Source organism: Vibrio sp. Vb1554, from assembly GCF_033344235.1.
This window is the reverse complement of sequence record NZ_JAWPOJ010000008.1, coordinates 1-57,671: the sequence shown is the minus strand read 5'-3', so window position 1 is coordinate 57,671 and position 57,671 is coordinate 1. Positions and strand designations below refer to the sequence as shown.

At 44.4% G+C, this 57,671-nt stretch carries 52 protein-coding genes and 1 tRNA gene (1 of these 53 running past the window's edge); 25 read left to right on the top strand and 28 right to left on the bottom strand.

All coding sequences use genetic code 11. The annotated features are described in order from the left end of the window. The 4 genes in view from R8N28_RS08960 to R8N28_RS08945 are tightly spaced (at most 21 nt apart) and all read left to right on the top strand, a layout consistent with a single transcriptional unit that may run on beyond the window. Positions 1 to 1,225, top strand: the 3' portion of a protein-coding gene (locus R8N28_RS08960; RefSeq protein ID WP_064353620.1) for a penicillin-binding protein activator. It extends 587 nt beyond the left edge of the window; 1,225 of the gene's 1,812 nt are visible here — the last part of the coding sequence; its start codon lies beyond the left edge, outside the window; the stop codon is at positions 1,223 to 1,225. Then, the gene (locus R8N28_RS08955) at positions 1,212 to 1,580 is read left to right on the top strand and encodes a YraN family protein (RefSeq protein WP_262635411.1); all 369 of its coding nucleotides are present in this window, start codon (positions 1,212 to 1,214) and stop codon (positions 1,578 to 1,580) included. Before R8N28_RS08960 ends, R8N28_RS08955 begins: the two co-directional genes overlap by 14 nt. Positions 1,581 to 1,583: 3 nt before the next feature. Next, complete coding sequence (locus R8N28_RS08950) at positions 1,584 to 2,174, top strand: phosphoheptose isomerase (protein ID WP_005372901.1); 591 nt, start codon at positions 1,584 to 1,586, stop codon at positions 2,172 to 2,174. Between the two features lie 21 nt (positions 2,175 to 2,195). Beyond that, positions 2,196 to 2,864, top strand: a complete 669-nt coding sequence (locus R8N28_RS08945) for a BON domain-containing protein (RefSeq protein ID WP_005387407.1) — start codon at positions 2,196 to 2,198, stop codon at positions 2,862 to 2,864. 71 nt (positions 2,865 to 2,935) lie between these two features. Here R8N28_RS08945 and sspB read toward each other — a convergent pair whose 3' ends face one another. The 8 genes from sspB to zapE form a co-directional block, all read right to left on the bottom strand. Continuing rightward, entirely contained in the window at positions 2,936 to 3,421 is a 486-nt protein-coding gene (gene sspB / locus R8N28_RS08940; RefSeq protein ID WP_005387408.1) for a ClpXP protease specificity-enhancing factor, read from the bottom strand. A gap of 17 nt (positions 3,422 to 3,438) precedes the next feature. After that, a complete protein-coding gene (sspA, locus tag R8N28_RS08935) occupies positions 3,439 to 4,074 on the bottom strand; it encodes a stringent starvation protein SspA (protein WP_262635410.1) in 636 nt (211 codons plus the stop codon). Between the two features lie 96 nt (positions 4,075 to 4,170). Continuing rightward, complete coding sequence (locus tag R8N28_RS08930; protein ID WP_005372881.1) at positions 4,171 to 4,908, bottom strand: cytochrome c1; 738 nt, start codon at positions 4,906 to 4,908, stop codon at positions 4,171 to 4,173. Then, positions 4,905 to 6,170 (bottom strand): cytochrome b, encoded by a 1,266-nt coding sequence (locus tag R8N28_RS08925; RefSeq protein ID WP_005372880.1) that lies wholly within the window; start codon positions 6,168 to 6,170, stop codon positions 4,905 to 4,907. The genes R8N28_RS08930 and R8N28_RS08925 overlap by 4 nt, the downstream gene beginning before the upstream one ends. Further along, positions 6,170 to 6,760, bottom strand: coding sequence for a ubiquinol-cytochrome c reductase iron-sulfur subunit (gene petA / locus R8N28_RS08920; RefSeq protein WP_005372877.1), 591 nt, complete (start codon positions 6,758 to 6,760; stop codon positions 6,170 to 6,172). Before petA ends, R8N28_RS08925 begins: the two co-directional genes overlap by 1 nt. 674 nt (positions 6,761 to 7,434) lie before the next feature. After that, entirely contained in the window at positions 7,435 to 7,827 is a 393-nt protein-coding gene (rpsI, locus tag R8N28_RS08915) for a 30S ribosomal protein S9 (RefSeq protein ID WP_005372876.1), read from the bottom strand. A gap of 15 nt (positions 7,828 to 7,842) precedes the next feature. Next, complete coding sequence (rplM, locus tag R8N28_RS08910) at positions 7,843 to 8,271, bottom strand: 50S ribosomal protein L13 (RefSeq protein ID WP_005372872.1); 429 nt, start codon at positions 8,269 to 8,271, stop codon at positions 7,843 to 7,845. 251 nt (positions 8,272 to 8,522) lie between these two features. Then, a complete protein-coding gene (gene zapE, locus R8N28_RS08905; protein ID WP_262635409.1) occupies positions 8,523 to 9,626 on the bottom strand; it encodes a cell division protein ZapE in 1,104 nt (367 codons plus the stop codon). Between the two features lie 195 nt (positions 9,627 to 9,821). On the opposite strand from zapE, the gene zapG reads away from it, so the two are divergent. From zapG to degS, 3 genes are all read left to right on the top strand, one after another. Continuing rightward, positions 9,822 to 10,265 carry a Z-ring associated protein ZapG gene (gene zapG, locus R8N28_RS08900; protein WP_005379861.1) on the top strand — a complete coding sequence of 148 codons (444 nt, stop codon included), beginning with the start codon at positions 9,822 to 9,824 and terminating at the stop codon, positions 10,263 to 10,265. A 200-nt stretch (positions 10,266 to 10,465) separates the two neighbouring features. Further along, complete coding sequence (locus R8N28_RS08895; RefSeq protein ID WP_025768400.1) at positions 10,466 to 11,833, top strand: Do family serine endopeptidase; 1,368 nt, start codon at positions 10,466 to 10,468, stop codon at positions 11,831 to 11,833. 190 nt (positions 11,834 to 12,023) lie between these two features. After that, positions 12,024 to 13,088 (top strand): outer membrane-stress sensor serine endopeptidase DegS, encoded by a 1,065-nt coding sequence (degS, locus tag R8N28_RS08890; protein WP_017633606.1) that lies wholly within the window; start codon positions 12,024 to 12,026, stop codon positions 13,086 to 13,088. Positions 13,089 to 13,125: 37 nt separating this feature from the next. On the opposite strand, the gene parC is transcribed toward degS, so the two are convergent. The 6 genes from parC to nudF all read right to left on the bottom strand — a co-directional run bounded on the left by parC (position 13,126) and on the right by nudF (position 20,138). Continuing rightward, positions 13,126 to 15,411 (bottom strand): DNA topoisomerase IV subunit A, encoded by a 2,286-nt coding sequence (gene parC, locus R8N28_RS08885; protein WP_017633605.1) that lies wholly within the window; start codon positions 15,409 to 15,411, stop codon positions 13,126 to 13,128. 3 nt (positions 15,412 to 15,414) lie between these two features. After that, entirely contained in the window at positions 15,415 to 17,295 is a 1,881-nt protein-coding gene (gene parE, locus R8N28_RS08880) for a DNA topoisomerase IV subunit B (protein WP_005379872.1), read from the bottom strand. Between the two features lie 249 nt (positions 17,296 to 17,544). Next, the gene (gene yqiA / locus R8N28_RS08875; protein ID WP_017820245.1) at positions 17,545 to 18,129 is read right to left on the bottom strand and encodes an esterase YqiA; all 585 of its coding nucleotides are present in this window, start codon (positions 18,127 to 18,129) and stop codon (positions 17,545 to 17,547) included. A 47-nt stretch (positions 18,130 to 18,176) separates the two neighbouring features. Then, the gene (gene cpdA / locus R8N28_RS08870) at positions 18,177 to 18,983 is read right to left on the bottom strand and encodes a 3',5'-cyclic-AMP phosphodiesterase (RefSeq protein WP_167415010.1); all 807 of its coding nucleotides are present in this window, start codon (positions 18,981 to 18,983) and stop codon (positions 18,177 to 18,179) included. A gap of 61 nt (positions 18,984 to 19,044) precedes the next feature. Beyond that, positions 19,045 to 19,488 carry a DUF1249 family protein gene (locus tag R8N28_RS08865; RefSeq protein ID WP_017633603.1) on the bottom strand — a complete coding sequence of 148 codons (444 nt, stop codon included), beginning with the start codon at positions 19,486 to 19,488 and terminating at the stop codon, positions 19,045 to 19,047. After that, on the bottom strand, positions 19,488 to 20,138 hold the full coding sequence (gene nudF, locus R8N28_RS08860; protein ID WP_017633602.1) for an ADP-ribose diphosphatase: 651 nt from the start codon (positions 20,136 to 20,138) through the stop codon (positions 19,488 to 19,490). The genes R8N28_RS08865 and nudF overlap by 1 nt, the downstream gene beginning before the upstream one ends. A gap of 229 nt (positions 20,139 to 20,367) precedes the next feature. Here nudF and tolC point away from each other — a divergent pair, with 229 nt between their 5' ends. Then, the gene (tolC, locus tag R8N28_RS08855) at positions 20,368 to 21,696 is read left to right on the top strand and encodes an outer membrane channel protein TolC (protein ID WP_005379884.1); all 1,329 of its coding nucleotides are present in this window, start codon (positions 20,368 to 20,370) and stop codon (positions 21,694 to 21,696) included. A gap of 178 nt (positions 21,697 to 21,874) precedes the next feature. Here tolC and hldE read toward each other — a convergent pair whose 3' ends face one another. The 3 genes from hldE to R8N28_RS08840 all read right to left on the bottom strand — a co-directional run bounded on the left by hldE (position 21,875) and on the right by R8N28_RS08840 (position 27,586). Beyond that, a complete protein-coding gene (gene hldE, locus R8N28_RS08850; protein WP_017633601.1) occupies positions 21,875 to 23,305 on the bottom strand; it encodes a bifunctional D-glycero-beta-D-manno-heptose-7-phosphate kinase/D-glycero-beta-D-manno-heptose 1-phosphate adenylyltransferase HldE in 1,431 nt (476 codons plus the stop codon). 67 nt (positions 23,306 to 23,372) lie between these two features. Then, positions 23,373 to 26,216, bottom strand: coding sequence for a bifunctional [glutamate--ammonia ligase]-adenylyl-L-tyrosine phosphorylase/[glutamate--ammonia-ligase] adenylyltransferase (glnE, locus tag R8N28_RS08845; RefSeq protein WP_262635408.1), 2,844 nt, complete (start codon positions 26,214 to 26,216; stop codon positions 23,373 to 23,375). 113 nt (positions 26,217 to 26,329) lie between these two features. After that, positions 26,330 to 27,586, bottom strand: coding sequence for a methyl-accepting chemotaxis protein (locus tag R8N28_RS08840; RefSeq protein WP_318183347.1), 1,257 nt, complete (start codon positions 27,584 to 27,586; stop codon positions 26,330 to 26,332). Positions 27,587 to 27,691: 105 nt separating this feature from the next. On the opposite strand from R8N28_RS08840, the gene R8N28_RS08835 reads away from it, so the two are divergent. Further along, complete coding sequence (locus R8N28_RS08835) at positions 27,692 to 28,465, top strand: potassium channel family protein (protein WP_005387432.1); 774 nt, start codon at positions 27,692 to 27,694, stop codon at positions 28,463 to 28,465. A gap of 41 nt (positions 28,466 to 28,506) precedes the next feature. Here R8N28_RS08835 and R8N28_RS08830 read toward each other — a convergent pair whose 3' ends face one another. Next, a complete protein-coding gene (locus R8N28_RS08830; protein WP_047101978.1) occupies positions 28,507 to 30,039 on the bottom strand; it encodes an inorganic triphosphatase in 1,533 nt (510 codons plus the stop codon). 212 nt (positions 30,040 to 30,251) lie between these two features. On the opposite strand from R8N28_RS08830, the gene R8N28_RS08825 reads away from it, so the two are divergent. From R8N28_RS08825 to R8N28_RS08815, 3 genes are all read left to right on the top strand, one after another. Further along, complete coding sequence (locus R8N28_RS08825) at positions 30,252 to 30,932, top strand: TIGR00153 family protein (RefSeq protein WP_005379896.1); 681 nt, start codon at positions 30,252 to 30,254, stop codon at positions 30,930 to 30,932. 131 nt (positions 30,933 to 31,063) lie between these two features. Continuing rightward, entirely contained in the window at positions 31,064 to 32,323 is a 1,260-nt protein-coding gene (locus R8N28_RS08820) for an inorganic phosphate transporter (protein ID WP_005379898.1), read from the top strand. 178 nt (positions 32,324 to 32,501) lie between these two features. After that, on the top strand, positions 32,502 to 33,113 hold the full coding sequence (locus R8N28_RS08815) for a TIGR04211 family SH3 domain-containing protein (RefSeq protein WP_005379900.1): 612 nt from the start codon (positions 32,502 to 32,504) through the stop codon (positions 33,111 to 33,113). A gap of 88 nt (positions 33,114 to 33,201) precedes the next feature. Here the strand turns inward: R8N28_RS08815 and ggt are convergent, their stop codons facing one another. From ggt to R8N28_RS08800, 3 genes are all read right to left on the bottom strand, one after another. Continuing rightward, a complete protein-coding gene (gene ggt / locus R8N28_RS08810) occupies positions 33,202 to 34,932 on the bottom strand; it encodes a gamma-glutamyltransferase (protein WP_262635407.1) in 1,731 nt (576 codons plus the stop codon). Positions 34,933 to 35,205: 273 nt separating this feature from the next. Then, positions 35,206 to 35,892, bottom strand: coding sequence for a general secretion pathway protein GspB (locus R8N28_RS08805; protein ID WP_005387437.1), 687 nt, complete (start codon positions 35,890 to 35,892; stop codon positions 35,206 to 35,208). Beyond that, entirely contained in the window at positions 35,892 to 37,508 is a 1,617-nt protein-coding gene (locus R8N28_RS08800) for an ExeA family protein (protein ID WP_171342783.1), read from the bottom strand. Before R8N28_RS08800 ends, R8N28_RS08805 begins: the two co-directional genes overlap by 1 nt. A 137-nt stretch (positions 37,509 to 37,645) precedes the next feature. Here R8N28_RS08800 and R8N28_RS08795 point away from each other — a divergent pair, with 137 nt between their 5' ends. Continuing rightward, positions 37,646 to 38,866: a multifunctional CCA addition/repair protein gene (locus R8N28_RS08795; RefSeq protein ID WP_005379907.1), complete on the top strand. Its 1,221-nt coding sequence runs from the start codon at positions 37,646 to 37,648 to the stop codon at positions 38,864 to 38,866. Between the two features lie 52 nt (positions 38,867 to 38,918). On the opposite strand, the gene R8N28_RS08790 is transcribed toward R8N28_RS08795, so the two are convergent. From R8N28_RS08790 to folB, 3 genes are read right to left on the bottom strand one after another with little or no spacing between them, the layout of a single operon-like run. After that, positions 38,919 to 39,722 (bottom strand): undecaprenyl-diphosphate phosphatase, encoded by an 804-nt coding sequence (locus R8N28_RS08790; RefSeq protein ID WP_017820255.1) that lies wholly within the window; start codon positions 39,720 to 39,722, stop codon positions 38,919 to 38,921. A 14-nt stretch (positions 39,723 to 39,736) separates the two neighbouring features. Then, positions 39,737 to 40,219, bottom strand: a complete 483-nt coding sequence (folK, locus tag R8N28_RS08785) for a 2-amino-4-hydroxy-6-hydroxymethyldihydropteridine diphosphokinase (RefSeq protein ID WP_005387457.1) — start codon at positions 40,217 to 40,219, stop codon at positions 39,737 to 39,739. Next, positions 40,216 to 40,575 carry a bifunctional dihydroneopterin aldolase/7,8-dihydroneopterin epimerase gene (gene folB, locus R8N28_RS08780; RefSeq protein ID WP_005379859.1) on the bottom strand — a complete coding sequence of 120 codons (360 nt, stop codon included), beginning with the start codon at positions 40,573 to 40,575 and terminating at the stop codon, positions 40,216 to 40,218. Before folB ends, folK begins: the two co-directional genes overlap by 4 nt. A gap of 250 nt (positions 40,576 to 40,825) precedes the next feature. Here folB and plsY point away from each other — a divergent pair, with 250 nt between their 5' ends. Beyond that, positions 40,826 to 41,437, top strand: a complete 612-nt coding sequence (gene plsY / locus R8N28_RS08775; protein WP_005379857.1) for a glycerol-3-phosphate 1-O-acyltransferase PlsY — start codon at positions 40,826 to 40,828, stop codon at positions 41,435 to 41,437. A 34-nt stretch (positions 41,438 to 41,471) separates the two neighbouring features. On the opposite strand, the gene R8N28_RS08770 is transcribed toward plsY, so the two are convergent. Then, positions 41,472 to 42,287 carry an alpha/beta fold hydrolase gene (locus R8N28_RS08770; RefSeq protein ID WP_005379855.1) on the bottom strand — a complete coding sequence of 272 codons (816 nt, stop codon included), beginning with the start codon at positions 42,285 to 42,287 and terminating at the stop codon, positions 41,472 to 41,474. Between the two features lie 176 nt (positions 42,288 to 42,463). Then, positions 42,464 to 43,480 carry a tRNA (adenosine(37)-N6)-threonylcarbamoyltransferase complex transferase subunit TsaD gene (tsaD, locus tag R8N28_RS08765; protein WP_005379854.1) on the bottom strand — a complete coding sequence of 339 codons (1,017 nt, stop codon included), beginning with the start codon at positions 43,478 to 43,480 and terminating at the stop codon, positions 42,464 to 42,466. A gap of 230 nt (positions 43,481 to 43,710) precedes the next feature. On the opposite strand from tsaD, the gene rpsU reads away from it, so the two are divergent. The 7 genes from rpsU to R8N28_RS08730 all read left to right on the top strand — a co-directional run bounded on the left by rpsU (position 43,711) and on the right by R8N28_RS08730 (position 51,412). Next, positions 43,711 to 43,926 carry a 30S ribosomal protein S21 gene (gene rpsU, locus R8N28_RS08760; RefSeq protein ID WP_001145625.1) on the top strand — a complete coding sequence of 72 codons (216 nt, stop codon included), beginning with the start codon at positions 43,711 to 43,713 and terminating at the stop codon, positions 43,924 to 43,926. A gap of 27 nt (positions 43,927 to 43,953) precedes the next feature. Beyond that, positions 43,954 to 44,397 carry a GatB/YqeY domain-containing protein gene (locus R8N28_RS08755; protein WP_005379720.1) on the top strand — a complete coding sequence of 148 codons (444 nt, stop codon included), beginning with the start codon at positions 43,954 to 43,956 and terminating at the stop codon, positions 44,395 to 44,397. A gap of 149 nt (positions 44,398 to 44,546) precedes the next feature. Further along, positions 44,547 to 46,313, top strand: coding sequence for a DNA primase (gene dnaG / locus R8N28_RS08750; RefSeq protein WP_005379719.1), 1,767 nt, complete (start codon positions 44,547 to 44,549; stop codon positions 46,311 to 46,313). 99 nt (positions 46,314 to 46,412) lie between these two features. Continuing rightward, positions 46,413 to 48,275: an RNA polymerase sigma factor RpoD gene (rpoD, locus tag R8N28_RS08745; RefSeq protein WP_005395986.1), complete on the top strand. Its 1,863-nt coding sequence runs from the start codon at positions 46,413 to 46,415 to the stop codon at positions 48,273 to 48,275. 155 nt (positions 48,276 to 48,430) lie between these two features. After that, positions 48,431 to 48,506: transfer RNA gene (locus tag R8N28_RS08740), tRNA-Ile, on the top strand. Between the two features lie 519 nt (positions 48,507 to 49,025). Further along, positions 49,026 to 50,312 (top strand): hypothetical protein, encoded by a 1,287-nt coding sequence (locus R8N28_RS08735; RefSeq protein WP_025506307.1) that lies wholly within the window; start codon positions 49,026 to 49,028, stop codon positions 50,310 to 50,312. Beyond that, complete coding sequence (locus tag R8N28_RS08730; RefSeq protein ID WP_318183346.1) at positions 50,312 to 51,412, top strand: hypothetical protein; 1,101 nt, start codon at positions 50,312 to 50,314, stop codon at positions 51,410 to 51,412. Before R8N28_RS08735 ends, R8N28_RS08730 begins: the two co-directional genes overlap by 1 nt. Positions 51,413 to 51,503: 91 nt before the next feature. Here R8N28_RS08730 and R8N28_RS08725 read toward each other — a convergent pair whose 3' ends face one another. Further along, a complete protein-coding gene (locus tag R8N28_RS08725) occupies positions 51,504 to 51,893 on the bottom strand; it encodes a hypothetical protein (RefSeq protein ID WP_256955162.1) in 390 nt (129 codons plus the stop codon). Between the two features lie 210 nt (positions 51,894 to 52,103). On the opposite strand from R8N28_RS08725, the gene R8N28_RS08720 reads away from it, so the two are divergent. From R8N28_RS08720 to R8N28_RS08705, 4 genes are all read left to right on the top strand, one after another. Beyond that, on the top strand, positions 52,104 to 52,298 hold the full coding sequence (locus R8N28_RS08720; RefSeq protein ID WP_203506763.1) for a helix-turn-helix domain-containing protein: 195 nt from the start codon (positions 52,104 to 52,106) through the stop codon (positions 52,296 to 52,298). A 44-nt stretch (positions 52,299 to 52,342) separates the two neighbouring features. Continuing rightward, positions 52,343 to 53,293: a hypothetical protein gene (locus R8N28_RS08715; RefSeq protein WP_256955163.1), complete on the top strand. Its 951-nt coding sequence runs from the start codon at positions 52,343 to 52,345 to the stop codon at positions 53,291 to 53,293. A gap of 74 nt (positions 53,294 to 53,367) precedes the next feature. Continuing rightward, on the top strand, positions 53,368 to 54,660 hold the full coding sequence (locus R8N28_RS08710) for a hypothetical protein (RefSeq protein WP_256955164.1): 1,293 nt from the start codon (positions 53,368 to 53,370) through the stop codon (positions 54,658 to 54,660). Positions 54,661 to 54,766: 106 nt separating this feature from the next. Next, positions 54,767 to 56,002: a flagellin gene (locus tag R8N28_RS08705; RefSeq protein WP_274613476.1), complete on the top strand. Its 1,236-nt coding sequence runs from the start codon at positions 54,767 to 54,769 to the stop codon at positions 56,000 to 56,002. Here the strand turns inward: R8N28_RS08705 and R8N28_RS08700 are convergent, their stop codons facing one another. Further along, the gene (locus tag R8N28_RS08700) at positions 56,003 to 57,358 is read right to left on the bottom strand and encodes a tyrosine-type recombinase/integrase (protein ID WP_256955165.1); all 1,356 of its coding nucleotides are present in this window, start codon (positions 57,356 to 57,358) and stop codon (positions 56,003 to 56,005) included. Positions 57,359 to 57,671: the final 313 nt, after the last annotated feature.

Here is a 57,671-nt window from a genome sequence, read left to right as displayed (position 1 = left end):
AAATGAAGATGTTTTGGATGGTTGGCTACAACTCGCTATTTATGCGAAAACGTTGTCGGGCAACTTATCTCAACTAAAAAATACCCTAGAACGCTGGTTAAACGAGAACCCATCGCACCCAGCCGCTATCTACACACCAGAAGAGATTCAAAACATTCTCTCTCTAGACATCGTTAAACCAAACAACACCGCTTTGTTACTGCCGCTTACTGGTAAATTCTCGCCACAAGCGCAATTAATTCGTGATGGTTTTGTGTTTGCGATGATGAATGATCGTAACCGTGATCCAAGCGCTACCCTCACGGTAATAGACACTAATGCGTATAACGCCGACCAAATTAAACAACGTTTGATCAATGAAAACATCGACTTTGTTGTTGGTCCCCTAGAAAAAGAAAACGTTGAGCTATTGCACACAACCATGGATGGCTCAGAAAATGGTCCTACGATTCCAGCCCTTGCGCTAAATATTCCCGAAGATGTGCAACCAGATAGCAATATTTGCTACTTGGCATTATCACCAGAACAAGAAGCCGCACAAGCAGCGAAACACTTGTTCAGCGAAGGCTATAACTTCCCTCTGATCCTGGCACCAAAGGGCAGCTTTGGTGAGCGCGTAACTGAAGCGTTCAACAAAGAATGGCGCAAGTACAGCTCTAATAAAGTCGCAGCAAGTTATTTTGGCGACAAGCGCCAACTTCAAAAAGACATCAATGAAGTATTTGGTCTGCAAGAAAGCAAACAACGTATTGCTCAGATGCAATCACTAATGCGTATCAAGCTTGAAACACAGCCACGTAGCCGTCGTGATGTCGATGCGGTTTATATTGTTGCTAGAAGCACGGAACTGACTTTGATCAAGCCATTTATTGAGGTAGCGATTAACCCAGACGCCAAAGCTCCTCAAATTTTCTCTAGCTCGCGTAGCAACAGTGGCGGCGCGACTTACGAAGATCTAACAGGCATCATCTACAGCGATATCCCATTACTGATTGACCCAGACCCTAGCGTGACCGCTGAAATGAACGAGTTGTGGTCAGAGCAATCTAACATGGAAAAACGTTTGAAAGCACTGGGTATGGATGCGTATAAATTGATTGGGGAGCTGCCACAAATGAAGGTCGTTCCGGGCTACTCAGTTGGCGGCCAAACCGGTATTTTAAGTATCGACAATAATTGTGTTGTACAGCGTGAGCTAAGCTGGGCTGAGCGTGGGGCTCTTTAGCAAGCGCCAAATCGGAAATCAATATGAAGCTCTGGCGAAGCAATATTTACAACGCCAGGGCTTAAACTTTATTGAACAAAATTTTCTGACTAAGGTCGGTGAGATTGATTTAATCTTCCAACAAGGTGAAACTATTGTGTTTGTTGAAGTCAAATACCGTAAGAACAATCACTTTGGCTCGGCAGCAGAAATGGTGACGCACGCTAAAATGCGCAAGCTAGTCAAAACCGCACAAGTTTGGCTTAGCCAACAAAAGCGCTTAAAACACAATATCGATTATCGATTTGATGTCATCGCCATTCATGATGATGGGCGAGATATCAACTGGATAGAAAACGCAATCTCTGAAGGATAAGCGATGCTAGACAGCATTAAAGACAGCTTTACAGAAAGTATTCAAATTCAAATCGCAGCAGCAGAGGCGCTGCCTGATGCCATTACTCATGCAGCTCAAGCGATGGTGTCGAGCCTGCTTAATGGCAATAAAATTTTATGTTGTGGTAATGGCGGCAGTGCTTCAAACGCTCAACAATTTGTTTCTTGTCTTTTAAACCGTTTTGAAACTGAGCGCCCTAGCCTACCAGCAATGGCCTTAACCGCCGATAATACCACCCTAACCGCAGTGGCCAACGATTACCACTACCAGGAAATCTTCTCAAAACAGGTACGAGCGTTTGGTCAACCAGGCGACATTTTGCTTGCCATGTCGACTAGCGGTAACAGTAAAAATATTATCAAAGCGATGGAAGCAGCCGTAACTCGAGACATGACGATTATCGCGCTAACAGGAAAAGATGGCGGAGAGATGGCAGGACTGCTCGGTGAGAACGACGTCGAAATTCGTATTCCATCACACCGCACTGCACGTATTCACGAAGTACATATGGTAACACTCCATTGCCTTTGTGATCTTATTGACCAAGTGCTTTTCCCTGCTCACGAAGAGTAACCAAGACTGAGAGTCAGAATTATGATACGTAGCCTTGTTATCTTATTAACAGCATTGAGTTTAAGTGGTTGCGCAGGTTTGTTTATCGCAGGTGCAGCAACCACAGCGAATATTGTCACGGACACACGCACGACAAAACAAATCTGGCAGGACAATAACATCGAATTCGAAGTTGCGGCGATCGGCAATAAAGCACCGTTTAAAGGTGAAGTTCGTGTCGTTGCCAGTTCATATAATGGGACTGTAGTCCTTATGGGACAAGCTCCGACACAAGACCTTATCCTTGCTTTAGAGCGAAGGGCTCGAGAAGTTAGTGGTGTAAAAGTCATACACAATCAAATCAAACAAAAAGAGCCACTCACTGTTACCCAGATTAGCAATGACAGCTGGATCACAACCAAAGTAAAGTCAGCTTTGCTTACTGATTCTGAGCTTAATGGTGTTAAGGTTAAAGTGATCACCGAAGATGGCGACGTTTTTCTGTTTGGTTATGTCACGCCAGAGCAAGGCGATCGAGCGACAGAAATCGCGCGTAATATCTCAGGCGTAAAACAAGTCATTAAAGGGTTCCAATACGGCGAAATGGAGCCTGTTGAAGTAGACTTACCGAGTGACGGTGTACAAACAATAGAAAGTGAGGCAAGTACAGAAAGTGAAAAGAACGTCGAAGTCTTTACGATTAGTGAGTAATTTCCAAAGTCTGGCTTGAAATCATCTTCAACAAGTTAAAAAGAAAAAAGCAGCGTAACGCTGCTTTTTTATTATTTAATCACTCTTAAGCTTGGTTTGCCTTTTGGTCGAGGAGCATCGTCCTCTTCGGCATCTGAATCAGAAACTAACTCAGAAGGCTCATCGCTAACCGTTGTGAACGATGGGGATGATTCTTCCTCGGTCATCGCTTCTTCTTCGATGTGAGTGTACGCTTCTTCTGGTTCAAACATAGTACCAGCACCATTCTCACGTGCATAAATAGCTTGAACAGCATACACAGGCACGATCACTGAGTGCGGACGACCGCTAAAGCGAGCATGGAAGGTAATCGCATCATTACCTAACTCAAGATTACCCACTGCACGTGGCGCAATATTCAAAATAATTTGACCATCTTGAATAAATTCAACCGGGACACGCACCCCTGGCATTGTTGCATCCACAACCAAGTGAGGAGTCAAGTCATTGTCTACTAACCAGTCGTAAAATGCGCGAAGCATATACGGGCGGCGAGCAGTCATTTTTGCAATATCCATAACGTGTTTTAAATCGCTTAGCGAACTAGGCGCATTTCACGTTCAGCTTCAGTCAAAGAAGCAAGGAACGAATCACGTTCAAATACGCGGTTCATGTATACCTTGATTTCTTTTGAACCAGGGCCAACAAGATCGATACCAAGTTGAGGCAAACGCCACAATAGTGGAGCTAGGTAACAATCGATCAAGCTGAATTCTTCGCTCATGAAGTACTCATATTCAGCAAAAATTGGCGCTAACGTCAGAAGATCATTACGCAGCTTTGTGCGTGCTTTTTCTGATTCTTCCGCATTACCTTTCATCACTTTTTCAGCGAGTGAATACCAGTTGCGTTCGATACGGTACATCATCAAGCGGCTGTTGCCACGAGCAACAGGGTAAACCGGCATTAGAGGTGGATGAGGGAAACGCTCGTCCAAGTACTCCATGATGATTTTTGAATCGTAAAGAGCTAGCTCACGGTCAACAAGAGTTGGCACTGATTTATATGGGTTTAGCTCAACAAGCTCAGCAGGAAGTTTTGCTTCGTCAACAAGCTCAACTTCAACACTTACGCCTTTTTCAGCTAGTACAATGCGAACCTGATGGCTATACAAATCTGATGCACTTGAGAAAAGAGTCATCACAGAACGTTTATTGGCAGCTACAGCCATGGAGCCCTCCAGTACACTTACAAATAAAAACAATGGAGGCTAAGCCTCCATTGTACATCAATTAAAATTGGGAATTAGCACGGTATTTTAGCACAATTAATGCACATCGCGCCAATACTCTTTCTTGAGCATCACAACAACGATGGTTAGAAGCACTAAGAAGCCCATTACCCACCAGCCTAAAGCATGACGCTCAAGCTGCACTGGGTCACCTGAATAAACTAAGAAGTTAACGAGATCGCCAACCGCTTTGTCATATTCGCCTTCACTCAGCTCACCCGTGCCATCGGTTTCAGTACCAACAACAACTTGTACTTCTTCGCCATCTACGATTTTCGTATCGTAAATCGGCGTCGGGATGCCCTGTAGCTCTTCAAGTACATGCGGCATACCAACACTCGGGAAGACGATGTTGTTCACGCCGAATGGACGAGATGGATCAACATAGAAAGAGCGTAAGTAAGTGTATAACCAATCAGCACCACGAACTCGTGCAACCAACGTAAGATCTGGTGGTGGAGCACCAAACCAGTTTGCCGCTTGCTTCGGTGGCATAGCATTGACCATTAGATCACCGATTTTCGCTTCAGGATTGAAAATCAGGTTTTCTTTCATTAAGTCTGTTGGAATTTCCAAGTCTGTTGCTACACGCTCGTAACGCTGGTATTGCGTAGAGTGACAAGCAAAACAGTAGTTCATGAACAACTTCGCGCCGTTTTGTAGCGAAGCTTTATCCGTAAGGTCAACATTCGCTTTATCCAGCGGAACATTGGCCCCAGCTGCCATCGCTAGTGATGGCAACATAGCAAATAGAATTACAATCCACTTCTTCATTTGAATGTCACCCTCTCTGGTAATGGTTTGGTTGCTTCATTTTTGCTGTAGAAGAACAGCAACACAAAGAACATGAAGTAACACAAGCTAAAGATCTGAGATAGTAGTGTGTACGTTGGTGTCGCAGGTAACGCACCTAAAATACCCAGAGCGATAAAGGCGATAGTGAACTGTACAATATTCAATAGATGAAGTTTGCTACGGTAACGGTATGAACGAACTTTACAACGATCCAACCAAGGTAGAACAAACAGCACTGCAATTGACGCGCCCATTAGGATAACACCTAATAGTTTGTCTGGAACCGCACGTAAGATTGCGTAGAACGGCGTGAAGTACCATACCGGAGCAATATGCTCTGGTGTCTTCAGTGGGTTTGCAGCTTCAAAGTTAGGCGGCTCAAGGAAGTACCCACCCATTTCTGGGTTAAAGAACAGCACGTAACAGAAGAAGAACAAGAAACCAGCGACACCGACCAAGTCCTTAACCGTGCCGTACGGATGGAAAGGAATCGAATCAATGATGTCATATTTCTTCGTATAGTAATCGTGGAACTTGAATTGCGTTTTGTAATCGTCGCCCATTGAGCCTTTTGGCAGCTTAGTTTCGATACCATCCGGGTTGTTTGAGCCTACTTCGTGCAGCGCCAATACGTGCAGAACAACAAGAAGAAGCAAAACGATAGGCAGTGCAATAACGTGTAGTGCGAAGAAACGGTTTAGCGTTGCACCAGAGATGATGTAGTCACCACGAATCCAAAGCGTTAGGTCATCACCGATAACAGGAATAGCACCAAACAGGGAAATGATTACCTGCGCACCCCAGTATGACATCTGACCCCATGGAAGTAGGTAACCCATGAACGCTTCAGCCATGAGAACTAGGAAGATCAACATACCGAAGATCCACAACAGTTCACGAGGTTTTTGGTATGAACCGTAGATCAAACCACGGAACATGTGAAGATACACAACAACGAAAAACGCTGACGCGCCAGTGGAATGCATGTAACGCAGAAGCCAACCGTACTCTACATCACGCATAATGTATTCGATAGACGCAAATGCACCGTCACCTGAAGGAACATAGTTCATCGTTAGCCAAATACCCGTTAGGATTTGGTTAACAAGAACCAGCATCGCCAGAGAACCGAAAAGGTACCAAAAGTTGAAGTTCTTAGGCATTGGGTATTCAGACAAATGCTTTTTATAAGCATTCATTGCAGGAATACGCTTTTCAACCCAATCTAACATTGCTTGCATTATGCATCTCCCTCATCAACACCCACAATGAGTTTGGTATCGCTCAAATACATGTGCTTAGGAACGACAAGGTTCAACGGAGCAGGTACTCCTTGGAACACTCGACCAGCCATGTCGAACTTAGAACCATGACAAGGACAGAAGAAGCCAGATCTTACGCCCTGCACCTGCTCTGAGAAAGAGTCAGGTAGATAGGTTGGTGAACAACCTAAGTGGGTACAGAAACCAACTGCGACGAAAAACTCTTCCTTAATCGAACGAAACTCATTCTGAGCGTACTCAGGCTGCTGCTCCATTTCAGATTGTGGATCGCGAAGCTTATCACCGATCGATTTTAAGTTATCCAGAACGCTTTGAGTGCGGCGAACAATCCATACAGGTTTTCCCTGCCACTCAACACGAACCAGCTGACCTGGTTCAATTTTACTTATATCCACTTCCACCGGTGCGCCCGCCGCTTTGGCTTTAGCACTCGGATTCCATGATTTGATAAAAGGCACGGCGACGGCGACTGCCCCTAACCCACCAACAACTGCCGTTGTAGCGGTTAGAAAACGCCTGCGACCGTTATTTAAAGGCGCGTTGCTCATCCAAACATTCTCCCATTTGCTCCCTTTGGATCGTTATTATTCCGCTTATAAGAGCATGGCTAACAAATAATGAATTTAGTTCTATTTATTGGAGGGAAATGATAAAGAAAACCCTACTTTTTGACAAGATAAAGCTACCTTTTTGTAACATTTGTGAGGCAAATCGCTCGCGTCGTCACAAAAGCGGCAGAATTATAAAAAATTGATGTGATTTGTAACAAGAAAGCACCACATAGAAGCCCGGCTGAAAGCAGATAAAACCTTTTATCTTGGTAGTTTTCAGTTAATTACACAGAGAAATATTTCGTATTACGCGTTCAGCTTACTGTGTTTATATTTTCAATTTTGTAGCACGCAGAATGCTCAAAAAGGAGCGTAAGTCATTTTAAAACATGTTACAGGAAGAATAAGATACAAAGACATTCTTGCTGATGAATACATCTATGCTGCATCGCAAGAGAAAGCGTGGTGAGTCGCGATTAAATAAGGCACACATATAAAACGGCACTGGCAACCTTTCGACGAAGAGGACGAATAAGAAGGCCTGCTCGGAGTGTGATGATAAGTGAAGGCTGTTCGTTGCTTTAAATACAAAAAAGCCCGGCATAGAGCCGAGCTTTTGGTACACAGTTTCCAGAGTAACTCTGAAAAGCATAATTCCCGATAAGAGGAAATTAACGCTTAGAGAACTGTGGACGACGACGTGCTTTACGTAGACCAACTTTCTTACGTTCAACGCAACGAGCGTCACGAGTAACGTAGCCAGCTGCGCGTAGAGCAGGACGTAGAGACTCATCGTATTCCATAAGCGCGCGAGTGATACCGTGACGGATAGCACCAGCTTGACCAGAAATACCGCCGCCTTTAACTGTTACGTAAAGGTCTAGCTTTTCAGTTAGTTCAACTAGCTCTAGAGGTTGTTGTACAACCATACGTGCTGTTGGACGACCGAAGTATTCGTCAAGGTTACGCTTGTTTACTACAATGTTACCGCTGCCTGGTTTAATGAAAACACGTGCAGCTGAGCTTTTGCGACGGCCAGTGCCGTAGTATTGATTCTCTGCCATTTTCGAAATCCCCAATTAGATGTCTAGTACTTGTGGTTGTTGAGCAACATGGTTGTGCTCAGCGCCCGCGTAAACTTTTAGCTTACGGTACATAGCACGGCCTAGAGGACCACGTGGAAGCATGCCTTTAACTGCAAGCTCAAGAGCCATCTCAGGTTTACGATCGATCAACTTTTCAAAAGTGATAGATTTTAGACCACCTGGGAATTCAGAGTGACGGTAGTACACTTTGTTCTTAGCTTTGTTACCAGTTACAGCAACTTTCTCAGCGTTGATAACGATGATGTAATCACCAGTGTCAACGTGAGGAGTGTATTCAGCTTTATGTTTGCCACGTAGGCGAGATGCAATTTCACTTGCTAGACGGCCAAGAGTTTTACCTTCAGCGTCTACAACGTACCAGTCGCGTTTTACAGTTTCTGGTTTAGCAACGAAAGTTTTCATGCTAACAATAACCCGTTAATTAAATTTTAAACTTTAAAGGAACACCCAATAGTGCTCCCACACTGTCTAAGAGCCCAGTCATCACCCCTTCGAGTCGTTGGTACTCTCGACCTTCAATTTCGAAATAACTTCGATAATCAGGTCTGCAGTAACGGTGGGTCGCAGGATTATAGAGAAGAGCGAAGAAAAAATCACCTTTTTTTGCGCCAAATCACTAATTTTTTCTTCACTTTTTTAAGAATCCTTTGGATCTAGGCCAAATGTTCACGCGCGAGATACTCATGACTTTGCATCTCAGTAAGCCGAGACAAACAGCGCTTAAATTCGAACTCTAACTGCCCATCAGTATATAAGTCGGACATTGGCACTTCAGCAGAAATAATCAACTTAACATTGCGCTCGTAAAACTCATCGACTAGCGCGATAAAGCGTCTCGCCGCATCATCTATTTTTCGGTTCATTTGTTGAACATCTGCCAGTAATACAGTGTGGTAAATACGAGACAATTCAATGTAGTCATTTTGACTGCGAGCAGTTTGACACAACTGAGCAAACGACGCATGCAGCACCCCGTCGCTTGCTTCAATCACCGCTAGTTGACGGTGGTTAACTTCGATTTGATGAGCAACAAACTGACGCTCTCCAGTCAGCTGCTGATAATATTTGTTAAGGTTTATGCTAGCCTGCTCATCAAGCGGGTAATGGTATATTTCAGCCTGTTCTAACGTTCTTAAGCGATAATCAACGCCACTATCGACATTCAACACTTCACAACGTGCCAAAATCATATCGATAGCGGGCAAAAAGCGCACTCTTTGCAAACCGTTACGATATAAGTTCTGCGGCTCGATGTTTGAAGTCGCGACTAGGATCATCTGCCGCTTGAACATTTCTTGAAGTAGCGTTGCAAGGATCATCGCATCAGTAATGTCGGAAACAAAAAATTCATCAAAGCAAACCACATCTGCTTCTTCTTTAAATTTATCCGCCACTTTTGATAGAGGATTTTCGACATCACCTAACAGCTTCAACTCATCATGTACTCGATACATAAATCGATGGAAGTGGACGCGCATTTTTCTTTGGGTCGGTAAAGCATCAAAAAATGCGTCCATAAGGTAGGTTTTACCGCGACCTACCCCACCCCAAAAGTAAAGGCCTTTTGGTGGTTCAGGCTTGTCGATTTTTTTCCCCATTAGCTTTTGCCATTTGGAAAGCTGAGGCACAGGCGCTGACTGAAATTCAACGATAGCATGGTAAAGCTTGTCTAATGCAACGACCGCTTGATACTGAGCTTCATCACGCTGAAACCCGTGTTCTGCTATGTCTTTTTGATATTGTTGTAGTGGTGTCATCGTATTAAGTCGTATAGAGGTATAGAGAAAAGGGTTACCTCGGGGTCAACTTTGAGAATAGAGAGAAGTAGTTATCAGTCCCCGAAGACATACTGCTATTTTTCTTTATCGGCTGTTCAAGCCATAGTAACATGGACGAGCACCGCGTGTAACTAAGTAGTAAAAGACTTGTTAAAACAACTATAAGGAGCAGTTATGCCTTGGATTTATGCCATTGTGGGTTTGCTGGTCGGTACAATCGTAGGCGTAGTCATTAGTAGACTAACCACCCCTGAATACAAGAAACAAAAGTCTGTGCAGAAAGAACTTGAAGCGGCCAAGTTTGAATTAGAGCAACAACGTCAAGAGCTCGTCGATCATTTTGCACAAACCGCAGAAATGTTGGACACCCTAGGTAAAGATTACACCAAGCTATACCAACATATGGCCAAGACCTCTTCTGAGCTTTTGCCAAACTTACCAGAACAAGACAACCCGTTTGATAAGAAAACGGCAATGTCATCTGAAACCATTGCAGAAGATCAACCAGAGTTTAACGAACAACCAAAAGACTACGCTAATGGCGCCACCGGTCTTTTGAAGGATCAAGAGAAAGAAATCATTAATGCTCCCGAAGCGGTAACCGCAAAAGCATCATAATCCTCTCTTACTTCTATCTAGGGCCGATACATTTGTATCGGCCCTTTTTTGAACTTTTTCCCCTCACCTTCGCTCTAACTTGGATGTGCACTGCCTCCCCTTTTGATTATCCGAACTAGACCCTATATTAGTTATTAACAAAGTGAACGAAACGTTCGGATATTTCTTTTTGGCAGACATGTTTCAAGAGGAGTTATTGGATGAAAAAACCACTGCTTGCGCTCACCGTTCTATCTCTGAGTTTGGGTTCGATTATTGCCCCAGTTCAAGCCACTGCCGCATTACCTTTGAATGTGGATGGCCAACAGTTACCTAGCTTGGCACCAATGCTTGAGAAGGTGACCCCAGCTGTTGTGAGTATTGCTGTAGAAGGTAAACAAGTACAAACCAGCCGCATTCCCGAGCAATTTCAATTTTTCTTTGGCCCAGACTTTCCTATGGAACAAAGGCGAGAGCGCCCGTTCAGAGGTTTAGGTTCTGGTGTCATTATTGATGCGAAGAAAGGCCATATTGTCACTAACTACCACGTGATCAAGGGGGCAGATGAGATTCGAGTTCGCCTCTTTGACGGGCGCGAGTATGACGCTACGCTCGTTGGCGGTGATGAAATGGCCGATGTTGCGTTACTTAAATTAGAGAAAGCGAAAAACTTAACGCAGATTAAAGTCGCGGATTCCGACAAACTGCGTGTCGGTGACTTTACGGTTGCGATTGGTAACCCATTTGGGCTCGGTCAAACCGTAACTTCGGGTATTGTTTCAGCCCTTGGCCGCAGTGGCTTAAACGTTGAAAACTTCGAAAACTTCATCCAAACCGATGCCGCAATTAACAGCGGTAACTCTGGTGGTGCATTGGTCAACCTTAATGGTGAGCTGATCGGTATTAATACTGCGATTTTAGGCCCTAACGGCGGTAATGTGGGTATTGGCTTTGCGATTCCATCAAACATGATGAAAAACCTCACTGATCAAATTCTAGAGTTTGGTGAAGTCAAACGCGGCATGTTGGGTGTGCAAGGTGGCGAAGTAACCTCTGAGCTAGCTGATGCATTGGGTTACGAGTCGAGTAAAGGGGCCTTTATTGGTCAAGTCGTACCGGACAGCGCAGCCGATAAAGCAGGGTTAAAAGCCGGTGACGTAATTGTATCGGTGAACGGCAAAGCGATTAATACTTTCTCAGAGCTCCGCGCAAAAGTGGCAACACTGGGCGCAGGTAAAGAAATCACATTAGGTGTGGTTCGAGATGGTAAGAATAAAACCTTTGATGTAACGCTTGGCGAATCTACGAATATGAAAGCTAAAGCGGAGACATTACATGAGGGACTCAAAGGTGCGGAGTTAAGCAATACAACACCAAGTGATGTAATTCAAGGTGTTAAAGTATCGAGCGTTGCAGATAACTCTCCAGCAGCTCAATATCAATTACAACAAGGTGACATTATTATCGGTGTGAACCGTCAACGAGTGAAAAACCTTGCCGAGCTTCGTACAATCGTAGAGAAACACAAAGGTGTACTGGCTCTTAATATTCAACGTGGTGAACGTACTATTTATCTTGTCATTCGTTAACCACTTTCAAAGTGATAGAAAATAAGGTTTTCGATGCATAATGCTGAGTGATAAGGCTCGATCACTTTTCCTTATCGCTCAATAACTAATGAAAAGGGCAGCGCGATGACGTGCTGCCCTTTTGTTATTTTTCAATGTAATGCTATTCTTCATCTTCGATGCCATTTTGGCGCTCACGCATGGAGAGGATATGCTCAGCTTTTTATTACGTTCTGTCTTTTTAGGCTTGGCTACTGCCGCAGTGGTATTACTGGCGGTTCCATCTTTGCGCAACAACGTAATTCCTGCCGCGCTTGATCCTCAACCTGTTAATATCGCATCAGTCGAGTTGACGTTTAATCAAGCGGTCCGAAGAGCAGCGCCTGCAGTGGTAAACATCTACAGTCGTAAGTATGTTGAGAATGATCGCAGTAAACTCTCGACTCAAGGCCTGGGGTCAGGTGTCATTGTTAGTGAGAAAGGCTACATCATTACTAACTATCATGTGGTTGCTCAAGCTGATCAAATTGTTGTGGCATTACAAGACGGCAGAGCCGCAGCGGCTCAGCTCGTAGGGACAGACAAACGTACTGATATAGCCGTGCTGCGTGTCGAAGGTTCGAATTTGCCCGTAATCCCTCTGAACTCTAATTACAAACCACAAGTGGGCGACGTAGTACTAGCCATCGGTAACCCATACAACCTTGGACAAACCACAACGTTCGGCATTATTTCTGCCACAGGTCGTTCATCTATTAGCGACGGTCGTCAAGCATTCATTCAAACCGATGCCGCCATCAATGAAGGTAACTCTGGTGGAGCCCTAGTGAACACACAAGGCGAGCTCGTCGGCATTAACACCGCCTCTTTTCAGCAAGCGACAGACTTAGAAACTTACGGTATTTCTTTTGCGATCCCTGCGCCGCTAGCGAGTAAGATCATGCAGAAAATCATCGCTGATGGCCGCGTGATTCGTGGTTATATTGGAATCGACGGCCAAGACATTAATGCGGTCACTGCTCGCCTACTTGGAAATGAACACATAGGTGGTATTGTCGTACTTGGTATTGATCCAAATGGTCCAGCCAATGCGGCAGGCTTCCAAAAGCAGGACATCATTATCAGCATTGATGGCAATAAAGTGCAAGGGCGTCAGAGCGTTATGGATATCGTCACCGATTTACGTCCTGGCACCACCGTGGACGTCGGTATCATTCGCAAAGGAAAAGAGATGACCTTGAAAGTCACCATTGCCGAAGACAAGCAAGAAGCATAAAAAATCCCAGCCATTGGCTGGGATTTTTATTTGTGCGTTACTCGCTATCGCTCGGTGTTTCCGTCGTATCGGAATCATCTAGCTCAACTTCAATGCGAGTGACTCGCTGCAAACCTCTCGGTAATAACCCACCTCGGCGACCACGTTCGCCACGGAAGTTATCAAGATCAGACGGTTTAAGACCCAACTTTCGCTTACCCGCGTACAGCGTTAACGATGCACCTTTTGGTAAAGACATTAAGTGAGATAGTACTTCTTCTCGCTCTTTCGCTTTAGCAGCAGGAATGTTGATGATCTTATTCCCTTTACCTTTCGCCAGTTGTGGCAAGTCTTTGATTGGGAACAGCAGCATGCGACCTTGGTTAGTGATTGCTAAGATTTCATCAGAGTCTAAATCTTCAATCTCTTTTGGCGTCATGATCTCAGAGTTGGCAGGTAAAGTGACGAGCGCTTTACCACTGCGGTTTTTAGACAGCAAGTCCGCGCCTTTACATACAAAGCCGTAACCTGCATCTGAGCCCACCAGCCACAGCTGATCTTCTTCACTCATGATGACTTGGCGAATACTGCTACCAGCCGTAATATTCAAGCGACCGGTAATCGGCTCACCTTGACTACGAGCAGAAGGCAGTGAGTGCGATTCCAGAGAGTAACTTCGACCGTCACTACCTAGGAATACCGCAGGCTGATTACTCTTACCTCGAGCATGCGCTAAATACTTATCACCCGACTTATAGTTTAAGCCTTCGGCATCCACGTCATGGCCTTTCGCGTGACGAATCCAACCTTTCTCAGAAAGCACAACCGTGATTGGCTCACTTGGTACGAGGTCACGTTCAGTCAGCGCTTTTGCTTCTGCACGCTCAACCATTGGAGAGCGACGGTCATCACCGTATTTCTCTGCGTCTGCTTTGATTTCTTTTTTCAGTAGTGTGTTCAGACGACGCTCAGAACCGAGTAGCTGTTCTAGCTTCTCACGCTCTTTCTCTAGCTCGTCTTGCTCACCACGGATCTTCATCTCTTCTAGTTTTGCTAGATGACGAAGTTTGGTATCTAAAATTGCATCCGCTTGGATATCGGTAATACCAAAGCGTTCCATCAGCACCGCTTTTGGATCGTCTTCAGTACGGATGATCTCAATCACTTCATCTAGGTTGAGGTAAGCAACCAACAAACCTTCCAAGATGTGTAGACGAGCCATTACTTTGTCTAGGCGATGTTGTAGACGACGACGCACAGTCGTACGACGGAACTCGATCCACTCAGACAGAATTTGCACCAGACCTTTAACTTGAGGACGGTTATCCAAACCAATCATGTTCAAGTTAACGCGGTAACTGCGCTCAAGATCCGTTGATGCGAACAAGTGGTTCATCAACAAGTCACAATCGACGCGGTTTGACTTAGGCACCACAACGATACGCGTTGGGTTCTCGTGATCCGATTCGTCACGAAGATCGTCAACCATTGGCAGCTTCTTCGCACGCATCTGGTTAGCGATTTGCTCAAGCAGTTTGGCACCCGATACTTGGTGAGGCAAAGAAGTGATAACAATATCAGAACCTTCTTTATGCCAAACCGCGCGCATTTTGATGCTGCCACGACCGTTGCGGTAAATCTTCTCGATATCCGCTTGCGGCGAGATAATTTCTGCTTCTGTTGGGTAATCTGGACCTTTGACATACTGCATCACGTCCGGCAGTTCTGCTTTCGGGTTGTCGATCAAATGAATAGTCGCATCTGCGATTTCACGAACGTTGTGCGGTGGGATGTCTGTTGCCATACCAACGGCAATGCCGGTTACACCGTTAAGCAGGATGTGAGGCAGACGTGCTGGCAACATTTGTGGCTCTTTCATTGTGCCATCAAAGTTAGGTTGCCATTCAACCGTGCCCTGGCCAAGTTCGCCAAGCAATACTTCAGCAAACTTAGACAGTTTTGCTTCGGTATAACGCATTGCCGCAAATGATTTCGGATCATCTGGCGCACCCCAGTTACCTTGACCATCCACTAATGGATAGCGGTAAGAGAATGGCTGAGCCATCAATACCATCGCTTCGTAACACGCTGAATCACCGTGCGGATGGTATTTACCTAGCACGTCACCAACGGTACGTGCAGATTTTTTGTATTTTGCTGATGCAGAGAGACCAAGCTCTGACATCGCATAAATGATGCGTCGTTGAACCGGCTTTAAGCCATCACCAATGTATGGCAAGGCGCGGTCCATGATTACGTACATCGAGTAGTTCAGATAAGCGTCTTCAGTGAACTTGCGCATTGGCAATTGTTCGACGCCATCGTAGGTAATTTCTGTAGACATCCGTTACACCTCTGCCAAGTCGCCGTTGTTTTGTAGCCAAGAACGACGGTCATCTGCACGCTTTTTACCTAGCAGCATGTCCATCATTTCCATGGTCGCCGTAGAGTCGTCAATGGTTAACTGCACTAAGCGACGCGTGTTCGGATCCATGGTGGTTTCACGCAACTGAAGTGGGTTCATCTCACCCAGACCTTTGAATCGTTGCACGTTAATTTTGGCTTTCTTCTTCGACAAGCGCTCTAAAATGCCATCTTTTTCATCGTCATCGAGGGCGTAGAACACTTCTTTCCCGCAGTCGATTCGATACAGAGGCGGCATCGCCACATAGATATGGCCCGCTTCCACTAGTGCGCGGAAGTGACGAGTAAATAGAGCACAAAGCAGCGTTGCGATGTGAAGACCATCCGAGTCCGCATCGGCAAGGATACAGATCTTACCGTAACGAAGACTCTCGAGGTTGTCGCTATCTGGGTCAATACCCAAAGCAACAGAAATATCGTGTACTTCTTGAGACGCAAGAACTTGATCGGCAGAGACTTCCCACGTGTTCAAGATCTTACCACGCAGTGGCATCACGGCTTGGAATTCACGGTCACGTGCCTGTTTTGCCGAGCCACCCGCAGAGTCACCCTCCACAAAGAAGATTTCAGTGCGACTTAAGTCCTGTGCTGAACAGTCGGTCAACTTACCTGGCAGTGCTGGGCCGGACGCCACTTTCTTACGTACGACTTTTTTCGCTGCACGCATACGACGGTGTGCGTTAGCGATACAGACTTCTGCCAATTGCTCTGCGAGCTGAGGCTTTTCATTCAACCAAAGACTGAACGCATCTTTTACAACGCCAGAGACAAATGCCGCGGTTTGACGAGAAGACAGACGTTCTTTGGTCTGGCCTGCAAATTGCGGGTCTTGAATCTTAACCGACAGCACGTAAGAACAGCGGTCGAAAACGTCATCACCCGTTAGCTTCACACCACGAGGTAATAGATTACGGAACTCACAGAATTCGCGCATCGCTTCCAACAAGCCTTGGCGTAAACCATTAACGTGCGTACCACCTTGAGCGGTTGGGATTAGGTTAACGTAGCTTTCGGTGATCATCTCACCGCCTTCTGGCTGCCAAATTACCGCCCAGTTTGCCGCTTCGGTATCCGCCAAGAACTCACCAGTAAATGGTTCTTCAGGAATAACTGGATAGCCTTTTACACCTTCCGCAAGATAGTCTTTCAAACCATCTTCGTAGTACCACTTATAGTCTTTGTCATTAACTTTGTCGGTTAATGTGATTTCTAAGCCCGGACACAAAACCGCTTTTGCACGCAGGTTGTTGACTAAGCGCGTCACAGAGAAGTTAGCCGAATCGAAGTACTTCGCATCAGGCCAGAAATGTACGCTGGTACCGCGATTGCGACGACCACATGTGCCAGTTACGGTCAGATCAGACACTTTCTCGCCGTGTTCAAATGCAATTTCATACACTTGACCATCACGACGAACTGTTACTTCAACGCGTTTTGACAACGCGTTTACTACAGATATACCTACCCCGTGCAAACCACCAGAGAATTGGTAGTTTTTGTTAGAGAACTTACCACCCGCATGTAGCTTACATAGAATTAGCTCTACGCCTGATACTTTCTCTTCTGGGTGGATATCAACAGGCATGCCTCGACCATCATCGATCACTTCGAGTGATTGGTCAGCATGTAGGATGACTTGTACTTTTGAGGCATGTCCGGCTAGCGCTTCATCGACACTGTTGTCGATAACTTCTTGGCCCAAATGGTTTGGGCGCGCTGTATCCGTATACATCCCTGGTCGGCGACGTACTGGCTCTAAGCCATTCAGTACTTCAATGGCACCAGCATTATATTGTTCAGTCATAATACGGAATTATTCTCAAAGTTTACTTGTTGCCTGAGTATCACCAATGGGCGTACCCATACTCAGGAAACGAAAAAGCCACCCTGTTCACATCACTAAGAGTTTGTAAACATGATGCATAACAAAGTAGCCAGGGTCCTCGACCCTTAAGATCTTTTGGCAAAACATAGTCGGAAAGCATACCGCCCATGTCAAGAAACGGTTGGATATATCAATAAAAACTATGAGCCTTTTCCAATCGCTTTCGAATTACAGTTCTAGAAATTCGATAATCTGTGCAGGATAACGCTCAAAGCCTACAAAACTGTGATCACCGCCTTGTTCTACTGTTTGCTTAGCGTCTGCAAACTTATCTACCGCTTGTCGATAGTCTAAAACCTCATCTTCTGTTTGTTGCAATAACCAAAAAGAATGTGGCGACGCGATGCTTTGTACATCAAGAGCTTTTAACTCGTCAATATGACAAGCTTCAAGTGTATAGGTTTCATGCGTATATGGGTTAGTTTGCTTACCCAAATAATCTACTAGCAACTCATAAGGCTTGACTGCGGGGTTGACCACTACCGCTTTAAACCCAAACTTGTCATTTAGCCACGTTGACATAAAACCGCCTAATGAGCTGCCCACTAGACCAATTTTATAGTCGTCTTTATATTGCTCGATAATATCCAACAACATTTTCGCCGCTTGCTGAGGATAACAAGGTAACTGGGGAACAATCACCTTGATATCAGGCCTATGTTGCTCGCAGTAGGCTCTCATCACATTCGCTTTCATGGAGAGTGGAGAGCTATTAAAGCCATGGATATAGAGAAGAAGTGAAGGTTTACTCATAGATATCTCGCACAAAAAAGCGAGCCCGAACAGAGAGCTCGGGCGCGTTAGTAGCCGTTAGAAGAGAAGTCTGGTTGGAACTGGCCATCAGGAAGCCGACCTACTTGGGTCGTAATATCGCCACAAGCGTGTAGTTGCAGCTCCCGCCAACCAGGCGAAGTGGTATCAAGGGCAAAATCATCCGAGTTAGGCTTAAACTGAACACAAGTTGAGGGTGTTGCCATCACTCGAATACCCTTGTGAAGCACATTCATATCTTGATGAACATGGCCACAGAGAATGCCTTTCACGTTATCAAAACGCTCGACAACCTGCCAAAACGCTTCGGCATCTTTTAAAGTATGTTGATCAAGCCACGCGCTTCCCACCAGTAACGGGTGATGATGCAACAAAACAAGTGTGTGTCTTTCTGGGTGTTCGGCTAGCTTTTCTTCGAGTAGCGTTAATTGCTGATCACTCAAGCGCCCATGAGGAACGCCAACAACTTGCGAGTCTAAAAGAATTAACTGCCAATGCTCGCCAAGCAACACATGCTCTGCGGCTTTGATTTGTGGCGAAGGCAAAACACTGCCCATATTAGGCTTGTAATCATGATTACCAGGTAGCCAAAAGCAGTCTTTCTCTAGCGGTTCAATGCCGTTGGCAAAGCGCTGATAAGATTCTGCACTATGGTCTTGGGAAATATCGCCCGTCGCCAAAATGTAATCAAACGCCACGTTGCGGCGTAAAACATCAGCAACAACAGCATTGAAGCTATCGACTGTTTTTACGCTTAGCAAACTTCCCTCATCGGTAGCAAACAGATGAGTATCCGTAATTTGTAAAAGTTTGATGCTGTCACTAGATGATTGCAAAATGAAAACCTGATTCGTCCACTATATCGTTATTTGTTATTTTCCTTTAGTGACGTGACGATCAATTGAAGGCAAGTGGTGTTCTACTGATACCACTTCGTAAACAAAACGTCAGCCATTCACCGAGGAATGTGTTTAATTGATGCTTTTCATCTTTCTGCATCAGTTGGTCATTGGGATAATCATACTTAGCTTTTATGCGAGAGAACTCTCCGCTTGAGCATACTTCGGCTACTCTCGCATCATGATAAAGCCTGACAGACATCGTCGGTAAAGGAAACACTGGCGTTTCATCACTCTGACATATCTCAACAACTGTGGTGTATTTTGTGATTTCATTCACGGTCAATTGGTAAACCATGTTCGCCGCTTGGTAGCAACGTACATCCCCAACTTCGGCAGAAGCAGGCAATAAGGCGTTCAACTTAGCGTAGTTGGTCTCATACGTTCTCATAAGACCAGCTAAATCAACATGATATTGTTGTTTTTCAGCCAATTGTGCCATTACTCACTCTCCACCGTTTGGGATAGTCCCCATTCTGACTTTAACTCTTGATGGTGTAATTGCAGCCATTGCAACGCAATAATCGACGCACCATTTTCAAATTTTCCGTCCTTCACCCATTGATACGCCGTTTCACGACTCATGACATGAACGCGGATATCTTCATTCTCATAGTCTAAACCATGAATGCCGTGCGCTTTAGACGCATCCACTTCACCAACAAAGACGTCTAGCTTTTCCGAGCAACCACCAGCCGAAGGATAATAGGACGTAACAGGTACAACGCGCCCCACCTGAATCCCCGCTTCTTCGACAGCCTCTCGACGAATTACGGCTTCAGCAGATTCATCGCGGTCAATCATACCGGCGACAATTTCTAGCTGCCAAGGGTGTTCATGTTCCAACGCGCCAATACGAATCTGTTCAATGATTACGACCTGGTCCGTCTTTGGATCATAAGGAAGCATCGCTGCTGCGTGACCACGCTCGAACATTTCTCGTTCGACAACTCCACTCCAACCACCAGCAAATAGCCTATGCTGAAAGCGGTATTTCACCATTTTGAAAAAACCTTCAAATAAGGTTTCTTTCGAGATGACTTTTACATCTCGCGAAGTAAAATCTTGTTGTTGTTTGTCACGCTGTTGCATTCAACACCTCTCTGAGTGAATCCTGTAGTTTACTCATTGTTATTCGCTTGCTCAAAGGACTTGGCTCAACTTTTTGTATAATAGTTACAAATTAATTTAAGTCTTTGCTAAAAATTTATTGCACAAGTGGATAATTACGTGTAAAAAAGTGCAAACTTTAGAGTAAATATCGTGCAAATTGAGTTAAACTACTGAGAATTAACCAATCTATGGACCGCGGGAATAGAAAATGAAAAAATTGCTTCCACTATTTATCAGTGCAGCGCTAGGTAGCATGAGTACGTCTGCGTTCGCAGACTCTTTGGCTGAAATCTACGACTTGGCAAAACAAAATGATCCACAATTGCTCAGTGTAGCAGCACAACGTGACCAAGCTTTCGAAGCAATCACCTCAAGCCGTAGTGCTCTATTACCACAGATCAACCTTACTGCGGGTTACAATTTAACTCGTGGTGATACTGAATACGATTCAAATCTAATTAGTGACGTATCAAACGATGGCAACGCGCTAACCGCTGGCGTTAGCTTTTCACAAGCACTTTACAACCGCGCATCTTGGATCTCTCTAGATACTGCTGAGAAAAGTGCTCGCCAAGCAGACGCAACTTACGCAGCGACGCAACAGGCACTGATTCTTCGCGTGTCACAAGCGTATTTTGAAGTTCTACGCGCACAAGATAATCTTGTTTTCGTACGTGCAGAAAAAGCCGCGGTTGGCCGTCAACTTGAGCAAACTAAACAACGTTTTGAAGTAGGTTTGTCTGCAATTACTGACGTGCATGACGCACAAGCTCAGTACGACCAAGTGCTAGCGGACGAAGTGTTGGCAGAAAACGCGCTAACTAATAGCTACGAGTCACTGCGTGAAATTACAGGCCAAGAGCACAAAGATCTCAACATTTTGGACACTGGCCGCTTCACTGCTAGCCCATCGACCGTACCAGCTGAATCGCTCATTGATGAAGCAAAAACCAAAAACCTGACCTTGCTATCTTCACGTATTCTTCAAGACATTGCGCGTGACAATATTTCACTAGCAAGCTCTGGCCACCTACCAACGCTCTCTCTAGACGGTGGTTACAACTACGGTGATACTTCTCATAGCTCTCGTGATAACACGACAGACAACTTCAATATTGGTGTGAACCTTGCAGTACCGCTATACACAGGTGGTAACGTAACCTCTCAAACCAAACAAGCTGAATACGCGTACGTGGCAGCAAGCGAAGATCTTGAAGCACAGTACCGTAGCGTAGTAAAAGATGTTCGCGCACAAAACAACAACATTAACGCCTCTATCGGCGCATTACGTGCGTATGAGCAAGCGGTTATTTCTGCACGCTCTGCACTAGAAGCAACAGAAGCTGGCTTTGATGTAGGTACTCGTACTATCGTTGATGTACTGGACGCGACTCGTCGTCTATACGATGCGAACAAAAACCTATCGAACGCTCGTTACGACTACATTTTAAGTGTTCTTCAGCTACGCCAAGCAGTTGGTACGCTAAGCGAACAAGACATCTTGGACGTTGATGCAGGTTTGAAAGCGGCAAAATAACCGCTAACTGAATACTTCAGGTCTTAATAAATAAAAAACGCCAGTTGAGTTATCAGCTGGCGTTTTTTATTACTTGTAGTTCAGAGCCTAAAAGTGTCTCTGAGCATCAAGTATCAAAAAGGCCGCACTTAGCGACCTTTATGAGCAAATAGCATTTCAATGCTAACAAACAGCAGGCTTAGCCCTTACCGCCTTTGATTGCATTAATGATTTCACTGGTCGAGCAGCCATCTTCAAAGTTCAATACACGAACTTCACCACCCGCCGCAATGACTTCTTTACCACCAGCAATCTCTTCTGGTTTGTAGTCACCGCCTTTTACTAGCAAGCTTGGTAGAACTTCTGAGATCAAACGCTGCGGCGTATCTTCACTAAATGGTACAACCCAATCCACAGCGCCCAAACCTGCCAACACCGCCATGCGGCGATCGGTTGGGTTTACCGGACGACCAGGGCCTTTAAGGCGTTTTACTGACTCATCGGTATTTACCGCAACGATTAGGCGATCGCCCAGTTCAGCAGCATGGTTTAAGTAAGACACATGCCCAGCGTGCAGAATATCAAAGCAGCCATTTGTCATAACGACTTTCTCGCCACGAGCTCGTGCTTTTTTCACCGCTTCGATCAGTGCTTTTTCTGAAATCACACCGTAATCCGTGTCTTGGCTGCCATGTACCGCTTCTGCTAATTCAATCTCAGAAAGCGTTGACGTGCCTAGTTTACCAACTACAACACCTGCCGCTGCGTTTGCTAGTGCACACGCTTCTTCAAATGATTTGCCTGCGGCAACAGACGCTGCCAATACAGAGATAACCGTGTCGCCCGCACCTGTCACGTCGTACACTTCTTTCGCTTGAGTTGGAAGGTGGAACGGTTCCTGACCACGACGAATCAAGGTCATTCCGTTTTCGCTGCGTGTCACTAAAAGCGCTTCAAATTCAAACTCTTCAACCAAAGCCAGCGCTTTCTCTACTAGCTCTTGGTCAGATTTCACTTTACCTACAACGTCTTCGAACTCTTTCATGTTTGGCGTAAGAAGTGTTGCGCCACGGTAGCGTTCAAAATCCGCACCTTTCGGGTCAATGAAAACCGGAATATTTGCTGCGCGCGCTTTTTGAATGTATGCCTGAACATGCTCTAACGAACCTTTTGCGTAGTCAGACATAATCACGGCTTTAACGTTTGGCAGTGCGGCATCCATACGCGATAGCACAGGTGCAGAATCTGTGTTTTCAAATTTGTCTTCGAAGTCGAGGCGGATCAGTTGTTGTCCACGGCTCATTACACGAAGCTTCGTAATCGTTGGGTAATCAGGCAGCGCAACGAAATCGCACTTCACATTGAGCGAGCTCAGCGTCTCCGTCAGCACTTTTGCAGGCTCATCTTCCCCAGTTAGACCAACAATGTGAGCATGGCCACCTAATGATGCGATGTTCATCGCAACGTTCGCAGCACCACCAGGACGCTCTTCATTGTTTTCTACTTTTACAACAGGAACCGGCGCTTCAGGAGAAATGCGCCCGGTTGGGCCATACCAGTAACGATCTAGCATGACATCACCGATGATGAGCACACCAGCGCTGTTGTAATCAGGTAGAATTGGTTTCATTGTTGGTCTCCAAAAATTAAATCGAAGTGAGTTTATCACAGCCCTTATCGAGGCTAAATATATGGTCTTAACTGAACCACTGATTCCAAGCCTGTTTTACCCACTCCCTTTCGGCAACAAACTTATCTTCCACCACATCAGCGTCTAAATTGAGTAGATTTCGGCGGTGTATTTCGTCGCGCATTGTCGTGTAAGCACGTATCAACTGCATTGCTTGGTCTTCGTCCATAACATCTTGCGCAATGAGCGTTTCAAAGATGCGCACATTATCACACCAACGCGTCAATTTCGGCTTATCGTGACTATAGTTGAGCACTAGGTACTGAGCGAGAAATTCGATATCGGTAATCCCACCTACATCTTGCTTGAGCATAAAGCGGCCTGGCTTTTTCCCCCCAAGATGACCGCGCATTTTTTCTCTCATTTCGACAACGTCTTTTTTCAGTTCAGCTTGATCGCGTGCTTTGCACAGCACATCATGCCGCGTATTGTGAAATGCAATTGCCAGTGGTTCATCACCATAAATCATGCGCGCGCGGACAAGTGCTTGATGCTCCCATGTCCACGCGTCTTGATGTTGATAGTCGTCGAACGCGTCCGTTGGACTAACCAACAAACCCGATGCACCGGACGGACGCAATCGGGTATCGACCTCGTATAAAATACCGGAAGCGGTGCGAGTGGAGAAAATATGAATGATACGCTGTGCTAAACGAAGGTAGAACTGACGACCATCAATCTCTTTTTTGCCGTCAGTGTAGACATTGACTGGGCAGTCATGCATGAAGACAATATCCAAGTCGGAGTTATAGCCGAGCTCCCACCCTCCGACTTTACCATAGCCAATTACAGCAAAGCCTTTACCTTCACGATCTTTCACATGCGTTGGCTCGCCGTACTTTTCAGACACTTGCAACCAAGCCTGACTGATCACCGCATCAACGATAGCTTCCGCTAAATAAGTTAAATGGTCACTCACTTTCATCACTGGCAATGCGCCAGCAATATCTGCCGCTGCAATACGCAAAATACAAATTTGCTTAAACTGACGCAACGCTTCCATTTGCTGTTCCATATCATCTTCAGGAATACGCGCCAAATAATCACGTAGCTCTGTACGGTAACTGTCTAATGGAATGGGATTGTACAGCTGCGCAGGGTCGATCAACTCATCAAGCAAGATAGGATAACGAGACAGCTGCTCTGAAATCATTGGGCTTGCGGTACACAAACGTACGAGCTGCACCAGAGCCGCTGGATGCTCATCCAATAATTCCAAGTAAGTCGTGCGAGTGCAGATGTTGTGTAGCAAGTGAAGTACACGAGATAAACCAAACTGTGCATCAGGATGGGCAAAGACCGCATCAAACACTTTCGGCATCAAACGATTGAGCACTTCGCGTCCACGTGGGCCTAACGTTTTTTTGGCCAGATCGGTTTTAAAGTTGATGATGGTTTTCGCGCATGAAGCAAAGTCTTCAATCTGAATATCCTGCTGCAAGATATGCTCAAGAACATCTTGTTTGTCGGCCATATCCCATAGCTCATGAAAATGACGAGCAACGGTAGTCCCCTCGTCTTCTTCATCATCACCAATTAGTGATTCAAAAACTTGGTGAACATTTGCCATATGCTGCTGGGTTTGCTCAATCAATTGCTCCCAACAGCTCATTTTCATCGCGGTGGCGAGCTTTAAGCGTTCGGTTTCGCAATCAGGCAGCGTCTGGGTTTGCTTATCCGCCATTGCTTGCAACAAGTTTTCTAATTGACGCAAGTACTTGTATGCAGCTTCTAGATCGCTGATTTCTTTTGGAGTAAGCAATGCCAGTTCTTCAATGCCTTGCAGCGTTTCCAACAGCCCTCGATTACGCAAAGAAGGCTCTCGACCACCTCGAATCAATTGAAAAACTTGAGCGATAAATTCAATTTCTCGGATGCCACCCGCACCTAGCTTAATGTTGTTATTCAACCCTCGGCGGCGAACCTCGCTACTGATCATCGACTTCATTCGTCGCAAAGATTGAATCGCACTGAAATCAATATAACGACGAAAAACAAAAGGGCGCAGCATTTGGCGTAGCTCTTGATACTGCGGGTACATCTCACATCCCATCACCCGAGCTTTGATCATCGCGTAACGTTCCCAATCTCGCCCCTGTTCTTGGTAATAATCTTCAAGTGCGGCATAGCTCATTACCAAGGGGCCACTTTCTCCAAATGGGCGAAGTCGCATGTCGACGCGGTAGCAAAAACCATCGAAGGTTTGTTGGTCGAGCGCTTTGATGATGCGTTGACCAAGACGAGTAAAGAACTGGGCATTGGCAATGCTTCGGCGTGCGCCTTGGGTTTCACCATTCTCTGGGTACGTGAAAATTAGATCAATATCGGAAGAAAAGTTTAGCTCGCCACCACCCAGTTTCCCCATGCCGATAATTAACATCGGCTGCACTTCACCGTCCTCACTTGTTGGCGTGCCCCACTCCTGACAACACACTTGATATTGCCATTGATAGGTTTCAAAAATCATCGCTTCTGCCAACTCAGATAAGTGGCTTAAAGACGTCTCTAGAGACCATGCATGCGTGAAATCCTTCCACGCAATGTACACCATTTCTCGATTGCGAAACTGACGCAATACGCGATGACCAGACATCTCATCAGGACATTGTTCCAACAGTTCAGCAAGGCGTGAGCGGTAAGACTCCTGACGACTTGGCTGCGCTAACATACTTGGCAACTCACGGGCTAGGACTTCATCGCGATGAATGGCTTCAGTTATAAACTGGCTTAAGCCCGCCACATAACGAAATTGCTGCGCAACCTCATCGGGCCAAAGGGGAAAATAACCTGCGTCTTGGGCGTTTTGTACGGCAGATTCAGCGATAGAAATCAGTGGCGAAGGCAGCTGCATTTTTCTTCCTTGTTTGAAAAGCACGGTAACTCATTCTTTATACCAGACTGAAAGCAAATAAAAACGCCCGCAAAAGGTTTGTGGGCGTTTTATCAAAAGTTCGGGATCGAATATTAAACTTGGAAAGATTTGATCTTCTTGTCTAGCTCACCTGCATTATTTTGCATCATTTCAGAGGTTTCTAGCAGCTCGGTAACAACAACAACTGAGGCTTCCACCAACTCACGTACATTGGTGAGGTTTTGGCTCATCTCTTCTGCAACACTGCTTTGCTGACCAGACGCCGTCGCGATCTGGAAGTTCATGTCATTGATTTGCGTCACTTGCCCAACAATACCATCGAGCTCAGATCCAGCACTAGAAACCAGCTCGTTTCCATCTGCCGCTTCTACAACGCTTTTTTCCATGAGTTCTACCGCAGATTCAGCACTGGTTTGCAGCTGTGCGATCATCTCTTGAATTTCTACCGTCGCTTGTTGTGTGCGTTGGGCAAGGTTACGAACTTCATCTGCAACCACAGCAAAACCCCGCCCAGCCTCGCCAGCTCGCGCCGCTTCAATCGCCGCATTCAGTGCAAGCAGGTTGGTTTGTTCAGAAATGCCTTGAATCGTCCCCACAACGCTACCAATGGCTTCAATACGTTCTTCAACTTGGTTAACCGCTTGTGCCGATGAAGCGATATCCGACGAAAGTTCACTCATTTTCGCCATTGTACTTTGCAAGAACTGCTGACCAGAAATTGCTTGCGCGGAAGCTTGCTCTGTTAGAGAAGATGCCGTCTGGGCATGTTCCGCAACCGTTTGGACCGTCGACGACATTTCACTCATCGCCGTAGCAAGTTGATCAATTTCGTTAAACTCTTCTTGCGCCGATTCCTTCGTTTCCGACATGCTCAGTGTCATGACTTCGGTGAGCGTTGATAATTCATCAGACGCATTAATTTGCATTTGAATCACATCGTGCAATTGTCGACGTGTCTTTTCTAATTCACGTGCCACGTCTCCGTATTCATCTTTACAATCCATACCAAATGGAACAGAGAGGTTCTTGCTCGCCATCAGTTTGATCGCGTCGCTCAAATACTGTGTTTGACGCAACATCACTCTAGCCGCCGCTAATAAGAGCACGACAAAAACCACTATCAATAAGGCGGTTTGCCAAGCAACTTGCGTTAAATATGCCTCATAATGCTGTTGGGCAACTTGCGCGTTTTGTGTCGCCGCTAAAAGTGAGTCGTAAAAAGTGTTTGCGTCCCACAGTTGTTTTGCCACGATCAGGACAGTACTGAAGACCATCAACATGACCATTTTAGGCACCAGTCGAATGTCGGATATGACCCTTTCCCATGGCTTAAATGCCAGCTTTTCCATTGTCAGTTCTCCACCGAGTCTTATATAGTCTTTATCTATAATCTTTATATTACTTATAGTTATGTTCGCGCTTTGCGTGGTTACGCGATTTATTTTGAGCTTCGTATGAAAAACAATGATATCAAAGACAGCACACGACCGATGGGCCTGTTGTCACTAATATTGTCTTTTATGGCACTATTTGTGATCTCTGGCTTGTTGTTTTTCCCGATCGATCACGAAACCCGTCAAGTTCTTATCGGTCTGGATTTCATAATCTGTAGTATTTTTCTACTACAGCTCACCATTGATTTGATCCGGTCCACAGATCGCTGGTTATTCCTTAAACGTCATTGGATAGATTTCGTAGCGAGCATCCCATTGATAGAGCCCCTGCGCTTTGCTCGTATTTTTCATATTATGCGAGTGGTATTAGTACTGCGTTCGTCAAAGTTCATTTTGCATCAGCTCAAAGAAAACCGCCGCGAAACCACGGTCGCCTCTATACTGCTATTGATGGTTATCCTCATAACACTCGGTTCTAGTGCAATGCTGTTTATCGAAGCGAAAAACCCAGAAGCGAATATTCGTACTGGCGCCGATGCTTTGTGGTGGGTATTTGTAACAATCTCAACGGTTGGTTACGGCGATCATTATCCAGTGACCTCCATAGGAAAGTTTTTGGCTGTCATCATCATTGTTTGCGGGGTGGGTATCTTTGGTATGATCTCGGGTCTTATCACCTCTATCCTTACTGCCCCAACGAAACAACAGACGCACAGTTCAATCAATAAAGAACGTATGCTCGAGCAGCTCCTAAGCCAACAAGCGCAAATACTAGAACGACTCGATTTCATGGAAAAAGAGCTACAACAACGTAAAACAGAGACAAAAAAATAGGACCATGCGGTCCTATTTTTTTGTCGTTACCACCAGAACGATCATTCACGCCAATAAGGCTGTACTTCCATACTGATCGCTCGGGTTTGATCCATTGCATGCAAAATTGAGCGCTCTTGACGGTGCAACCAGCGTTCTAACTGCTCTTTTTCTGCATCTTCCAGCATATCAACCAACGGGAGCAAGTGGTTCAGCATTAGCAGATCATCGATACCATGCACCAGATCCGCCCATGGTAAACGGAAGCTGTTACGCTCATCCGAGTTATACAAACTCGCGAAACCAATACCAGTATAGAGGTTACGCAATAAGCGATAACGCTGATCAACGTACTCTTGCGCCGTCAAATCGCGCTCTGCTGGGAAAGCTTCCATTAGCTCAGCCCAAGTGCGATCGAGCTGAGTAACTGAAAACGGCATGATATTACTTGCCATTTTTTCACGTGCTTTTTCATCAAGAAATGGCTGCCAACCGCGCGCTAAGATCCAGCGGCTTAGATCCAGCAGTAACCCTGTGTAACGCGCGGAATTGAGCAACCCTAGCACTTCTTCACGGCTTGGCAACTCTTGTAACTGCTGAGTCAACTCAGATACTAAGAACTTACGTGCATCCAACTTGCGCAGCACATTGCCTTTGTCATCTAAAAGCTCTTCAAGGTGTGCATGCTCATCCAACCAACTCAGTTCTTCTTCCAACCATTTAAGCTCTTGGCGCAGAATCGCGCTCGCGCGACGAGGGACAATCCCGCCAAAAATGGTCAATGTTTGACGAATGAAACGAATGGCATTACTGATTTCACGCAGTGCTTCCACGCTGTCACGCTCAGCATAAATTTGCTCGTGATAATGCCAATGAGACAAAGCGTGCTCTAAAGAGTTGATCAAGCAAAATTCAACGGTATCCGTCGGACTACTGTCCACAAGTGCCAATGATTTTACTTCATCACCCGCATAACCGCTTGCAAGTCGATAACCTTTCGCCGCTTTGCTCAAGTTACCCAAGCGCATACCACCTTGCTCGCAAAAGCTGCGTGCCAGTGTGAATAAAGCTTCGGTTTGGCCAGACTTAAGTTCCAGTTCAACTTCGCAAATTGGCTCTTGCTTCTCTTCTTCGTCTTCACCTTTGGCTACAACTAAGCCTTGGTCAAAAGCAACTTCAATCTGACTGCCATCGGGCATGCCAATCAGCCATTGTTCACGTGTGAAGTTGGTCGAGAATAATGGCATAAGCTCGGATTGCAGCGTTTCTGCATCTTTACCTGGAGGCCAAATATCTAGAGGATGAAGCGACAGATTAGGCTCGTCGCTAGTGTGCTCAGCATTGTATTCTGGTCTTTGATGTAAGCCTGCGACGACGCGTCCTGCTGTCTTTACGGTTTGGACGAATACATCATCAAAACGGCGAATTCTTAAACCAATGTCGTGCTTTCTGAGCCATTTATCGGCAGTATCAAAATAGGTGTTACCCAAGTCACGACAACTATGCTGAAGTACTTTTGTCTCAGAAATTTTTTCTTTTAAAGTTTCTGAAAATTCAGGAGAAACAAAAAACTTCAGTTCTATTTCGGTTTCCATAGCTATACCTTTCAAAGCAGATAGAAACAGGATATTGCGTAATTTCTCACACGGCAAGAGAGAAATATCGCCGGAATGATGATCTAAAACAGTTTTAATGAGCGATTTAATGCGTTACCATGCGCGCCTTTATAGCCATCGTTCAACATTTCGCCAAGCACTCAGAAATGGTGTATGTTTTTTTAAGGTTATAGTTATTAGGTTGAATGACCATGCCAGTAAATACAATTATGGGGTTATTTGCAAAGTCCCCAATTAAGCCTTTGCAACGCCACGTTGTGTGTGTCAACGAATGTTGTTCACACTTGGTGAAATTCTTTGAAGTATCTTCAAAGGGTGATTGGGAAAAAGCAGCAGAAATCCGTGCACAAATTTCTCACCTAGAGAAAGAAGCGGATGTGCTGAAACGTGAAATCCGTCTAAAACTGCCTCGCGGTTTGTTCATGCCAGTCGACCGTACTGACATGCTTGAGCTTTTGACTCAACAGGACAAACTTGCAAACCTGGCAAAAGACATTGCTGGCCGTGTATATGGTCGTCAACTTGTCATCCCTGAGGCTCTCCAACCAAACTTCCTCGCTTACGTTCAACGTTGTCTTGATGCTGCCGATCAGGCGCAAAAGGTAATCAATGAACTTGATGAATTGCTAGAAACCGGCTTCAAAGGCCGTGAAGTGACGCTCGTCGCTGAAATGATTCATCAATTAGACGTTATCGAAGATGATACCGATGCCATGCAGATTGAACTTCGCCAACAGTTGATGGTGATTGAAGCTGACATGAACCCTATCGATGTCATGTTCCTGTACAAGATTCTTGAATGGGTAGGTGGTATTGCCGACCAAGCGCAGCGCGTAGGTGCTCGTTTGGAAGTCATGCTATCTCGATCTTAAAACATAAAGTTAACGACATAACGAAGAGCATAATTAACACGTGTCATAGGGACGATGACTATTTTCATCGTCTTATGGTTTGGCGCGCGTAAAATTTTGTTCCGCTTGTTATAAAACAACTAGGTATTACGATGGATATCCTTGCGAACTACGGCACTGTCCTGATTATTGTTGCAGCGATTTTTGGTTTCATGATGGCGATTGGTATTGGCGCGAACGACGTTGCTAATGCGATGGGTACATCTGTAGGTTCAAAAGCGCTAACTGTAAAACAAGCTATCATCATTGCGATGATCTTCGAATTTGCAGGTGCTTACCTTGCAGGCGGTGAAGTAACCGACACTATCCGTAAAGGTGTAATCGAAACTTCTTTATTTGCTAGTCAACCAGATGTTCTTGTCTACGGCATGATGTCTGCGCTTTTGGCAGCAGGTACATGGCTGCTTCTTGCCTCTTACATGGGCTGGCCAGTATCAACGACTCACTCAATTATCGGTGCAATCATTGGTTTTGCGTGCGTATCAGTAGGTACTGAAGCGGTTGACTGGGGCAGCGTTCAAGGCATTGTTGGTAGCTGGATTATTACGCCAGTGATTTCAGGTTTCTTTGCTTACGTTATCTTTGTCAGCGCACAACGCCTGATTTTTGATACAGAGAACCCTCTGTTTAATGCGAAACGTTTTGTACCTGTTTACATGTTCATCACAACAATGGTGATTGCACTTGTAACCATCAAAAAAGGTCTAAAACACGTTGGTCTTCACCTGACCAATGGTGAAGCCTGGATGTGGGCAGCTGCAGTTTCAGCACTTGTGATGATTGGCGGCTACGTATACATCCAGAAAAAATTCGCTAATCGCGAAGAAGACCGCAGCTTTTCTGGCGTGGAAGGTATCTTCAGCGTTCTGATGGTTATCACCGCTTGTGCGATGGCATTTGCACACGGTTCAAACGACGTTGCAAACGCCATTGGTCCACTGTCTGCTGTCGTATCGACTGTTGAACACATGGGCGAAATCAGCACGAAAAGCACCATCGCTTGGTGGATTCTACCTCTTGGCGGTATTGGTATCGTGGTCGGTCTTGCAACACTGGGTCACAAAGTAATGGCAACCGTTGGTACAGGCATCACTGAGCTAACGCCTAGCCGCGGTTTTGCAGCACAGCTAGCAACAGCATGTACGGTAGTTCTAGCGTCTGGTACAGGCCTGCCAATTTCAACCACTCAAACATTGGTTGGTGCGGTTCTCGGTGTTGGCTTTGCTCGTGGTATCGCAGCACTGAACCTAGGCGTAGTTCGTAACATCGTGGCATCATGGATCGTTACACTACCAGCGGGTGCGTTATTGGCCGTAGTATTCTTCTACGGACTTCAAGCGATGTTCGCTTAAGACACTCGTCAATAGAATGTAAGCGCTTTGTCATTATTGACTCAAACGCACAGAAAGGGAGGCTTTGCCTCCCTTCTTTGTTGCACCGAAGTTTGAAACTGCATACTATTCGTCTATTTCCGGCTCCAATCATTCGGTGCCAACGCTGTCTCCAAGAAAAATCGTTAAGGGATTTACTGTGAAAAAACTAATCATCACGGTTTTGTTTACTTTGCTAGCAGCGCCAGCGGCCCTAGCAGCAGACCGTTATATTTCTGATGACCTCTTCACTTTTATGCACTCAGGTCCAAATAACACCTACCGTATTATTGGTAGTGTTAACGCCGGTTCTAAAGTACAACTGATTAAAACCAACCGAGATACTGGCTACACGCAAGTTCGTGATGACCGTGGTCGCACTGGTTGGGTACAAAGCAAGTTTGTGACAAACCAAGAGAGCATGGCAATTCGCCTTCCTCGCATTGAGAAAGAGCTAGCCGAAGTAAAAGAGCAGCTTGCTAATGCTCGTCAAACTTCTGATGCAGAGAAAGCAGGTCTTGTTACCTCTCTCGAAACACGTAACCAACAAATTTCAGATCTAGAAAATAAATACTCTGAGATCAGTGATCAGCTTACTTCTGTTGAAACAGAAAACCGCGAGCTACGCGCAAAGCTGGATACACAAAAAGATGACATGCTGCTTAAGTACTTCACTTATGGCGGCGGTGTTGCAGGTTTAGGTTTACTATTTGGTTTGATTCTTCCGCATGTCATGCCTCGTAGAAAGCGCTCTCCTGCGGGTTGGGCATAAACCCTTACGCTTTTATCTTTAAAAAGAACGCAAAAGCCAGTCGATATTGACTGGCTTTTTAGTTTGCTTCGTTTGATAGAAGTGAGTACTACTCCCCCATTGAACTAGAGGCTCGACGACGATCCGTTGCGCCATAAAGCTTGCCATCTTTTAGCTCAATTGCATTCAAACCGCTTACCACTGGAATAACGTGCACTGGGTAGCCAAGCTCCATAAACTCAGGCACCAACATTTCTGCGAACGTTTTCTTTTCCACCAGCAAACCAGTCGGGTCATAAGACTTGGTGCGGTCTATCTTAGTGCCATACTGGATGTTTGGTAAGTCAATAGCCTCTTGCGCTGATAAATTCCAATCCAGCACCCCAACCACGGTTTTGAGTACATACCCCGGGATTTGTGAACTACCTGGTGACCCAACCACCAAACGCAAGTTATCATCACTGTCCATCACCATTAATGGCGTAATAGCCGAACGTGGACGCTTGCCCGCTTCAATTGAGTTTTGCGTAGGCTTGCCGTCAACCGTTGGCTGAGGTGAGAAGTTAGCCATCTGCGCATTCAAGATAACGCCATCAACCATGACACCAGATCCCATTCCCGTGCCAACGGTGCTGGTCATCGCAATTGCATTTCCATCTCTATCGACGATAGAAATATGCCCTGTATCTTTGCTCTCGAAGCCTTGATATTGCGCATACTGAGTTTGCGTTATCTGTCCTGCTTGTGGATCCTTTTTTGAAGTGCCATTATCAGGGATTAAATCACGTCTCTGATCTAGATAGGCTTTAGACAGCAACTGTTCAACTGGCGCTTCCACATAATCCGGATCTCCGGCATACGCAATACGATCGGCTTTTGCAATTCGCATCGCTTCAGTCATGAGACGCCAAGGTTCCACATCCGTTTTCGCCATATGGGCAATGCCATAGGGTGCAAGCAGTTCAAGACTCTGAGCGACCATCACACCGCCCGAAGCTGGGTAACCAAAAGAGACGATTTTATTCCCACGGTAGTCGCTCTCAATGATGTCACGCTGCTTCACTTGGTAATGTTTAAAATCTTCTAAAGACAACTTCTCGTGTTGGTCGTCAATACGACTATTAACCGTCTCTACGATGTGCTGACCAAGCTCACCACCATAAAGGTAACTATCGCCTTGTTGCGCGATCTTCCTCAGCGTCTCAGCCATCTTAGGGTTCTTCATCAAGGTTCCCGTCGGCTTAATATCGTCCCCTTGCCAATACAAGGCTTTCACTTCCGGATCTTGCTCAAGTCGGCTTTGCTCTCTTACTACGATGTCGTAGGTGTAGCTGTTCATCGCGTACCCATTGCTCGCCAATGTAATCGCCGGCTTAATCAGCTCTGCCCATGGCAACTTGCCGTATTGTTCATGAGTGGTGTAAAGCAACCGCAACGTGCCCGGAACCGCAACAGAACGAGGGCCTAATATTTCGTTGCGACTGAGTACTTCCCCATTCTCAACAAACATTTCAGGGTTCGCGCTAGAGGGCGCTTCATCTCGACCATCAAGGGCCAGAAATTTTTTCTCGTCATGTTGATAAAACAGCGCGAAAGTCCCGCCGCCAATTCCGGTCATATCTGGCTCAACGACAGACATCACCATCTGCATCGCGACCATAGCATCAACAGCGTTACCGCCTTCTTTCAATATTGAGTAACCGGTACTGCTCACGTAAGGATTCGTCGCACTGACCATGAAATCTTGCCCGCGACTATCTGGTGTAACTGGGAATGGATCTGGCTTTGCTGCATAGCTTGTCGATGCAACAATACTTAAAGAAAAAATCAGAATACGCATGTGTCTCTGTTTAGACTCCTATTATGTGATGGGGTCTAACGTGGACCAAGTCATTACTCCGAAGTTCGTGAAGATGGTGTCTTTTTACACAACGCTGACTGGAATCGCGCTATCAATAGATGAATGATATTGGTGCTATTTAAACGACTGAGAAAAGCTATATTTTGCTTGTTTGAGTATCTAAAAATCATCACCAGAATAGATGCAAAAGATGCTCTGAAAAATAAAAAGCCAGCGATATGATTTCGCTGGCTTGATGTGTTTCTACAAGAGTTACCCTTTCCACTCATACAACGCTGGTATACGAATTTGCTCACCTTGGAACTCAACAATCACAGCTTGCGGTTGTATTTCTCTTAGAGTGACCTGATCATCAACGACATCCCCTTGATGATACTCAACATTGTTAATTTTCACCCAACGGCGATTTTCATCACTAGCGTACATATGGGTTTGCAAATTAAGCGCAGGTAGACGCCCTTGCCACTGGTGAGCGTTGCGCTCTAAATCGTTCACGCGTGCCGTTTGTGATGACGAATTGTCATCATCTCGGGATAAGGCATTTTCGACCTTCCTAGCTAAATCAGGAGATAATGAGGATAAATCCAGATCATCCAAAGACAACCCGAGGTCCTCTTCAGCAGCAGAAGTCGTTTGGGTTGATGCTGAGTTGCGTGTTTCATCTCTGCTTGGTGTATGGCTCGTGTATTCATCGGGGGTGGTAAATGTACCAAAATCACGCGATAGCTCTGCACTTGGCCACTCTCTTGGCAATTGGGCCAACTGGGTGTTCTCTGGATAGTCTAATACTTTGAAAGGTGATACCACTTCGACCTTTTCTATCGGGGACGTTGTATCTACTTCAACACTCGGTGCAAAGAGATCTAAGTACCAAGCGACTCCAATAGCAGAAGCAGTGATTGGCAGCAAGAACAGACCTATATGTTTCACAGCTGACATTATGCGTCCTCCTTCTCTATTCTCGCCAGTTGAGGCGCATCTGGCTGAACATTTTGCTGAAGTCGGTCTAGCGTTCGCTTACCAGCAATACCATCGACACCAATTCCTTGCCAGCGTTGAAATAACTCGACTCGCTCTTTCATCGCACCATCAAAAATAGACGTTTCAAGCAGTGGCTCACTCACCGCTTCTGCTAATAATCGGTCTAATACTTCAATCGCAGGGCCTTCCATGTCTAAACGTAATGTTTCATTCAGCGGAGCATGCCACAGTTCGATAATATTGCCCTGCCACAACGGCTTTAGCCACGAAACTGGCAGACGGAGACGCTGCTTACCATTGAGCACTTCAGCTTGGTCATTACCGACGGCATATAGAATGACATACCCAACATCACCTTGATAATTCAACTCCAAGATCACAGGGCGATTTTGTTGCATCAACAGCGGCCAAGTCGCCATTTTACGCTCACAACGCATAGTCGACTGCGGTTCTGACAAACAAAGGTTATCGCGAACCGATGCTTGATATCCCCACAAACGATACAAATCATTTACAGCGAGGTTCGACTGTTTTTGTGTTAACAATAAAGCACGCTGCTCATCCGTTAACTGTTGGCTGACGACGGTTGGTGTTGGCTCTACTCTTGGCTCCGTCACTTGTGTCAACACTGACGTCGCTTGAGCTGGCATATAATTCACGACCGCCCACCCCGTACTTAATGCAGCAATAAGGCCTACCGTGACAGAGCCCCAAGCAGGCCAACGGAAAGTCCGGCGCTCTTTTTTATCTTGCTGATAAATATCTGCCTGAAACTGCATCACCTCTTCACAGGCCTGCTGAACGGTTTGCTTATCCACAACCACATTACCCTGGTGATAACTAATGTTGAGGGATTTGTCACAGATAAGGTTGATGAGCCGCGGTATACCGTGACTGTATTTGGCTATAAGTTTACAAGAAGCACGATTAAACAGTTGCTGGTTGCCACCTGCTGTATGTAGTCGAAATGCGATGTAATCTTCTGTCTCTTTTTCATCCAACGGCAACAGGTGATAACGCCCAGTAATACGCTGGGCAAGTTGGCGTAGTTGTGTTGTTTGTAATAACCGCTGCAATTCAGGCTGCCCGACCAACAACACTTTGAGCAGTTTTCTGGTATCGGTTTCCAAGTTGGTCAACAAGCGCAACTGCTCTAGAACGTCGGCAGCAAGGTGTTGAGCCTCATCAATGACCAGCAATGTCTGCCAGCCTGCACGATAATTACGCAGCAAATATTGATGGATAACCTGGTTTAGCTGTTTGAGGTTTGCATCTGGCGGATAGGTGATTTTGAACTCATCGCAAATGGCTTCGAGCAAGTCTCTACTCGAAAACGTGGGATTGAGAATAAGACCCGCTTTGGTGTTATCACCCAAATTCGCCAGCATCGCTTTTGCGACGGTCGTTTTGCCTGTACCTACTTCGCCAGTAAGCATAGCAAAGCCACCGCCATCGCCTAGCCCAGCTTGGAGATGTGTGATTGCCTCTTTGTGACGTTGGCTTAAATACAAATAACGTGAGTTTGGAACAATCGAAAATGGTTGTTCGACAAACCCAAAAAAGTCCTTATACATTAGGCTCTCCAGCTAAAAAACCACCTGGGAATAGTCAGACATGGTATAAACGCTCTTCTTCTATTCTTAGGAGTAAAGAAAAGTACCATTGCTTGCTACAATGTCCAACGGCATATCCATAAATTAAGAGGTAATTCGTGCAAGTTTATTTAGTAGGTGGCGCAGTTCGAGATAAATTGCTCGGAATTGATAGTTATGACAACGACTGGGTGGTCGTAGGCGCGACGCCCGAGATGATGCTGTCCCAAGGATACACCGCCGTTGGTAAAGACTTTCCTGTATTTCTGCATCCCAAAAGTAAAGAAGAATATGCCCTTGCACGAACAGAGAGAAAGTCAGGTTCTGGTTACACTGGTTTTGAATGTTTCTTCGATCAAAACGTCACCTTAGAAGAAGATTTGATACGTCGTGATTTAACCATTAACGCGATGGCAATGGAGAGTGATGGCACGATCCATGACCCATATGGTGGCCAGCAAGATCTCAACGATAAACTGCTACGCCATGTATCAGACGCCTTTATTGAAGACCCTCTACGCGTTTTACGTGTCGCTCGCTTCGCAGCGAAGCTTGCTGATCTAAACTTTACGGTTGCCGACGAAACCATGCGGTTAATGCGTCACATGGCAGAGTCCGGAGAGCTGAGCACACTGACTCCCGAGCGTGTTTGGCAAGAATGGCATAAATCTCTCTCTACTCCTCGCCCTGATATTTTCTTATCGGTTCTACGAGACTGTGGTGCATTAACCGTGGTGTTACCTGAAATTGATGCACTATTTGGCGTACCTCAACCTGAGAAGTGGCATCCAGAAATCGATACTGGCATCCATACTTTGATGGTGGCAGAGCAAGCCGCAAAATTGAGTAACTCACTCCCCGTCAGGTTTGCCGCCCAAGTGCATGACTTGGGTAAGGGCGTGACGCCAGAGAGCGAATGGCCAAGCCACAAAATGCATTGCCATACAGGATTAAAACTGATCAAAAAGCTGTGCGAACGTGTCCGGGTACCAAATGAGTTTCGTGATTTAGCCTTGATGGTGTGCGAACAGCACTCCAATATTCATCGCGCGGCTGAACTTAAACCACAAACCATAATTAAAATACTCAATAAACTTGATGTGTGGCGTAAGTCCGAACGTCTGCAAGATATCTTGCTTTGCTGCCAAGCGGATCACGCTGGTCGTAAAGGACTGGAAACGCAACCATATCCACAGGCGGATATTTTTAGGCAAGCCTACCAAGCAGCAGCGGCAGTTGACGTTCAAGCCATTATCAAAGAGGGCTTTAAAGGCCCTGCGATTCGTGACGAGCAAGAAAAACGACGTATTGAAGCAGTGAAAGCAGCACTTAAGAAGTAACGAACAAACAAAAACGCCCGCGGATTTCGCGGGCGTTTTTCGTTAACATCAATTATGCACTTAATAGAAAAGCGAACAAACCGACGCCCAAAATGAGACGGTAAATCACAAACGGTGTCATGCCCATTCGTGAAATCATCTTCAAGAAGAAGTGGATACAGATGTACGCACTGATAAACGATGTGATAATGCCAGTCATTAAGAAACCAACATGGACAGGTTCACCACTGGTCACTAACTTCATGCCTAAGTAGCTACCAGCTAATGTAATGATTGGGATCGACATTAAAAACGAAAATCGGGCAGCCGCTTCTCGAGTAAAGCCAAGGTAAAGCGCTGCTGTGATGGTCGCCCCTGAACGTGAAGTTCCAGGAATCATCGCTAAGGCTTGAGCAATACCGATAAATACAGCTTTCTTCCAACCCGTTTGGTATTCATCGGCAACGAGTTTAGCGTTTTTGTCTACCCACCATAGCAACAGGCCAAATACGATCGTAGTAGTCGCGATGACGTAAGCGCTACGTAGATACACTTCAATGATGTCTTTCATCAATAAGCCGAACACACAAGCTGGAATCGTCGCAATCACGATCATCCAAGCCAATTTAGCTTCTTTACTGCGATCTCCTTTAAAGATCGAAGCAAATAACGCTTGAAACAAAGTGATTACTTCATGACGAAAATAGATCACGACAGCCATTAATGTACCGACGTGAACAGCAACATCAAAGGCTAGACCTTGGTCTTCCCATCCTAAAATAGCGGAAGGCAGGATCAAATGGGCAGAGCTTGAAATAGGCAAAAACTCTGTCAGCCCCTGAATCAGAGCCAAAATAAAGGCTTCAAAATAACTCATGTAAACAACTCAAATTAAAAATGAAAGGAAACGGGTTTGAGCGAATCGACTGGCTGCATAGCATGCCAAATGTCTGCGACTGTGCGTCCATCGCCTGGGATCACTAATTGCGGTTCGAGATCATACAGCGGCTTTGTGACAAAAGGATATTTGTAGATATCACTGCGAGGTAGCTCAGGTTTTTTCTTGGAGACGCGCTCACCGAACAACACTATATCGAGATCCAGTGTTCGATCCTGATACTTTTGCGCGTTTTCTTCGCGTCCCCACTTAAATTCAATCTCGCGTAGTTGATGGCTCAACTCTTCTAATGACAACTCGGTACGCATTGCAACGACAAAGTTGTAGAAATTCTTGCTGCTAAAACCAATAGGTTCGCATTCATATATCGGTGATACGAGGAGATTTTCTCCAAGCCGTTGCAGCTCCTGATACGCAGCAAGCACATGTTGCTCTCTTTCTACGTTCGTCCCAACACCGATATAGGTGGTGATCATGCTCGGCCTCGCTCAATCACCACACCAACAGCACGTGCTTGCGGCACGGCGCCAGGCTTCGCTAGGCGGATTTTCACCCAAGGCACTGAGAAACGCAGCATGATAAGCTCTGCTACTTCTTCAGCCACGCGCTCGACCAGTAAGAAACGACCATTTTCAATGTGGTTAAGTACCGCCTCACTCACCTGCGAATAATCCAGTGCATCTTGCACATCATCACTTTTGCCCGCAGGTTTATTATCGTGTGCCATTTCAATATCTAGAACCAACTTTTGTTTGATTTGTTGCTCCCAGTCGTACACGCCAATTGTGGTGATTACTTCTAACTGTTCAATAAAAACTTTATCCAGAGCCATCTTATGTCCTTCTATTACAGAGATCGGATACCCGTGAGGGGTAATTTGATCGTAGTATTCTATACCTAAGTAACATTTACTTTGGTCATCACAATGTTACTTAGGTATAAACTGCGAAAGCATCTTTATATACAAGAAATCACATAATGCAAGCTCTATCACAGTGAGGATTTCTGCATTATGTAAATTCGGGGTATGATAGCAACTACGCGGGAACCGAGCATTAAATTCCAATCCATCAAGGACTTCTATGGACGCACTGGCACTGATAATGACAATGGCCGCCTATTTATTAGGTTCGGTTTCCAGTGCGGTTTTGATCTGTCGACTCTTAAAACTGCCAGACCCACGCAGTGTGGGATCTAACAATCCTGGAGCAACGAACGTATTGCGTATTGGCGGACGAGGAGCCGCTGTTTCAGTCTTGTTGTGCGATATGCTCAAAGGCACTATCCCCGTGTGGGGCGGATACTTTCTTGGTATCGACCCTATCATTCTTGGCGTCATCGCCATTGCTGCCTGTCTTGGCCACATGTACCCCATCTTTTTCCACTTTAAAGGCGGAAAAGGTGTCGCAACCGCGCTTGGCGCTATCGCTCCGATTGGTTTGGACTTAACAGGATTGGTGATGTTAACTTGGCTGTCAGTAGCCGCGCTATTCCGCTATTCATCCTTAGCGGCTCTCGTCACGGTTTTGGTCACTCCGTTTTATACTTGGATGTTTAAACCGCAATACACGTTACCTGTTGCTATGCTGTGTTGCTTAATCGTATTTAAGCATCATCAAAATATTCGTCGGCTTTTGTCTGGCGACGAGCCAAAAATCGGCGAGAAGAAACTGACACAAAAAAACTCGGCTTAATGCCGAGTTTTTCGTTTAAAGAGGGATGCATTGGTTACGCATGAACTCGATTCAGGAAGTTCAACAACATTTGGTTGACGAACTCCGGCTGTTCTAAACAACTGATGTGTCCCGCTTGCGGAATTTCTACCAACTCACTGCCCGTGATACAGTCTTTCATTAAATACGATTCGAAAACCGGGCGAGGCTTATCTTCACAGCCCACCGCAATTAACGTCGGCAGAGCGAATTTTTCCGAATCTTCAATCACATCACGGCGACCAAACACCATGCGCCCCATGCGAGCTACTTCCACCGCACGCTCACCGTTCAGCTCTTCTAAACTGCGTTTGAATGAAGCGACAAGTTTAGGGTTATCCTGATTGACGTTGTTGGCAAAGAACAGCGGCACAACGGCTTCAATAATTGGCGCAGGCACTGCTTGGACTTGGCTGATGGTATCAAGCATTGCAAAATACTTTTTATACGTAACTTCTGGCTCCCAGCCAATGAAGGTATCCATCAATACCAGTGACTTAACACGTTGCGGCGCTTGAGCCGTTAGCTCAGCTCCCCACATGCCGCCAACAGATAAGCCCACTATCGAGAATTCTTCGATATCTAAATGATCCATCAATGCCAACATATGTTGTGCATAGTCGGCCAATGACTGTGTCGATGCAGGTGCAGCGTCCGATTCACCATGTGCCCAAAGATCTGGCACAATACAACGGAATGACTGGCTTAAAACCTCAACTTGTGGCGCCCACATTTGGCTATCCCAAAGGTAACTATGACCAAATAGAAGCACAGGGCCCTCACCTTTATCTAGATAAGCAAGTTGCTGACCTTCAATTTCAAACTTATTCATTGTTATATCCATTTCTTATTCTTCCACGTCATCCTAGCACTGAAACAATCGCGAACTGATCGCATCAGTCAGAATGTAAAACGAGGCGGTTCATTGAATAATTAAAAATAAAGGCCTCTGAGGAGCAGAGACCTTTATTACAAAGAACCGGTTTCAAACCTACCGCATAAATTTGACTAAGCGACAGGTGTTAGTTGATCAATTGGCCAACGTGGACGAGCCTCTACTGACATATCAGCCACTTCGCCATTCTTCAAGCGCTGCATGCCTGCGTAAGCGATCATCGCACCGTTATCTGTACAGAACTCAGTACGTGGGTAGTAAACTTCGCCGCCAACTTTCTTCGCTAACTTCTCTAACTCAGCTCGCAAACGACGGTTAGCACTCACACCACCAGCAATAACAATGCGTTTCATGCCTGTTTGCTCAAGCGCGCGCTTACATTTAATAGCCAACGTAGCACACACAGCCTCTTCAAATGCCAATGCGATGTCCGCGCGGGTTTGCTCGTCATCACCGTTTGCAGCAATCGTGTTAGCCGTAAAGGTTTTTAGACCAGAGAAACTCATGTCCAAACCTGGCACATTCGTCATTGGGCGCGGGAACTTAAAGCGGCCCGGTGTACCTTTTTCCGCCAGTTTAGATAATAGTGGACCGCCTGGGTAATCCAAACCCATTAGCTTCGCTGTTTTATCAAACGCTTCGCCCGCCGCATCATCAATCGACTCACCTAGAATTTTGTACTCACCGATGCCTCTCACTTCCACCATCATAGAGTGACCGCCCGATACTAATACCGCCACAAACGGGAACGGTGGAGGGTTATCTTCCAACATTGGGGCCAATAGGTGACCTTCCATATGATGAACAGGTACCGCTGGCACTCCCCAAGCATAAGCAATACTGCGACCGATAGTCGCACCCACTAATAGCGCCCCAACAAGACCAGGCCCCGCGGTATACGCGACACCATCGATGTCTTTTGAAGTTAAGTTCGCTTCTTTTAGTGCCTCTTTAATAAGAGGAATGGTTTTCTTTACGTGGTCACGTGAAGCCAACTCAGGCACCACACCGCCGTAATCTGCGTGCAGTTTTACTTGGCTGTATAGCTTGTGTGACAAGAGACCGTTTTCATCGTCATAAATTGCGATGCCAGTCTCGTCACAAGAGGTTTCAATACCAATAATGCGCATGGTTTTCTCAGTATGCTTTCTGTATAGAGGAAATTTGGGCGTCATATTACCTCGCCTTGGTGCTGCAAACAAATTTTGTACAGACAATAATCGACAAAAGGCTTTACAAAGTAGTTGTGATCGGATTAAAATTCCGCACCATTTTTGATCAAGCTGGTAAGAGACCTAACAATTGTGATTTGGTCTGTTGAATACCAGCGTTAACGAATAACCCCTGAGGTGAAAGGCATATGCCAGTAGTTAAAGTACGTGAAAACGAACCGTTCGACGTTGCTCTACGTCGTTTTAAGCGCTCTTGCGAAAAAGCAGGTATCCTTTCTGAAGTGCGTCGTCGTGAGCACTACGAAAAACCAACTACAGTTCGCAAACGCGCTAAAGCAGCAGCTCAAAAGCGTCACGCTAAGAAGCTAGCTCGCGAAAACGCTCGTCGCGTTCGCCTGTACTAATAACTGAGCTCCAAAAGGAATTTAGTTATGGCTCTGATTGATCAACTCAAAGAAGAGCAAAAATTAGCGATGAAAGCCAAGGACAAATTGCGCCTTGGTACTATTCGTTTAGCCCTATCAGCAATCAAGCAACGTGAAGTTGACGAACAGATTACTCTGAACGATGACGACATTCTTGCAGTATTGACCAAGATGGTTAAACAACGTCGCGACTCTGTAGCGCAGTTTGAAGCAGCGGGTCGTCAAGATCTTGCTGATGCGGAACAAGCAGAAATTACCGTTCTTGAGGACTTTATGCCTCAACCACTGACAGACGAAGAAGTAGCGGCTCTCATCGAGAACGCGATTGCTGAATCTGGCGCAGCTGGCATGCAAGACATGGGCAAAGTAATGGGCGTTCTGAAACCGCAAATTCAAGGGCGTGCAGATATGGGTAAAGTAAGCGGTTTAGTTCGCGCTAAATTGGCTTAAGGTACCCCACCCAATTGCAGCAAGCCGTGCTATCCTTTGGAGCGCACGGCTTGTTTGTATCTGGATGGATGGAATGAAATCAATGGGCAATACGCTCATTCTTTTAAGGCATTCACTCCACTCATCATCTTCTTTTTTTGTTAGGTTTTATGGCTGGACACATCCCTCGCAGTTTTATCGATGACCTTCTAGCTCGACTTGATATTGTCGATATCATCGACGCACGTGTGAAACTTAAGAAAAAAGGCAAAAACTACGGCGCATGCTGCCCGTTCCACAACGAAAAGACACCCTCATTCAGTGTCAGTCAAGAAAAGCAGTTCTACCATTGTTTTGGTTGTGGCGCGCATGGAAATGCCATCGATTTTTTGATGGAATTCGACCGACTAGAATTCGTCGAAGCCATTGAAGAACTCGCTTCATACTTGGGTTTAGATGTTCCTCGCGAACAACGTAGCGGCGGTAATGGTTCGTTTCAGTCAGGCCCACAAGCAAGCAGCAGTGAAAAACGTAACCTATACGACTTAATGGGCAGCATTGCTCAATTTTATCGTAACCAACTCAAACAGCCAGCAAGTAAGGTGGCGATTGAGTATCTAAAAGATCGCGGCCTGTCTGGTGAAATCGTCCAGAAGTTTGGCATCGGCTATGTGGCTGATGAATGGGATTTAGTTCGTAAGAACTTTGGCCAGAATAAAGAAAACCAAGACATGCTCGTCACTGGCGGCATGTTGATTGAAAACGATAAAGGCAACCGCTACGACCGATTCCGTGGTCGAGTGATGTTTCCTATTCGAGACAGACGCGGTCGAGTAATAGGCTTTGGTGGTCGAGTATTAGGTGATGGGACACCAAAATATCTCAACTCACCCGAAACCCCGATATTTCATAAAGGTAAAGAGTTGTATGGCCTTTATGAAGTACTACAAGCGTACCGTGAGCCACCACAAATTTTAGTGGTTGAAGGCTATATGGATGTTGTCGCGCTTGCTCAATATGGCGTAGATTATTCCGTTGCCTCATTGGGAACCTCGACAACGGGCGATCACTTGCAAGTGTTATTCAGGCAAACAAGCACCGTCGTGTGTTGTTATGACGGTGACCGCGCAGGCCGTGAAGCCGCGTGGCGTGCCATGGAAAATGCATTGCCTTACCTAACGGATGGTCGCCAGTTAAAATTCATGTTTTTGCCGGATGGAGAAGATCCCGACTCTTATATCCGACAAAACGGAAAACAAGCATTTGAGCAGCAAGTGTCTAATGCGATGCCCTTGTCTGAATTCATGTTCAGCTCATTGACTCAGCAGGTCGATATGAGCACGAAAGAAGGCATGGCAAAACTGAGTACTCTTGCGGTTCCTCTCATTGATAAAGTCCCTGGCGGCACTTTAAGACTATACTTGAGAGAATTGCTTGGCCGCCGTTTGGGTTTGGTTGATGAACGCCAACTACAGCAGCTAATTTCAAAACAAGGTAAAGAGGATAAAAGGCCTCAACCTCATAAAGAAATCAAGCGAACGCCGATGCGAGAAGTGATCGCGTTACTGATTCAAAACCCACAATACGTAAGTATGGTGCCAGATCTAACTAGCGTTAGAGATTTGCCCATTCCTGGTCTAAGTTTATTTGTTGATGTACTTGATAAATGCCAAGCGCATCCCCATATCAACACAGGCCAATTATTAGAGCATTGGCGAAACAGCCAAAATGAGACCCTTCTGTCTCGTCTCGCGAGTTGGGACATTCCACTCGATGAGGACAACCAAGAAGAAATCTTTTTAGACTCACTGGATAAAATTATTGCCCAGTGCGTAGAAAAACAAATTGAAAACCTGCAGGCCAAAGCAAGAAGTGTCGGTTTATCAGCCGAAGAGAAAAGGGAGCTGCTAGCACTTATGCTAGATTTAAAAGCGTAACCCTGTTTAATTAGTCAGCAACGATTTAATTTGTTATAGTAAGTGGTTTGCATTTCGCATACTGATTCCTTCACCAGATTACGAAGTTGGATACCGTCTATGGATCACAATCCGCAGTCACAGCTAAAGTCACTTGTTATTAAAGGCAAGGAACAAGGCTATCTGACCTACGCCGAAGTAAATGACCACCTACCTGCTGAAATCGTAGATTCAGAACAGGTAGAAGACATCATTCAGATGATCAACGACATGGGCATTAAGGTAGTAGAAACTGCTCCTGATGCTGATGATTTAGCACTGAACGATGACACAAATATTACCGATGAAGACGCAGCCGAAGCTGCAGCCGCTGCACTTTCTAGCGTAGAGAGTGAGATTGGTCGTACAACAGACCCAGTACGTATGTACATGCGTGAGATGGGTACTGTCGAACTTCTAACTCGCGAAGGCGAAATCGACATCGCAAAACGTATTGAAGAAGGTATTAACCAAGTTCAATCGTCTGTTGCTGAATACCCAGGCACAATTCCGTACATTCTTGAGCAATTTGACAAAGTTCAAGCTGAAGAACTACGTCTTACAGACCTAATTTCAGGTTTTGTAGATCCAGATGCTGACGACACCGCTGCACCAACGGCAACACACATCGGTTCTGAACTGACTGAATCTCAGTTAGAAGAAGAAGACGATGAAGACGTTGATGACGACGAAGATAGCGATGACGATTCAGATGATTCTGAAGAAGATGTAGGTATCGATCCTGAATTAGCGCTAGAGAAATTCAACCAACTACGCAGCACCTATCAAAATCTTCAATTAGCAATCAACGAGTACGGCTATAACAGCCCGAAAGCAACCGTTGCTAATGAAATGATGCTAGACGTATTCCGCGAGTTTCGTCTAACGCCTAAACAGTTTGATCACCTAGTGAATGAACTGCGTACTGCTATGGATCGCGTTCGTACACAAGAGCGTCTGATCATGAAGTCTGTGGTTGAATACGGCAAAATGCCGAAGAAATCATTCATCGCGCTGTTCACTGGTAATGAATCAAGTGAAGCTTGGCTGGATGAAGTTCTTGCTTCAGACAAGCCATACGCTGAAAAGATCAAACGTAACGAAGAAGAAATCCGTCGTTCAATCGCTAAGCTAAAAATGATTGAAGAAGAGACTTCTCTAAACGTACAGAACATTAAAGACATCAGCCGTCGTATGTCTATCGGTGAAGCAAAAGCTCGCCGTGCGAAGAAAGAGATGGTTGAAGCGAACTTGCGTCTTGTAATTTCTATCGCGAAGAAATACACCAACCGTGGCCTACAGTTCTTGGATCTGATCCAGGAAGGTAACATCGGTCTGATGAAAGCGGTAGATAAGTTCGAATATCGTCGTGGTTACAAGTTCTCGACTTACGCAACGTGGTGGATCCGTCAGGCAATCACTCGTTCAATCGCGGACCAAGCACGTACGATTCGTATCCCGGTACACATGATCGAAACGATCAACAAGCTAAACCGTATTTCTCGTCAAATGTTGCAAGAGATGGGTCGCGAGCCACTACCGGAAGAACTGGCAGAGCGCATGCAAATGCCAGAAGACAAGATTCGTAAAGTTCTAAAAATCGCTAAAGAGCCTATCTCAATGGAGACACCAATCGGTGACGACGAAGATTCGCATCTAGGTGATTTTATCGAAGATACAACGCTAGAACTTCCGCTAGATTCTGCAACTGCAACTAGCCTTAAGGTGGCAACAAAAGACGTGCTTGCAGGTCTAACGCCACGTGAAGCGAAAGTACTTCGTATGCGCTTTGGTATCGACATGAACACTGACCATACTCTAGAAGAAGTTGGTAAGCAGTTCGACGTTACTCGTGAGCGTATCCGTCAGATCGAAGCAAAAGCACTACGTAAACTTCGTCACCCAAGCCGCTCAGAGACTCTGCGCAGCTTCCTAGACGAATAATCGCAGCGCATACAAGCTTTTAGAAATCAAAAAAGGTGACTTTAGGTCACCTTTTTTATTATCTACTGTTCTAAGTGGATAAAAACTAAGCGCAATTGCCCTAGTTGGTATCTAGACACCTTGCAACGCTTCCCCTATAATCGTTGTCCTATTAAGGCCCCTTAGCTCAGTGGTTAGAGCAGTCGACTCATAATCGATTGGTCCGCAGTTCAAGTCTGCGAGGGGCCACCATATACAGAAAGGCCTGAGAGCATTAATTTGTTCTCAGGCCTTTTGCTTTTCAGTCTCTGTGCTACACATGTGCTACATTTTTAAAAATTTGTGGTCTACATCTATCTAAATTCAATCGATAGAAGTGTCCCACAGCACTCATACTTCTACTCAACCGATTAAAAGAATAATACTGCCATTCTATGGTTAGAACTCTCTTATGCGTCTACAGACACGCTTAGCTCCAAAGGTGCGCGATTGCTAGTCTACCCCTGAAACATATAGCAATAAGGCACTTCCCTCGATAAATAGAGCAATATAATTGTCATTAACACATTGGAAGTTATTAAGTAATTAAATTTGCACTAGTGGATGTCACAGAAAGAATCCTCATTTAATATATACTTGGTCGACGATAGACCACTTCCAAAGAGCAACTTCTAAGTTACCTAGAGTATTTCGGAGTGGCAAATATCAAAAAATAGGCTTACTGCGCTAGTGGCATAAAAACATATGAACAGATAACGTTAAAGGTGTGGAATGGAAGAGTTGAAAGGGCGAAAGCTTGTTGAGTTGTCTTATGATATCCAGTCAGGGCTCGGCAATACTGACGTGCCTGATTTCGAAGGCTTAAGAGAAATGGGAATGGCTGCTACGCTAGCTATTCACTTGCGCGGAATGCCGGAAATTGAATATGAAACACTTCGGTTAGTAAGTTCTTATTACTTCAACATCCCAACATCATCTGTAAAAGAGTCATTATCAATACTCGCTGAAATCGAGTACATACAAATCAATAAAAAAGGCTCAAAAATCATTTCCATCATTCCTCAAGTACCACACTTTAGAGATGTGTATGAAGGCGTCGGTGACTACTTTTCATTCTCAGATATGAATGAGCATGAGCAGGCCACACTTCTCATTTTATCGAATTTGCAGAGTAAACCAGAGAATAAGCATAAACTTGTTGCTTCGACAGGTATTGATAACCAAGTACTCAATCGTTGCCTAACTATTGGTGAGTATGGAAACTACTTCAAAGAATATCGCAAAAGAGGCCGTGATATTCTCGCTAGTCCATTTTACTTTTCTGATAACCTTGAAGGGCTGGCTGATCTATCAGTAAAAGTTGGATCAGATGATATTTCTAAGGTACTTGATATCATCAAGAGTAACCAAGGCTGGCCTCTTTCCCTTATTGAAAGCAGAGCTGAACTAGGTGGAAATAAGTTAACTCAAGTTCAAAAAGACCTTCTCTTACAACTATGTGGTGAAGGGATCTTGAAGCCACCATCCATTGATTTTAATACGAAAAAAGAACACTTTGTGTTTACACCAAAGCCCGGAAATGTCCGTTTAGATGCAATGAATAGGGAAATATATGAGCGAGCCATGGCTCTAGTCTCATGCGTCCGCAAAGGACAACTACTGGCAGATGCGTACAAAATACGCTCACCGTTAGCTATTTTGAGAGCGTTACGTGACAGAGGTTATATTGGTTCTAATTCAGAAGCCCAGAATCAATACAGAAACTTAGTTTTCCTAAAAGTAGGGAATCTCCGCAAAACTTCAGCTACTCAATGTCAGTTTGTTCTCAGTGAACAACCAGAGAATAGAGAAGCTCTGAACCTTGCCATTAGTTTATTAGAAACTGGTGAGCTAGCAAGTATGGATGTCAAAGGTGAAGCACGATTAGCACTTTCTAAAGACGAAAAGTACATTCAATCGATTATTTCATCAGCAGAATTGAGAAGTAGACAACAGGTAGCCATAGCTAATGAAGCAGGTGAGCAATTTGAACAATTAATACTGGGATTTGATACGTAATGGCTAAATTTGATAAAGACCTTCACCAGAAAGAAATGGCTGTTCGCTTTTGCTTGGTCAATAACATGATTCCATTCCTTGAAGTAAACGTTCAAAACTATCGCGAGTTATCTGATATTTCGACTGTAATTACAGATGTTGACGCTCTTGGTGTGACAATTGGCTCTAGCGGAAAACCTAGAAAGGTTATTTTCGACTGTAAAACTTTAAACAAAACAAGTCCTATCAATAGAGCTTTTTGGGCTAGTGGATTGATGCGTTTTTCTGGTTGTGATGAAGCATTCATTGTCCTTAAAAAGAGCGCTTCAGAAGCACATCGACTATCTGCAAAACAAATTGGCGTGCACTTGTTTGACGAAAAACAGTTCCGCAACTACGGGGAGTCTTGTTCGCTAGAGTTTTCTAGAGACTATGCTTACAGTACATCTATTGAATCTTGGGTGAAACTGGAATGCTGCTGTAAAGGAAATTTAGCTTTAGAGCAATACATGTCTTTTCTATTGAATGACTTACCATTAGAACAAGACTGCGTAAAGGGATTCAGAAAACTCTTGGCTGCACTTAAGAAAGTAAGGGGGGAATTCGATCCTGAAAAGGATAAGCACCAAGCCATATACTTTTTTACTCTTTCAATGCTTGGATACCTAATGTCTCAGATTATATTTGATTTGAGAAATATCGTGGATTTTGATGCTACTGAAAAGGTCTTTGAAAGAGCATTGAAATACTATATTTGGAGCGGAAAGGATAGCTATGAGTTACGCAACAAATTACAAGCATTCAGCTCTGGTATTGAAAGTAGCGAAAGTGACAAAGAACTGAAGTTAAATAACTGGAATGGCTTCATAGAGTTATCGCGTTCTCTAATGGACTCTCCTGCCAACATTTCTGCTGTCGTAAACCCACTTAGAGAGTTGGCGTTTAGACGTTTGGTAGATATAAAAAGTGAGAAAGATTCTTACTCTAAAGAACTGATCTCAAAAAACAATAGAATTAGACAGTTCTCAATATTCTTATCAAGATACTTAGCTCCCGCTACAGGGTTACCAGAAGATTTTAATGAAAAGCTGAAGCTTGTATTTGAAGAAATACTGGATTGAGATTGATATGTCGGGCTCCCTCTAATAGCTTGGGAGTCCTATTTTCCCTCTCCCCCAAACTAGTATTGTTATGATCTAGATGCAAAGATCGCTAATCAGGAAATAGCTTATGAGCTAACTTTCCTGCTCTGCTCACCTTTTCTTCAGCATTTAAATTACGCGTTTGGACTTTCTTTTTTTGTGCTCTCTTTTTCTTCTTGCGCAGGTTATCTCGAAACTTATCGTAAAAGTCTTGGTGTTCGACAGTCAAATACTTAACTAACCACTCTAACTCTTCTTCCTTCTCTTCCCCCTTGGCCGAGAAAAAATCTTCTAAATACTTCGTTAGATGTTTCAGAAACTTAGAGTCGTTGCCATCTCTGACTTTTTTCTTAGTTATATAAGCTCTTAGTTCGCTTATATCCTTTCTTTTTATTGGCTCCCGTCTACCATCTTCAAACTCTACACGTTTACAACCAACCTCAACGTAGATCTCTCCCAAAGCAACCTCTAACTATCTAATTTAAAATGTAATCAATCTACTTGCACGCAATTTTGTCCGGATATTTTTCAAAGATATCATCCTAGATTACGCAGCCTACCTTCCGCAACGAACTAGAGCCAATTTTGAGAATTCTGTCCCCAAATTCTTAAGCTAATGCCATTTAGTAACCTTACTCCCAATGATTAAGCACTCATTAGGAGAGTACCAATGAACACAGAACACTACCCTCAAGTGTTTTATACAACCTCAGAAACCGCTCGTTTACTTCGTCTAAAACCACAAACACTCGCGAAATGGCGCTGCAACCGAAGTTGTCCAGATCTCAGCTGGATCAAGATTGGAACCAAAGTTCTCTACTCAGAAGAATCGATAAAAAGGTTTATAGAAATGAGTAAGCACTAACACAAGCAGCGACAACCACAAACCAAAACAAAGGAACTCAAACTATGACTACTAAACCACTTCACCAGCATAAGACGCTTGGTTACCTCTCGATCCTAAACGATCAAGTTGCCAGCAGAGCTATCGACAAACGTTCACCATTAATCGTCCGAAAACTGAGCTTCACCTGTCCTGTATCTGAAAAAATCCATGAGCGCTTAAATCAAAGGTTAAGAGCGTTAACACTCAAAAATCCTCGTTTCACAAAAGAAAAAAGCAATGATTGCAATTACCGAAACTGTATCAGCTACCAAACAACTAACAATTCTTTGCTTCAAATACTATGGGAACCAAGAAACTCATCAATCAACTTTGTTAAGTGTGAACTTAATACGAATGAAATACCTGACCAATGTTACAACGAGCTAAGTGAGGCATTGAGTCAGTTATTCCCAACTAAATTCATCGATAAAGTTATACGAAAGAAGTCTCGAATCAACAAAATTGCAGTAGAACTTAAGCTTAAAAACATCGCATTGGAAAATATCGCCTTATCATTAAATCGATGTAAAAGTTTTTTACATGTAGTTGGTGGCTCAGAATGTCACTCGTACCAAATTATTGGTAGCAAAAAATGTGATTATATCAAAATAACTAGAAATTTGGACAAACAAAGAAACCGTAAATCAATTGGATTTGATACTGACATCATATTTCTTCTTCAACCAAAAAAAAGGAAAGTAAACATAGAGAACATAAAAGATATAAAAATAAAACTTGAATCTTTCTTTATACTAGCAGATAGCATCAAAGACTACATACCAACATCCTATTTATACATGATAAATATCATTGGATTAAAGTCAGCTTTAGAACAGATCTCAAAAGGCGAACACTTTCTTATTATGGATGCAATTGAGAAGTACAAATATCAAATAGACGCTAATCAAGTAAACGAATGGTTAGCTGATACATTTGAAGAGTTGGATTCAACGTTATTTAACCATAACAAGTAACACCCTTATAATTATCACTGTCCAATAAATAAATACAATAGTATTAATATAGTACGTATATAAGGATGTACGTAATGAATAATAGCATCTGTAATAAAAATAGAACAATTGACAATAGCCACTGGAGTAACAGTTTTAGTGACAAGAATAAAGGTATTGTAACCAGAGTATTGAATCATAGACTTAGAAAACTAATTGATACGAATACCTACTCATACATTAAAGATATCAATCGTTCTAGTGGTATTCTAAGTAAAAGAGCGCTGTTAATGTATCAAAGCAGATTGCTCAGAAAAATGTTGGGTACCCCAAAGCAATATCTATCTCTAGACTGCGACAAACTAGTCTTTACTATGAATTGCAGTGATGGTGACATACAACACCTAACAAACCACCTAACTTCGAACATCCCTTTATACTTAAATAGTATCCTAACTGTCAAAAAACACGCTATCGGCAAGGTAAATGGGGACTGTAAAAAAGAAACTTCATACGGAAGAACAAAAAACAGGCCAATTTATAATCACGCATACAAAATGACTATAGAAGGTAAAAACAAAAGTCACTTGATTGTTTATATTGCTGATGGAGAAAGATCAAAAAACCAAAAGAAAAGTATTCGTATATGCTATAACCCGAACAATCTTAATGACTTTGAACATCATGTTATTTTTGGATATTTAAAGAGCACTTTAACTAATCGGCGTTATACACAACTGATGGAAAAAGCAAGAATTACCCGTATTGATGTTGGTTTTAATATAATTGGAGTTATATTTCCATTAGTTATTGCCTACCCAAGAAAAGGAACAATTAAAATAACAGATGAATACCCAAGGGGAGATTGTATTAAAGAGACACTATATTTAGGTTCCAAATTCAAATCATGCCATACTATTGTTTATGACAAAATAATAAAAGAACTTAAATTTGACGTTCGAACAATTAGAGATAAAAACCTTGCACTAAGTTATTTAAACTCTTCACTTGTAACAACGAGAGTAGAGAGGCGTCACCTACCATATAGGATGAAAAAAACATTACTACTGACTGAGATGAACGGTATAAATATTAGATTGCAAGATATAACCTTTCTTGATCCAAGTATTTTAATTGGCGTACCTAAGGAAGTTATATCACAACTCATCACCAACAAAACTTATAGCAGAACGCAAGATTTTCACTCGTACTTCAGCGAAAAAGACCTTGAGGAAAGTCTGCTATCACTCGATAAACAATGGTTAGATGTGCAAAGCAGTCAGCTCCTCCATCACTACCAACAGCTGATTTTAAAAGCAAAGAAACCAAAAGCTAAAGAAGCTCAACAATACTACGCTCAGCGCCAGTCAAAGCATCTGGGTGTCTGAATCCAATTTTAGTGCAAAAAAATCTAAACTAATTGCACATCCGGCCGATATTGAACATAACACATAGCCACTAGTTGAAATAGCTTCGATATCTTAATGGAACTGGATGATGACAAGCATCTCAAGCATTAATACTAATGCACCAGCAATGCAGTACCAAAGCCAACTGAACCGCTCTATAGATAAGCAAAACACGTCTATGGAGCGTCTTTCGTCCGGATTAAAAATCAATTCCGCTAAAGATGATGCTGCTGGTCTTCAAATCTCTAATCGATTGCAATCTCAAAGTCGTGGTATGGATGTAGCAATCCGAAATGCTAATGATGGTATTTCCATGCTTCAGACCGCTGAAGGTGCTATGGGAGAATACACGGAAAACCTAATGCGTATGCGTGATTTGACTTTAAGGTATGCTAATGGTTCTCTCAACTCGGAAGATCGTGAGGCTATTCAGCAAGAATATAATGCATTAACAGATGAGCTGAATAGAATAAGTGAAACAACTAGTTACGGTGGGCAACGACTACTTAATGGTATGAATAACCATAGAACATTTCAAGTCGGTACAGATAGCGGTGAGACTATCAGTATTGATTTGCCGAACTTAGGTGAAGAAGAGCAAGAAAGTACGACGAAAGAGCGTAGATTTGTAAGATATTCTGAATATAAGAAAGATTGGATCTCTGAACCTGGGGATTCGATTGTTATTCAGCGGATATCTTATGAATCTGGTAGAGCGCATAGAACAGAAGATGTTACGTATGTAGATATTGAGCCCGGTTCTTCTATGACCGATGCTGCTGAACAGATCAATGATAGATTAGGCGATAGTGTACATGTATCAACGGAGCAATACGTTAGAAGTGATGGGGTAGAGTCTCAGCGCTTAGTTTATTACTCGCTTAATGCTAATGAATTTGTAGCTACAAGGCACTATCATAATTTTTATCCTCACAATCAGCATGATCCTTACGCAAGTGAGCAAGGGCACTATCATAGTGGAGAAGTAGAAATAACCAATAAAAGCATTATAAGTGCACTACCATCTCTAGATATCCCAGAACTAGCAGGCAGTGTGCTTAATAGCTTAGATAAGTTATTGCAATCAGTTGATTCAGAAAGAGCAAAGCTTGGTGCTACACAAAACCGTCTGTCCCACGCTATAAACAATTTATCTCAGTCTTCAGAAAACGTGGCTGATAGCCATAGCCAAATTCGAGATACAGACTTTGCCAAAGAGTCAACTCAGCTAACCAAACAGTCGATATTGAGAGAAGTAAACACATCAATGCTAGCTCAAGCAAGTAATGCACCTCGGAGCGCTCTTAACTTACTCAGTTAGCTAAAATGAATCCATTAACAATTTCATCAGCTTCTTTTTCTCCTCATTACCTAAGTCCCCAATAAATTCAGAAAAGCCAGCGCCAGACGAACTCTTTTGAGGTAAGACCTTAGACCTAACTTCCGACTTATCAAGGATGTAATCCTCAATTCGTTGAGATGGAGAACGGAGCTCTTCTGGCGTAAGAATTGTGTAACCTTCTGTCACATCATCTCTTTTCGACTTATGGTTGAGTAGACGCTTTATCGTGTATGTACCAAGGCTTAAGCTCTCTGCCACCGTAGTGTATGTTCTTCTCAAATCATGCAAAGTGAATTCAAAGCTAAGCTCATCATTAATGGCACTTAGTACTTTTCTTGGATCAACAATGCGTCCCTGAGAATTGTCCACATTGAATACAAAGCCTCGCTCATCTTTTAGATTAAGTCTTCTGCTTAATAGCTCACACAAGTAATGACCGATCGGCAACTCAAGTGGTACTCCATTTTTAGTCTTACTGACATAGAAAGACTTAGCATCTAAATCTATGGACTCCCACTCTAAAGTAAGGAGCTCATTCCTTCTTAAGCCAGTTAGCGCGGCCATTTCGACTAAATCACATACAGTCGAACCAAACTGATTTTTCTCCAGAATATACCTTTCACGCTTGGAATGGAGTACTTCGAAGAACTCCTTTAATTGATGTGAGCGAATATAAGTTCTTCTTCTCTCGACGTTATGCCACGCTCTTTGATGGCTAAGAATTTTGACGGGGTTTTCAGCAAAAATGATCTGATTATTAAAACCGCGATACTCATATTTTGCGTAATTGAACAGAGCTCTTAGTAGCCTCATACATAGATCCGCTTGCGCATGGCTGCCACTTCTCATCCCTTCGATACGACCAGCAGAGATGTCCGCATGTAGTTTTTTAACTGCCTCTTCAGTTAACGCCATCAGTGGCTTTTTCAAGTAAGTAGAAAAATAGCACTTCAGCGCCTGCTCATATCCTTTCAGAGTGTTACTGGATAAAGATTTTGACAACCGATAATCATCAAACACCTTTTGCAATGAAACGTGATGGTTCTTTTCTACTCGCATTCGCTCATTCGGATTAATTCCCATGGCTAACTCGTTAAGAGCTTCACGAGCTTTTGTTCGCGCTTGATCTATGGTCAAACTAGGAAACTGACCAAGACTCACGTTGGAAGGGGATTTTGCACCTTTCGCACGCTTATACACACGAAACGACTTCGTACCAGAGGGAGAGACTTCGAGAACAAGACCATCAACAGCTGTGTCATGATAACGTGTTCTTTTGTTTGTCGGCTTCAAAGCCGTTAGCTCTTTAACAGTAAATCGAAGTGAGTTTTTCATAATGCTTCGGTTGCTCTACGGCAATCCTTCCATATCAAGAGAACGTACTTCGATTATATCTTACCCAGTTGCAAGGAGGTAGGCCCGTGCTACGAGTGTGCTACGGACCGAATCAATACCAAGCCAAATCAATCAATGTAAATCAACAGAAAAAATAACAATAAAGCACTGTTATATAATAAATTATTCTATAGAATCAATTTGAAGGCATTTTCATCAAAACTACTAACCTAAAACTCATAATCGATTGGTCATTGGTTCGAACCCAATAGGGGCCACCAAATCTCGATAAGGCGTATGAAGAAATTCATGC

Coding starts and splice junctions, on each gene's coding strand:
- R8N28_RS08950 (WP_005372901.1), top strand. CDS start 1,584: ATGCTAGACAGCATTAAAGACAGCTTTACAGAAAGTATTCAAATTCAA.
- R8N28_RS08945 (WP_005387407.1), top strand. CDS start 2,196: ATGATACGTAGCCTTGTTATCTTATTAACAGCATTGAGTTTAAGTGGT.
- sspB (WP_005387408.1), bottom strand. CDS start 3,421: ATGGATATTGCAAAAATGACTGCTCGCCGCCCGTATATGCTTCGCGCA.
- sspA (WP_262635410.1), bottom strand. CDS start 4,074: ATGGCTGTAGCTGCCAATAAACGTTCTGTGATGACTCTTTTCTCAAGT.
- R8N28_RS08930 (WP_005372881.1), bottom strand. CDS start 4,908: ATGAAGAAGTGGATTGTAATTCTATTTGCTATGTTGCCATCACTAGCG.
- R8N28_RS08925 (WP_005372880.1), bottom strand. CDS start 6,170: ATGCAAGCAATGTTAGATTGGGTTGAAAAGCGTATTCCTGCAATGAAT.
- petA (WP_005372877.1), bottom strand. CDS start 6,760: ATGAGCAACGCGCCTTTAAATAACGGTCGCAGGCGTTTTCTAACCGCT.
- rpsI (WP_005372876.1), bottom strand. CDS start 7,827: ATGGCAGAGAATCAATACTACGGCACTGGCCGTCGCAAAAGCTCAGCT.
- rplM (WP_005372872.1), bottom strand. CDS start 8,271: ATGAAAACTTTCGTTGCTAAACCAGAAACTGTAAAACGCGACTGGTAC.
- zapE (WP_262635409.1), bottom strand. CDS start 9,626: ATGACACCACTACAACAATATCAAAAAGACATAGCAGAACACGGGTTT.
- zapG (WP_005379861.1), top strand. CDS start 9,822: ATGCCTTGGATTTATGCCATTGTGGGTTTGCTGGTCGGTACAATCGTA.
- R8N28_RS08895 (WP_025768400.1), top strand. CDS start 10,466: ATGAAAAAACCACTGCTTGCGCTCACCGTTCTATCTCTGAGTTTGGGT.
- degS (WP_017633606.1), top strand. CDS start 12,024: ATGCTCAGCTTTTTATTACGTTCTGTCTTTTTAGGCTTGGCTACTGCC.
- parC (WP_017633605.1), bottom strand. CDS start 15,411: ATGTCTACAGAAATTACCTACGATGGCGTCGAACAATTGCCAATGCGC.
- parE (WP_005379872.1), bottom strand. CDS start 17,295: ATGACTGAACAATATAATGCTGGTGCCATTGAAGTACTGAATGGCTTA.
- yqiA (WP_017820245.1), bottom strand. CDS start 18,129: ATGAGTAAACCTTCACTTCTTCTCTATATCCATGGCTTTAATAGCTCT.
- R8N28_RS08865 (WP_017633603.1), bottom strand. CDS start 19,488: ATGGCACAATTGGCTGAAAAACAACAATATCATGTTGATTTAGCTGGT.
- nudF (WP_017633602.1), bottom strand. CDS start 20,138: ATGCAACAGCGTGACAAACAACAACAAGATTTTACTTCGCGAGATGTA.
- tolC (WP_005379884.1), top strand. CDS start 20,368: ATGAAAAAATTGCTTCCACTATTTATCAGTGCAGCGCTAGGTAGCATG.
- hldE (WP_017633601.1), bottom strand. CDS start 23,305: ATGAAACCAATTCTACCTGATTACAACAGCGCTGGTGTGCTCATCATC.
- glnE (WP_262635408.1), bottom strand. CDS start 26,216: ATGCAGCTGCCTTCGCCACTGATTTCTATCGCTGAATCTGCCGTACAA.
- R8N28_RS08840 (WP_318183347.1), bottom strand. CDS start 27,586: ATGGAAAAGCTGGCATTTAAGCCATGGGAAAGGGTCATATCCGACATT.
- R8N28_RS08835 (WP_005387432.1), top strand. CDS start 27,692: ATGAAAAACAATGATATCAAAGACAGCACACGACCGATGGGCCTGTTG.
- R8N28_RS08830 (WP_047101978.1), bottom strand. CDS start 30,039: ATGGAAACCGAAATAGAACTGAAGTTTTTTGTTTCTCCTGAATTTTCA.
- R8N28_RS08825 (WP_005379896.1), top strand. CDS start 30,252: ATGCCAGTAAATACAATTATGGGGTTATTTGCAAAGTCCCCAATTAAG.
- R8N28_RS08820 (WP_005379898.1), top strand. CDS start 31,064: ATGGATATCCTTGCGAACTACGGCACTGTCCTGATTATTGTTGCAGCG.
- ggt (WP_262635407.1), bottom strand. CDS start 34,932: ATGCGTATTCTGATTTTTTCTTTAAGTATTGTTGCATCGACAAGCTAT.
- R8N28_RS08805 (WP_005387437.1), bottom strand. CDS start 35,892: ATGTCAGCTGTGAAACATATAGGTCTGTTCTTGCTGCCAATCACTGCT.
- R8N28_RS08800 (WP_171342783.1), bottom strand. CDS start 37,508: ATGTATAAGGACTTTTTTGGGTTTGTCGAACAACCATTTTCGATTGTT.
- R8N28_RS08790 (WP_017820255.1), bottom strand. CDS start 39,722: ATGAGTTATTTTGAAGCCTTTATTTTGGCTCTGATTCAGGGGCTGACA.
- folK (WP_005387457.1), bottom strand. CDS start 40,219: ATGATCACCACCTATATCGGTGTTGGGACGAACGTAGAAAGAGAGCAA.
- folB (WP_005379859.1), bottom strand. CDS start 40,575: ATGGCTCTGGATAAAGTTTTTATTGAACAGTTAGAAGTAATCACCACA.
- plsY (WP_005379857.1), top strand. CDS start 40,826: ATGGACGCACTGGCACTGATAATGACAATGGCCGCCTATTTATTAGGT.
- R8N28_RS08770 (WP_005379855.1), bottom strand. CDS start 42,287: ATGAATAAGTTTGAAATTGAAGGTCAGCAACTTGCTTATCTAGATAAA.
- tsaD (WP_005379854.1), bottom strand. CDS start 43,480: ATGCGCATTATTGGTATTGAAACCTCTTGTGACGAGACTGGCATCGCA.
- rpsU (WP_001145625.1), top strand. CDS start 43,711: ATGCCAGTAGTTAAAGTACGTGAAAACGAACCGTTCGACGTTGCTCTA.
- R8N28_RS08755 (WP_005379720.1), top strand. CDS start 43,954: ATGGCTCTGATTGATCAACTCAAAGAAGAGCAAAAATTAGCGATGAAA.
- dnaG (WP_005379719.1), top strand. CDS start 44,547: ATGGCTGGACACATCCCTCGCAGTTTTATCGATGACCTTCTAGCTCGA.
- rpoD (WP_005395986.1), top strand. CDS start 46,413: ATGGATCACAATCCGCAGTCACAGCTAAAGTCACTTGTTATTAAAGGC.
- R8N28_RS08735 (WP_025506307.1), top strand. CDS start 49,026: ATGGAAGAGTTGAAAGGGCGAAAGCTTGTTGAGTTGTCTTATGATATC.
- R8N28_RS08730 (WP_318183346.1), top strand. CDS start 50,312: ATGGCTAAATTTGATAAAGACCTTCACCAGAAAGAAATGGCTGTTCGC.
- R8N28_RS08720 (WP_203506763.1), top strand. CDS start 52,104: ATGAACACAGAACACTACCCTCAAGTGTTTTATACAACCTCAGAAACC.
- R8N28_RS08715 (WP_256955163.1), top strand. CDS start 52,343: ATGACTACTAAACCACTTCACCAGCATAAGACGCTTGGTTACCTCTCG.
- R8N28_RS08710 (WP_256955164.1), top strand. CDS start 53,368: ATGAATAATAGCATCTGTAATAAAAATAGAACAATTGACAATAGCCAC.
- R8N28_RS08705 (WP_274613476.1), top strand. CDS start 54,767: ATGATGACAAGCATCTCAAGCATTAATACTAATGCACCAGCAATGCAG.
- R8N28_RS08700 (WP_256955165.1), bottom strand. CDS start 57,358: ATGAAAAACTCACTTCGATTTACTGTTAAAGAGCTAACGGCTTTGAAG.